General features: G+C 69.9%; 52 protein-coding genes and 2 pseudogenes (2 of these 54 running past the window's edge). 35 read left to right on the top strand and 19 right to left on the bottom strand.

Translation table 11 applies throughout. The features are described 5' to 3' along the window. The 6 genes from AC07NX_RS12070 to mazF all read left to right on the top strand — a co-directional run. On the top strand, positions 1-369 hold the 3' portion of the coding sequence (locus AC07NX_RS12070; RefSeq protein ID WP_494642033.1) for a phage/gene transfer agent baseplate hub protein. It extends 282 nt beyond the left edge of the window; only the last 369 of its 651 coding nucleotides appear in the window; the start codon falls outside the window, past its left edge; it ends in the stop codon at positions 367-369. Between the two features lie 127 nt (positions 370-496). Beyond that, complete coding sequence (locus tag AC07NX_RS12065; protein WP_494642031.1) at positions 497-949, top strand: NlpC/P60 family protein; 453 nt, start codon at positions 497-499, stop codon at positions 947-949. A 10-nt stretch (positions 950-959) separates the two neighbouring features. Further along, positions 960-4,781, top strand: coding sequence for a baseplate multidomain protein megatron (locus AC07NX_RS12060; RefSeq protein ID WP_494642029.1), 3,822 nt, complete (start codon positions 960-962; stop codon positions 4,779-4,781). Positions 4,782-4,865: 84 nt separating this feature from the next. Next, the gene (locus tag AC07NX_RS12055) at positions 4,866-5,816 is read left to right on the top strand and encodes a DnaJ C-terminal domain-containing protein (RefSeq protein ID WP_494642027.1); all 951 of its coding nucleotides are present in this window, start codon (positions 4,866-4,868) and stop codon (positions 5,814-5,816) included. A gap of 72 nt (positions 5,817-5,888) precedes the next feature. Further along, the gene (locus AC07NX_RS12050; protein ID WP_494642025.1) at positions 5,889-6,131 is read left to right on the top strand and encodes an AbrB/MazE/SpoVT family DNA-binding domain-containing protein; all 243 of its coding nucleotides are present in this window, start codon (positions 5,889-5,891) and stop codon (positions 6,129-6,131) included. Further along, entirely contained in the window at positions 6,131-6,463 is a 333-nt protein-coding gene (mazF, locus tag AC07NX_RS12045) for an endoribonuclease MazF (protein ID WP_494642023.1), read from the top strand. The genes AC07NX_RS12050 and mazF overlap by 1 nt, the downstream gene beginning before the upstream one ends. Before the next feature lies 1 nt (position 6,464). Here mazF and AC07NX_RS12040 read toward each other — a convergent pair whose 3' ends face one another. After that, positions 6,465-7,466, bottom strand: a complete 1,002-nt coding sequence (locus AC07NX_RS12040; protein WP_494642021.1) for a hypothetical protein — start codon at positions 7,464-7,466, stop codon at positions 6,465-6,467. A 279-nt stretch (positions 7,467-7,745) separates the two neighbouring features. Here AC07NX_RS12040 and AC07NX_RS12035 point away from each other — a divergent pair, with 279 nt between their 5' ends. The 14 genes and pseudogenes from AC07NX_RS12035 to AC07NX_RS11970 all read left to right on the top strand — a co-directional run bounded on the left by AC07NX_RS12035 (position 7,746) and on the right by AC07NX_RS11970 (position 20,893). Next, positions 7,746-8,063, top strand: coding sequence for a PepSY domain-containing protein (locus tag AC07NX_RS12035; protein ID WP_132094355.1), 318 nt, complete (start codon positions 7,746-7,748; stop codon positions 8,061-8,063). Positions 8,064-8,099: 36 nt separating this feature from the next. Further along, positions 8,100-8,780 (top strand): response regulator transcription factor, encoded by a 681-nt coding sequence (locus AC07NX_RS12030; protein WP_035078112.1) that lies wholly within the window; start codon positions 8,100-8,102, stop codon positions 8,778-8,780. 167 nt (positions 8,781-8,947) lie between these two features. Further along, positions 8,948-10,330 (top strand): ATP-binding protein, encoded by a 1,383-nt coding sequence (locus tag AC07NX_RS12025; protein WP_494642018.1) that lies wholly within the window; start codon positions 8,948-8,950, stop codon positions 10,328-10,330. A 206-nt stretch (positions 10,331-10,536) separates the two neighbouring features. Beyond that, positions 10,537-11,877, top strand: coding sequence for a hypothetical protein (locus AC07NX_RS12020; RefSeq protein ID WP_494642016.1), 1,341 nt, complete (start codon positions 10,537-10,539; stop codon positions 11,875-11,877). A gap of 67 nt (positions 11,878-11,944) precedes the next feature. Continuing rightward, on the top strand, positions 11,945-13,099 hold the full coding sequence (ccmI, locus tag AC07NX_RS12015) for a c-type cytochrome biogenesis protein CcmI (protein ID WP_494642014.1): 1,155 nt from the start codon (positions 11,945-11,947) through the stop codon (positions 13,097-13,099). After that, positions 13,096-13,587 carry a cytochrome c maturation protein CcmE gene (gene ccmE / locus AC07NX_RS12010; RefSeq protein WP_494642012.1) on the top strand — a complete coding sequence of 164 codons (492 nt, stop codon included), beginning with the start codon at positions 13,096-13,098 and terminating at the stop codon, positions 13,585-13,587. Before ccmI ends, ccmE begins: the two co-directional genes overlap by 4 nt. 27 nt (positions 13,588-13,614) lie before the next feature. Continuing rightward, positions 13,615-13,725: pseudogene (locus AC07NX_RS12005) on the top strand (hypothetical protein); the annotation flags it as partial. A gap of 10 nt (positions 13,726-13,735) precedes the next feature. Next, the gene (locus AC07NX_RS12000; protein WP_494642010.1) at positions 13,736-15,712 is read left to right on the top strand and encodes a heme lyase CcmF/NrfE family subunit; all 1,977 of its coding nucleotides are present in this window, start codon (positions 13,736-13,738) and stop codon (positions 15,710-15,712) included. Between the two features lie 173 nt (positions 15,713-15,885). Then, positions 15,886-16,341 (top strand): cytochrome c-type biogenesis protein, encoded by a 456-nt coding sequence (locus tag AC07NX_RS11995; RefSeq protein ID WP_494642076.1) that lies wholly within the window; start codon positions 15,886-15,888, stop codon positions 16,339-16,341. 145 nt (positions 16,342-16,486) lie between these two features. Continuing rightward, positions 16,487-18,064, top strand: a complete 1,578-nt coding sequence (locus tag AC07NX_RS11990) for a trypsin-like peptidase domain-containing protein (protein ID WP_494642008.1) — start codon at positions 16,487-16,489, stop codon at positions 18,062-18,064. 152 nt (positions 18,065-18,216) lie between these two features. Continuing rightward, entirely contained in the window at positions 18,217-18,888 is a 672-nt protein-coding gene (locus tag AC07NX_RS11985; RefSeq protein ID WP_035078135.1) for a response regulator transcription factor, read from the top strand. Positions 18,889-18,944: 56 nt separating this feature from the next. Next, the gene (locus tag AC07NX_RS11980) at positions 18,945-19,160 is read left to right on the top strand and encodes a hypothetical protein (protein ID WP_494642006.1); all 216 of its coding nucleotides are present in this window, start codon (positions 18,945-18,947) and stop codon (positions 19,158-19,160) included. Between the two features lie 8 nt (positions 19,161-19,168). Beyond that, positions 19,169-19,483 (top strand): type II toxin-antitoxin system RelE/ParE family toxin, encoded by a 315-nt coding sequence (locus tag AC07NX_RS11975; protein WP_494642005.1) that lies wholly within the window; start codon positions 19,169-19,171, stop codon positions 19,481-19,483. A gap of 3 nt (positions 19,484-19,486) precedes the next feature. Then, positions 19,487-20,893, top strand: a complete 1,407-nt coding sequence (locus AC07NX_RS11970) for a sensor histidine kinase (protein WP_494642003.1) — start codon at positions 19,487-19,489, stop codon at positions 20,891-20,893. 24 nt (positions 20,894-20,917) lie between these two features. Here AC07NX_RS11970 and AC07NX_RS11965 read toward each other — a convergent pair whose 3' ends face one another. The 3 genes from AC07NX_RS11965 to AC07NX_RS11955 form a co-directional block, all read right to left on the bottom strand. Beyond that, on the bottom strand, positions 20,918-21,460 hold the full coding sequence (locus AC07NX_RS11965; RefSeq protein WP_494642001.1) for a hypothetical protein: 543 nt from the start codon (positions 21,458-21,460) through the stop codon (positions 20,918-20,920). 115 nt (positions 21,461-21,575) lie between these two features. Further along, entirely contained in the window at positions 21,576-22,475 is a 900-nt protein-coding gene (locus AC07NX_RS11960) for a M56 family metallopeptidase (protein ID WP_494641999.1), read from the bottom strand. After that, a complete protein-coding gene (locus tag AC07NX_RS11955) occupies positions 22,465-22,833 on the bottom strand; it encodes a BlaI/MecI/CopY family transcriptional regulator (protein ID WP_035078147.1) in 369 nt (122 codons plus the stop codon). Before AC07NX_RS11955 ends, AC07NX_RS11960 begins: the two co-directional genes overlap by 11 nt. 146 nt (positions 22,834-22,979) lie before the next feature. On the opposite strand from AC07NX_RS11955, the gene AC07NX_RS11950 reads away from it, so the two are divergent. Together AC07NX_RS11950 and AC07NX_RS11945 are read left to right on the top strand one after the other, a co-directional pair. Next, positions 22,980-24,122 carry a threonine aldolase family protein gene (locus tag AC07NX_RS11950; protein ID WP_494641997.1) on the top strand — a complete coding sequence of 381 codons (1,143 nt, stop codon included), beginning with the start codon at positions 22,980-22,982 and terminating at the stop codon, positions 24,120-24,122. A gap of 50 nt (positions 24,123-24,172) precedes the next feature. Continuing rightward, on the top strand, positions 24,173-27,049 hold the full coding sequence (locus tag AC07NX_RS11945; protein ID WP_494641996.1) for a bifunctional [glutamine synthetase] adenylyltransferase/[glutamine synthetase]-adenylyl-L-tyrosine phosphorylase: 2,877 nt from the start codon (positions 24,173-24,175) through the stop codon (positions 27,047-27,049). A gap of 235 nt (positions 27,050-27,284) precedes the next feature. On the opposite strand, the gene AC07NX_RS11940 is transcribed toward AC07NX_RS11945, so the two are convergent. Continuing rightward, complete coding sequence (locus AC07NX_RS11940; protein WP_494641994.1) at positions 27,285-27,656, bottom strand: hypothetical protein; 372 nt, start codon at positions 27,654-27,656, stop codon at positions 27,285-27,287. Positions 27,657-27,900: 244 nt separating this feature from the next. Here AC07NX_RS11940 and msrP point away from each other — a divergent pair, with 244 nt between their 5' ends. After that, complete coding sequence (gene msrP, locus AC07NX_RS11935; RefSeq protein ID WP_494641993.1) at positions 27,901-28,821, top strand: protein-methionine-sulfoxide reductase catalytic subunit MsrP; 921 nt, start codon at positions 27,901-27,903, stop codon at positions 28,819-28,821. Next, positions 28,818-29,555 carry a protein-methionine-sulfoxide reductase heme-binding subunit MsrQ gene (gene msrQ / locus AC07NX_RS11930; protein ID WP_494642074.1) on the top strand — a complete coding sequence of 246 codons (738 nt, stop codon included), beginning with the start codon at positions 28,818-28,820 and terminating at the stop codon, positions 29,553-29,555. The genes msrP and msrQ overlap by 4 nt, the downstream gene beginning before the upstream one ends. Positions 29,556-29,698: 143 nt before the next feature. On the opposite strand, the gene AC07NX_RS11925 is transcribed toward msrQ, so the two are convergent. The 9 genes from AC07NX_RS11925 to sfsA all read right to left on the bottom strand — a co-directional run bounded on the left by AC07NX_RS11925 (position 29,699) and on the right by sfsA (position 36,665). Beyond that, a complete protein-coding gene (locus AC07NX_RS11925) occupies positions 29,699-30,385 on the bottom strand; it encodes a lysozyme inhibitor LprI family protein (RefSeq protein ID WP_494641992.1) in 687 nt (228 codons plus the stop codon). Between the two features lie 3 nt (positions 30,386-30,388). After that, on the bottom strand, positions 30,389-31,042 hold the full coding sequence (locus tag AC07NX_RS11920) for a lysozyme inhibitor LprI family protein (RefSeq protein WP_494641991.1): 654 nt from the start codon (positions 31,040-31,042) through the stop codon (positions 30,389-30,391). A 48-nt stretch (positions 31,043-31,090) separates the two neighbouring features. Then, positions 31,091-32,326 carry a dipeptidase gene (locus AC07NX_RS11915; protein ID WP_494641990.1) on the bottom strand — a complete coding sequence of 412 codons (1,236 nt, stop codon included), beginning with the start codon at positions 32,324-32,326 and terminating at the stop codon, positions 31,091-31,093. Between the two features lie 102 nt (positions 32,327-32,428). Continuing rightward, complete coding sequence (locus AC07NX_RS11910; protein WP_494641989.1) at positions 32,429-32,932, bottom strand: RcnB family protein; 504 nt, start codon at positions 32,930-32,932, stop codon at positions 32,429-32,431. A gap of 76 nt (positions 32,933-33,008) precedes the next feature. Then, positions 33,009-33,776, bottom strand: coding sequence for a RadC family protein (radC, locus tag AC07NX_RS11905; RefSeq protein ID WP_494641988.1), 768 nt, complete (start codon positions 33,774-33,776; stop codon positions 33,009-33,011). A gap of 56 nt (positions 33,777-33,832) precedes the next feature. After that, entirely contained in the window at positions 33,833-34,663 is an 831-nt protein-coding gene (gene map / locus AC07NX_RS11900) for a type I methionyl aminopeptidase (protein WP_494641986.1), read from the bottom strand. Positions 34,664-34,871: 208 nt separating this feature from the next. Beyond that, the gene (locus tag AC07NX_RS11895) at positions 34,872-35,423 is read right to left on the bottom strand and encodes a hypothetical protein (RefSeq protein ID WP_494641985.1); all 552 of its coding nucleotides are present in this window, start codon (positions 35,421-35,423) and stop codon (positions 34,872-34,874) included. Between the two features lie 12 nt (positions 35,424-35,435). Next, positions 35,436-35,942, bottom strand: a complete 507-nt coding sequence (locus AC07NX_RS11890) for a DUF6998 domain-containing protein (RefSeq protein ID WP_494641984.1) — start codon at positions 35,940-35,942, stop codon at positions 35,436-35,438. A 15-nt stretch (positions 35,943-35,957) separates the two neighbouring features. Next, on the bottom strand, positions 35,958-36,665 hold the full coding sequence (gene sfsA, locus AC07NX_RS11885; protein WP_494641983.1) for a DNA/RNA nuclease SfsA: 708 nt from the start codon (positions 36,663-36,665) through the stop codon (positions 35,958-35,960). Positions 36,666-36,746: 81 nt separating this feature from the next. Here sfsA and AC07NX_RS11880 point away from each other — a divergent pair, with 81 nt between their 5' ends. After that, positions 36,747-37,307, top strand: coding sequence for a hypothetical protein (locus tag AC07NX_RS11880; protein ID WP_494641982.1), 561 nt, complete (start codon positions 36,747-36,749; stop codon positions 37,305-37,307). Between the two features lie 67 nt (positions 37,308-37,374). After that, positions 37,375-38,133 (top strand): competence/damage-inducible protein A, encoded by a 759-nt coding sequence (locus tag AC07NX_RS11875; protein ID WP_494641981.1) that lies wholly within the window; start codon positions 37,375-37,377, stop codon positions 38,131-38,133. A gap of 223 nt (positions 38,134-38,356) precedes the next feature. Here the strand turns inward: AC07NX_RS11875 and AC07NX_RS11870 are convergent, their stop codons facing one another. After that, complete coding sequence (locus tag AC07NX_RS11870; protein WP_035077642.1) at positions 38,357-38,746, bottom strand: helix-turn-helix domain-containing protein; 390 nt, start codon at positions 38,744-38,746, stop codon at positions 38,357-38,359. Positions 38,747-38,862: 116 nt separating this feature from the next. Here AC07NX_RS11870 and AC07NX_RS11865 point away from each other — a divergent pair. The 4 genes and pseudogenes from AC07NX_RS11865 to AC07NX_RS11850 form a co-directional block, all read left to right on the top strand. Then, positions 38,863-39,057: pseudogene (locus AC07NX_RS11865) on the top strand (LuxR C-terminal-related transcriptional regulator); the annotation flags it as partial. Positions 39,058-39,238: 181 nt separating this feature from the next. Next, positions 39,239-39,604: a hypothetical protein gene (locus AC07NX_RS11860; RefSeq protein ID WP_494641980.1), complete on the top strand. Its 366-nt coding sequence runs from the start codon at positions 39,239-39,241 to the stop codon at positions 39,602-39,604. A 201-nt stretch (positions 39,605-39,805) separates the two neighbouring features. Beyond that, positions 39,806-40,150: a hypothetical protein gene (locus AC07NX_RS11855; RefSeq protein ID WP_494641979.1), complete on the top strand. Its 345-nt coding sequence runs from the start codon at positions 39,806-39,808 to the stop codon at positions 40,148-40,150. 169 nt (positions 40,151-40,319) lie between these two features. Further along, positions 40,320-40,760 carry a hypothetical protein gene (locus AC07NX_RS11850; protein ID WP_494641978.1) on the top strand — a complete coding sequence of 147 codons (441 nt, stop codon included), beginning with the start codon at positions 40,320-40,322 and terminating at the stop codon, positions 40,758-40,760. A gap of 440 nt (positions 40,761-41,200) precedes the next feature. Here AC07NX_RS11850 and AC07NX_RS11845 read toward each other — a convergent pair whose 3' ends face one another. Next, a complete protein-coding gene (locus AC07NX_RS11845; RefSeq protein WP_494641977.1) occupies positions 41,201-44,494 on the bottom strand; it encodes a glycosyl hydrolase in 3,294 nt (1,097 codons plus the stop codon). 590 nt (positions 44,495-45,084) lie between these two features. On the opposite strand from AC07NX_RS11845, the gene AC07NX_RS11840 reads away from it, so the two are divergent. Then, on the top strand, positions 45,085-46,620 hold the full coding sequence (locus AC07NX_RS11840) for a GH39 family glycosyl hydrolase (protein ID WP_494641976.1): 1,536 nt from the start codon (positions 45,085-45,087) through the stop codon (positions 46,618-46,620). Positions 46,621-46,625: 5 nt separating this feature from the next. On the opposite strand, the gene AC07NX_RS11835 is transcribed toward AC07NX_RS11840, so the two are convergent. Together AC07NX_RS11835 and AC07NX_RS11830 are read right to left on the bottom strand one after the other, a co-directional pair. Next, positions 46,626-47,315, bottom strand: coding sequence for a TetR/AcrR family transcriptional regulator (locus AC07NX_RS11835; protein WP_494641975.1), 690 nt, complete (start codon positions 47,313-47,315; stop codon positions 46,626-46,628). A gap of 172 nt (positions 47,316-47,487) precedes the next feature. Continuing rightward, complete coding sequence (locus AC07NX_RS11830; RefSeq protein ID WP_494641974.1) at positions 47,488-48,171, bottom strand: TetR/AcrR family transcriptional regulator; 684 nt, start codon at positions 48,169-48,171, stop codon at positions 47,488-47,490. A 225-nt stretch (positions 48,172-48,396) separates the two neighbouring features. Here AC07NX_RS11830 and AC07NX_RS11825 point away from each other — a divergent pair, with 225 nt between their 5' ends. From AC07NX_RS11825 to AC07NX_RS11815, 3 genes are all read left to right on the top strand, one after another. Further along, the gene (locus AC07NX_RS11825) at positions 48,397-48,750 is read left to right on the top strand and encodes a hypothetical protein (RefSeq protein ID WP_494641973.1); all 354 of its coding nucleotides are present in this window, start codon (positions 48,397-48,399) and stop codon (positions 48,748-48,750) included. Positions 48,751-49,469: 719 nt separating this feature from the next. Further along, positions 49,470-51,953: a TonB-dependent receptor gene (locus AC07NX_RS11820; protein ID WP_494641972.1), complete on the top strand. Its 2,484-nt coding sequence runs from the start codon at positions 49,470-49,472 to the stop codon at positions 51,951-51,953. Between the two features lie 165 nt (positions 51,954-52,118). Then, the gene (locus AC07NX_RS11815; protein ID WP_494641971.1) at positions 52,119-52,721 is read left to right on the top strand and encodes a TetR/AcrR family transcriptional regulator; all 603 of its coding nucleotides are present in this window, start codon (positions 52,119-52,121) and stop codon (positions 52,719-52,721) included. Between the two features lie 27 nt (positions 52,722-52,748). On the opposite strand, the gene AC07NX_RS11810 is transcribed toward AC07NX_RS11815, so the two are convergent. Beyond that, complete coding sequence (locus AC07NX_RS11810; RefSeq protein WP_494641970.1) at positions 52,749-53,051, bottom strand: hypothetical protein; 303 nt, start codon at positions 53,049-53,051, stop codon at positions 52,749-52,751. A gap of 327 nt (positions 53,052-53,378) precedes the next feature. Here AC07NX_RS11810 and AC07NX_RS11805 point away from each other — a divergent pair, with 327 nt between their 5' ends. Next, positions 53,379-53,874, top strand: partial view of an efflux transporter outer membrane subunit gene (locus AC07NX_RS11805; RefSeq protein WP_494641969.1) — the 5' end (the start) only. 962 nt of this gene lie beyond the right edge of the window; 496 of the gene's 1,458 nt are visible here — the first part of the coding sequence; the start codon lies at positions 53,379-53,381; its stop codon lies off the right edge, out of view.

The raw sequence follows: 53,874 nt of genomic DNA, 5'->3' as shown, positions 1-53,874 counted from the left end.
GCGCAAGTCGAGTGCCGCGTGGTCGACTGGTCGGCGCCGCATCTGGCCGTGCGCCTGTGGTCGGCCCGGGTCGCGGCGGCCAAGGCCGAGGGCGGGGCGTTCACCCTGGCCCTGGAAGGCCCGCTGGCGGCGCTGGACCGGGTGGCCGGCCGCACCTTCGGCCGCGCGTGCGACGCGGCGTTCGGCGACGCCCGCTGCGGGGTCGACCTCGCGGCCTTCCCCGGCGCGACCTGCGACAAGCGCTGGACCACCTGCCGCGAGCGGTTCGGCAACGGCCTGAACTTCCGCGGCTTCCCGACCGCGCCGGGCGAGGACTTCCTGACGCTGTACCCCAGCGAGGGGGAGCGGAATGATGGCGGGCGGCGGTGATGGACACCCCGGCATCAAAAACGGTTGTCATCCCGGAAAGCGCGCAGCGCTTGTCCGGGACCCAGGGGAACCACAAGGCCTTCGCCCAGTTCCCTGGATCCCGGACAGCCTCTGCGAGGCTTCCGGGATGACAACGTCTGTTGTCGAGGATTCAGCGACCGGCCAGCGCGCCCTCCGCGAAGCCCGCCTCTGGCTCGGCACGCCCTATCAGCACCAGGCGTCCCTGCGCGGCGTCGGCTGCGACTGCCTGGGCCTGGTGCGCGGCGTCTGGCGGGCGCTCTACGGCGCCGAGCCGGAGGCCCCGCCGCCCTACCGCCCGGACTGGGCCGAGCTGGGCGGGCGCGAGCTGCTGGCGCAGGCGCTGGAGCGCCGGCTGGTCCGGCTGGACCTGACCGCCGCCGCCCCAGGCGACGTGCTGCTGTTCCGCATGGCGCCGGACGCCCCGGCCAAGCACTGCGCGATCCGCTCGGCCGACGACCGGATGATCCACGCCTACTGGGGCCGGGCCTGCGTCGAGAGCTGGCTGGGCCGCTGGTGGCGCGCGCGGCTGGTCGCGGCCTTTCGATTCCCCGAACCCTGAAGGACACCCCATGGCCCAGGTCATTCTCTCCGCCGTCGGCACGGCCGTGGCGGGTCCCGTCGGCGGCGCGATCGGCCTGGCGGTCGGGGCGGCGATCGACAGCGCCGCGCTCGACGCCCTGACGCCCGCCCGCCGGACCGGTCCGCGCATTCCCGAGCTGCGGCTGTCAGGGGCGGCCGAGGGCGCGCCGATGGCGGCGGTGTTCGGCCGGGCCCGGGTGGCCGGCCAGGTGATCTGGGCGGCGCGGTTCAAGGAACGCTGGGTCGACGGCCGGTCGGGCGGTGGCAAGGGGGCTCGCACCACCAGCGCCGCCTACAGCCTGTCGTTCGCCGTCGCCGTCTGCGAGGGGCCGATCGACGGGATCGGCCGGGTCTGGGCCGACGGCAAGCCGATGGACATGGCCGGGCTGGTCATGCGCGTCCACACCGGGGCCGAGGACCAGCTCCCGGACCCCCTGATCGCCGCCGTCGAGGGGGAGGCCCCGGCCTATCGCGGCACGGCCTATGTGGTGTTCGAGGATCTGCCGCTGGGCGCCTACGGAAATCGCCCGCCGCAGCTGTCGTTCGAGGTGTTCCACCGGCCGCGCGCCAGCGGCGCGCCAGCGGGCCTTGAGGAAAGACTGAAGGGCGTCTGCCTGATCCCCGGGGCGGGCGAGTTCGTCTACGCCACCGACCTGGTGATGCGCCGCGACGGCCTGACCCGGACCACGGCCGAGACCCTGAACAACACCGAGGGCCGCCCCGACCTGGTGGTGTCGCTGGACCAGCTGCAGGCCCAGCTGCCGAACGTCGAGGAAGTGACCCTGGTGGTCGCCTGGTTCGGCGACGACCTGCGCTGCGGGTCGTGCGCGATCCGGCCCAAGGTGGAGCAAGCGGCCAAGGCGACGATCCCGTTCGACTGGCGGGTCAACGGGATCGACCGGGCGGATGCGGCCGTGGTCTCGACCAATGGCGGCGGCCCCGCCTATGGCGGCACGCCGGCCGACCGGGCCGTGCTGCAGGCCATCGCCGAGCTGAAGCGGCGCGGCCTGAAGGTCACCCTCTATCCGTTCGTGCTGATGGACGTGCCGGCGGGGAACGCCCTGCCGGATCCGTACGGCGGCGCGCGGCAGGGCGCCTATCCCTGGCGCGGGCGGATCACCTGCCATCCCGCCGCCGGCCGTCCAGGCTCGCCCGACAGGACGCCCGCCGCCGGGGCCCAGGTCGCCAGCTTCTTCGGCGCGGCCACGGCGGCCCAGTTCGGCGTGGCGGACGGCCTGCCGACCTATTCCGGCCCGGCCGGCGACTGGGGCCTGCGGCGGATGCTGCTGCACTACGCCAAGCTGGCCCAGCTGGCCGGCGGGGTGGACGGCTTCATCCTGGGCTCGGAGCTGCGCGGCCTGACCACGGTGCGCGACGGGGCCTCGTCCTATCCGGCCGTGGCGGCGCTGAAGAGCCTGGCCGGCCAGGTCCGGACGCTGCTGGGGCCGGCGACCAAGCTGGGCTACGCCGCCGACTGGAGCGAATATTTCGGCCACCAGCCGGCCGACGGCTCCGGCGACGTCCACTTCCACCTCGACCCGCTGTGGAGCGACGCCAACATCGATTTCGTCGGCATCGACTTCTATCCGCCGATGGCCGACTGGCGCGACGGCGACGACCACCTGGACGCCGGGATGGGCGGGCCGCACGACCTGGCCTATCTGCGCGCCAATCTCGCCGGCGGCGAGGGCTTCGGCTGGTTCTACGCCTCGGACGCCGATCGCCTGGCCCAGGCCCGCACCCCGATCACCGACGGCGCCTACGCCGAGCCCTGGGTGTTCCGGCCCAAGGACTTGCTGTCGTGGTGGAGCCGGCCGCACTTCGACCGTCCCGGCGGCGCGCGGGCCTCCTCGCCGACCGCCTGGGTCCCCCGGTCCAAGCCGCTGCGGCTGGTCGAGTTCGGCTGCGGCGCGGTCGACAAGGGCGCCAACGCGCCGAACCTGTTCGTGGACACCAAGAGCGCCGAGAGCGCCCTGCCGCCGTTCTCGGACGGGACCCGCGACGAGGTCGGCCAGCGGCGGGCGCTGGAGGCGGTGCTGGCCCACCTGGCCGACTCGGCGACCAATCCGGTGTCGCCGGTCTATGGCGGGCCGATGATCGAGGGGGCGGCCGCCTGGTGCTGGGACGCCCGGCCGTTTCCCGACTTCCCGGCCCGGAGCGGCGTCTGGGCCGATGGGCCGAACTGGGCCCTGGGCCACTGGCTGAACGGCCGGGCGGGGATCGCGCCGCTGCCCGAGCTGGTCGCCGCCCTGGCGCGGCGGGCCGGCGCGGCCATCGATCCGGGCGAGGCCGGCGGCTGCGTCGTCGGCTACGTGGTCGACCGGCCCATGCGGCTGCGCGACGCCCTGGCCCCGCTGCTGGAGGCCTTCGCCCTGGACCCGGTCGAGCGCCAGGACGGCGTCGTGCTGGCCGGCCGCTCGGGCGCGGCGGCCCTGGCCCTGGGCGACGACGACCTGGCCTGGCCGGAGGACCGCGCCGCGCCGCGGGCCACCGCCCGGACCCTGGCCGCCCCGGTCCAGGCCCTGCGCCTGCGCTTCATCGACGCCGCCCGCGACTACCAGACCGGCGCGGTGATCGTCCGCCGCGAGGGCGGGCCCAATCCTGGAGAAGGGAGCGCCGACCTCGACGCGCCGCTGGTGCTGGCCGCCGCCGACGCCCGGGCGGTGGCCGAGCGCCTGCTGGCCGCCGCCGACCCGCGCGAGGCGACCGTCCACCTGTCGCCGCTGGCCGCCCTGCGCCTGGAGCCCGGCGACCGGCTCACATTGGACGGCGCCGCCTGGCGGGTGACGCGGGTCGACCTGGACGAACACCCCCGCGCCCAGCTGGCGCCGGTGGCCGATCCGGTGCGGGCGGGCGGCGAGCTGGACTGGTCCCCCGCCGCGCCGCGCGAGGTCCCCGGCCCGCCGGCGCTGCACGTGCTGGATCTTCCGGGCCAGGCGGACGAGCGGCCGCTGGTGGCCGTGGCGGCCTCCCCCTGGCGAGCCTTCGACGTCCACGCCGGCGTCGGCGTCGAGGCCCTGCGCCTGCGCGCCACGGCCGCCGTCCCGGCCACGGTGGGCGTCACCCTGTCGAACCTGCCGGCAGGTCCCTTGCACCGCTTCGACCACGCCACGCGGCTGACCGTGCGGCTGGAGGGCGCGTCGCCCGACAGCCGCGACCGCTCGGCGGTGCTGGCCGGCGCCAACGCCTTGGCCGTGCGCGGCGCGGGCGGCGAGTGGGAAATCCTGCAGTTCCTGACCGCCGAGCCGATCGGCGCCGACGCCTGGACCTTGTCGGGCCTGCTGCGCGGCCAGGCCGGCAGCGACCCGGCCATGGCCGCCCTGACCCCGGCCGGGGCGGCGGTGGTGGTGCTGGACGAAGCCCTGGTCCGCGCCGACCTGGCCCTGGCCGAACGCGGCCTGCCCCTGACCTGGCGCGCCGCCCCGGCCGGCGGTCCGGCCTCGGGCCCTTCGATGAGCCAGGCGGCCGAGACTTGGCGCGGCCTGGCGGCCCGGCCCTGGTCGCCGGCCCATCTGCGGGCGCGGCCCCAGGGCGGCGACACGGTCGTGACCTGGATCCGCCGCGCGCGCCTGGCCGGCGACGGCTGGGACGCCGAGGTCCCCCTGGGCGAGGAGCGCGAGGTCTATCGGGTCGAGATCCTGGACGGCGAGACCGTGGTCCGGACGGCCGAGACGACCACGCCGAGCTTCACCTACACGGCCGCCCAGCGCGCCGCCGATTTCCCCGCTGGACCGACCGGGGCCCTGGCTGTCAGGGTGGCCCAGGGCTCGGCCCTCTATGGCTGGGGCGCCGTGTCTCGGGCGTTGCTGTGATAATAATGCAACATAACGCTTGCGCGCCGCGCCGAACGGCCTAATTGAGGCGTTCGCCTGTTTGAACTGACGTGAGGAGCCTCCTTGGCGCGCGACCCCTATCTGGAGCTTGGCGTTTCCCGCACCGCGAGCGCGGCGGAAATCCGCAAGGCGTTCCACAAGCTCGCCAAGCAGCACCACCCCGACGCCAACAAGGGCGACAAGAAGTCGGAGGAGAAGTTCAAGCAGGTCAGCGCCGCCTTCGACATCCTGGGCGACGTCGACAAGCGCAAGAAGTTCGACGCCGGCGAGATCGACGCCGACGGCCGCGAGACCATGCGCGGCGGCTTCGGCGCGGGCGGCGGCAACCCGTTCGGCGCCGGCTTCGGCGGGCGCGGCGGCGGCTTCCGCGGCGGCGGCGGCGGCGGCGAGGGGCCGGAGATCGACCTCAACGACCTGTTCGGCGACATCCTGGGCCGCAATCGCGGCGCCGGGGCTGGAGCCGGGGCGGGCGGGTTCGGCGGCGGCTTCGCGGCCAAGGGCGCGGACGTGCGCGCCCGGCTCGACATCGACCTGGAGGAGGCGATCAAGGGCGGCAAGAAGCGCGTGGCCTTCTCGGACGGCCGCACGATCGACGTCACCATCCCGGCCGGCGCCCAGGAAGGCCAGACCCTGCGCCTGAAGGGCCAGGGCAGTCCGGGCCGCGGCGGGCAGGGCGACGCCCTGATCGAACTGGCCATCAAGCCGCACCCGATCTACCGCCCCGAGAACGGCGCTCTGGTCATGGACCTGCCGATCACCGTCCCCGACGCGGTGCTGGGCGGCAAGGTCGAGGCCCCCACGCCCGACGGCCCGGTGACCCTGACGGTCCCCAAGGGCTCCAACAGCGGCGCCAAGCTGCGGCTCAAGGGCCGCGGCCTGGCCGACGCCAAGGGCCACCGCGGCGACCTGTTCGCCCGCCTGGTGGTGACCCTGCCCGACGCGCCGGACGCCGAGCTCGAGAAGTTCGCCGAGGCCTGGCGGGACAAGCGGCCCTACGCGCCGAAGCGGCGGTAGGGTGTATCGACATTTGTTGACACGCCTCGGTGTGCGACGGATGATCCGGCCTTGAAGGCTGGAGGTCCGACCGTGCAGGTGCTGATCAAAAAGTGGGGCAACAGCGCCTCGGTGCGGATCCCCGCGACCGTGATGGCGGCCGCCGCGTTGAGCGTCGACCAGGCGGTCGAAGTGCGCGAGGAAAACGGCCGGATCATCATCGAACCGGTCCGCGCGCCGACCTACGTCCTGGACGAGTTGCTGGAAGGCATGAAGCCAGAGACCTTTCCCGACGACGAGGGCTTTGGCCCGGCCGTCGGCCAGGAAGTCTGGTGATGGCGGGCTATGTGCCCGAGGCCGGCGACATCGTCTGGCTGGAATTCGATCCGCAGGCGGGTCACGAGCAGGCGGGACATCGCCCGGCCCTGGTGCTGTCGCCGGCCGCTTACAACGGCCGACGCGGCATGATGGTCTGCTGCCCGATGAGCAGCCGGATCAAGGGCTATCCCTTTGAGGTTCTGGTCCCCGGGGACGAGCCCAGCGTCGTGCTGGCCGACCAGGTCAAGAGCCTGGATTGGGTCGCGCGGAGGGCCCGCCGGAAGCAGGCGGCGCCCGCGCCGGTTCTGGTGGAGGTCCGCGCCAAGCTGAAGGCGCTACTCGCGCTGTGACTCACCCCACCCCGTTCGGTAGCGCCGCCTTCTTGATCAGATAGGCGCCCTGGCCGACGCCGAAGCTGCCCAGCAGGGCGGTGTCGACGTCGGGGAGGGTGGTGGCGCGGACGATGTCGACCATCGTCAGGAACTCCCAGCTGGCGGCGGCGAAGATCAGGGTGGCCACGCTGCTGATCAGGATCATCTGGAAGTCGCCCAGGTCGGCCGCGCCGTAGTCGTTGAGCACCAGGTCGGCGATCCTGGGCCGGGGCGCGGGGGCGGCCGGCGCGGCGGCGACGACGCCCGGCGCGGCCGCCAGGGCCGCCGCGGCGTTGGCGTCCTTCTGCACCGCCACCACCTTGGCCGCGCCGAACGACAGGCCCGAAAGCCCGGTCATGGCCAGGACGTTGGTGGTCATCGCGATGCCGCCCATGAACTCCCAGCCCAGGAACCAGGCGCGCAGGATCAGGGTGGCGCCATAGACCATGGCCACCACCCCGAACCACAGCGCCATCTGGGTCTGGGAATTGCTCAGGCGGTTGTCGTTCCCGACCAGGAACCGCCAGGGCCGGCCGGCGGTGGCCAGGCTGGAGAAGGCGGCGATCACCGCGAAGGCGGCGACGAGCGCGATCGTCCGCTGCAGGGCCGGCACGGGCCGCGCCAGGCGGGTGATCTGGACCACGCGCCGCGGGTTCAGCGGATCGTCCACCGTCAGCCAGACCCGGTCGCCGGGCCGCGCGCCCAGGTCCAGGGCCTGCTTGTCGGCCGGCCGGTCGACGGTCAGCGTCACCGGGCCGGGCGCGCCGGCGGGCAGGAAGGTCAGCTGGTCGGCGTTGGCGCCCAGCTTCGCGGGCGAGACCCCGATGGCCTGGATCACGCCGTCGGCCGGGGTCGGGCTGGCGCTGGGCGGCGGCGCGTCGGCGGCGGCCCGCCCTCCGAGCCCCGGCAGGCCCGGCGCCGCCAGGCCCAGCGTCAGGCCGCAAGCCAGGATCGCGCCCCGCAGATGTCCAGATCGCCGCATGCGTCCCCCCAGACCTCGCAGATCCGGACCGGATCCGCCGCCGCGCCGAGGCGTCTGGCTGCAATCCGTCGCTCTGCACGCAAAGATTGCAGGTTAGAGCCGCCTTGTTCGACAGGCAAGTCCGTGACGACGCTCCGGCGCCGGCGTTTCTCGCGGCGGGCGCGGCCAGGCGGCGTCCGGCCAGGCTTTCGTTCGCGCAATCCGTGACAGAACGACGTTGCCCGTCCATAACGGCGGTGTTCAGCCTCTATTCAGCCGCGACGCTCTAGACCGGAGCCCATGAAGCCGATCCATTTCCTCTTCGCCGCCGCCCTGGCCGCCGCCGCCCTCCCCGGCGTGGCGTCCGCGCAGCGCGGCCCGGACTCGCTGGGCGCCGACTGGCGCGCCCGGCAGGACCAGGCGCGCGGGGGCGTGCAGTCGGGACGTCTGGTGCCGCTCAGCCGGGTGATCGAGCAGATCGGCCGCCGCACGCCGGGCCGGGTGCTGGACGCCGGCCTGGAAGGCCCCAACTATCGCGTGCGCTGGGCCACGACCGACGGTCGCCGCATCGACTTCATCGTCGACGCCCAGACCGGCCAGATCCTCAGCGCCAACTAAGTTTCCTATCCAGCGTCACGAGACAGAGACTCCTCCATGCGCATCCTGCTTGTCGAAGACGATCCCGACCTGTCGCGCCAGCTGAAGCTGGCCCTGGGCGACGCGGGCTACGCCGTCGACCACGCCGCCGACGGCGAGGAGGCCCAGTTCCTGGGCGAGACCGAACCCTATGACGCCGTGGTGCTGGACCTGGGCCTGCCCAAGGTGGACGGCGTGTCGGTGCTGGAGCGCTGGCGGCGCGGCAATGTCGCCACCCCGGTGCTGATCCTGACGGCGCGCGGCTCGTGGAACGAGAAGGTCGCGGGCTTCGACGCCGGCGCCGACGACTACCTGACCAAGCCGTTCCACACCGAGGAACTGCTGGCCCGCCTGCGCGCCCTGCTGCGCCGCTCGTCGGGCCACGCCTCGCCGACCCTGTCGTGCGGCGGCCTGCGCCTGGACCCGCGCGCCGCCCGGGCCAGCGTCAACGGCGAGCCCCTGCGCCTGACCTCGCTGGAATACCGCCTGCTGCACTACATGATGATGCACCAGGGCCGGGTGATCGGCCGCACCGAGCTGGTCGAGCACCTGTACGACCAGGACTTCGACCGCGACAGCAACACCATCGAGGTGTTCATCGGCCGGCTGCGCAAGAAGCTGGGCAGCGACCGGATCGAGACGGTGCGCGGCCTGGGCTATCGCCTGACGCCGCTGGAAGGCGAGACGACCGAAGGGTAGGGCGTTCGCCCAGTCTCCTGGGTCCCGGACAGCCTCTGCGAGGCTTCCGGGATGACAACCGTTTGGACGTGCGGGCCTCGAAGAGATGGCTGAAAGAGGGGCGAGGTGAGCGGAACGCAATCGGATCGTAATCCCGCGATCGCCATGCTCCTGGCTGGTCTCTAGCCGTGTGGGACCTCGGCAAGCGCTCGCTGGTCCGGCGGCTGGTGCTGCTGGCGGCGGCGTGGAACCTGGTGGTGCTGGTCCTGGCGGGCGTGTTCCTGACCGCCCAGTTCCGCGATGCGGCGATCCGCCGGTTCGACCAGTCGCTGGCCGTGCTGACTGACGACCTCTATGCCGGCTCTACCGTCGACGACGGGGTGCTGAAGGCCCCGGTCCTGACCGACATCCGCGCCACCCGGGCCTATTCCGGCCGCTACTGGACGATCTTCGACCAGCCAGCCGGCGGCGGCGGGCTGAACGTGATCGAGCGCTCGCGGTCGCTGTTCGACAGCGACCTGACGATCCCGGTCGAGCAGTCCGAGCGGCTGATGTCCGAGCCGGGCAAGACCCTCTATTTCGACCTCAAGGGCCCGCAGAACCGGCCGTTGCGGGCCGCGGCCCTGCTGGCCCGGCTGCCCGGCTATCCGCGCCCGGTGGTGTTCATCGCCGCCGAGGACCGCTCGCCGATCGACGCCGACGCCGACCGCTTCGGGCGCATCACCACCCTCGCCCTGGTCATCCTGGGCGGCGGCCTGATCGCCGCCGTGGTGGTCCAGGTGCGGGTCGGCCTGGTGCCGCTATTCCGCCTGCGCCGCGAGGTGGCCTCGGTGCGGCGCGGCAAGGCCGAGAAGCTGGACGGCGACTATCCCGAGGAACTGGCGCCGCTGGCCGTCGAGCTGAACGCCCTGCTGTCGCATAACCAGGAGGTGGTCGAGCGCCAGCGCACCCATGTCGGCAACCTGGCCCACGCCCTGAAGACCCCGCTGTCGGTGATGCTGACCGAGGCCGGCCAGCGGCCGGGCGCCCTGGCCGAGGTGGTCGAGCGCCAGGCCCAGACCATGCGCGAGCAGGTCGACCACCACCTGCGCCGGGCCCGCGCCGCCGCCCGCTCCCAGACCTCGGGCGAGCGCACGCCGGTCGAGCCGATCATGGACGAGCTGGCCGTGACCCTGGAGCGGATCTTCCAGGACAAGGGCGTCCAGATCGACTGGCGGTGCCCCGACGACCTGTGCTTCCAGGGCGAGCGCCAGGACTTCATGGAGCTGGCCGGCAACGTGATGGAAAACGCCGGCAAGTGGTGCGCGGGCAAGGTGCGGGCCGAGGCCGTGGCCAGCTCGCCCGAACAGATGACCCTGACCGTCGACGACGACGGCCCCGGCCTGCCGCCCGACCGCTGGATCGACGCCCTCAAGCGCGGCCAGCGGATGGACGAGCACACCCCCGGCTCGGGGCTGGGCCTGTCGATCGTCGACGAGCTGGCCCGCGCCTATGGCGGCTCGGTGACCCTGGGCGCCTCGCCCCTGGGCGGCCTGCGCGTGACCCTGGTGTTGCCGCGGTCGGAGGGGTAGGGCGGCGCCATCTCCTTCCCGGTTCACGGGAGAGGAGAGTCAGGCGTTCCTTCGCTCAACCCCACATTTCGCGGACGCCGCGCCAGTCGGTCAGCGACCTTTCGACGCTGCCGTTCGCGCCGCGAAAACTTATGGTTTCGGAAAGTCTTAACCTCGTTGGCGACATGGTTGACGCGGCTCGGAGCGGGCCTGTCCGGTGGGGGGTTATGGCAGCGATCGCCGCCAACAAGTTGCTGATGGTCCGGAAGCTGGTGGAAACCGCGCCCGACGCCGCCCTGCGCAGCCTCGAACTCGCCCTGGCCGGTCCGGCCGGCGGGCAGGGCGCGCTGGCGACCGTGCGCGGCCTGGTCGAGGACGAGGTCACCGCCCGCTATGTCCGCAACAGCGTGCTGGCCCCGATCGTCCCGCTGTGCGCCGCTCGCGACACCGAGCAGACCGCGTTCCCGCCCCGCACCCTGACCCTGCTGTGGGCCGCCCTCAGGCAGCAGGCGCCCAAGAAGGTCGAGGAGGCCGCGGCGCGCTGCAATCCGTGGGACCTGGAGCAGGGTCCGCCCGAGGTCTTCAACGAACTCTGCAAGATCGCCTCCAAGGGCCTGCGGGCCCAGGCCGAGCCCGGGTTCCAGGCGCTGGACGCCATCTGCGACATCGACGAGCTGGCCTCGTGCCTGGAGCTGTCGGCCATCGTCCGCGCCGCCCTGCCCAAGCTGCAGGAATGGGTCAGCAAGATGAGCGAGGAGCGCGCCTCCTCGGCCCGGCTGGCCTACAAGGACGCCTGCGCCATCCGCCCGGACGCCGGCCCGCTGCTGTTCGAGATGCTGGCCGCCCACCTGCCGGACGACTGGCGGATCCTGCGGGTGATCTCGGCGGTCATGGACCGGCCGGGCGACAAGTTCTGGGCCTCGTCGGAGGTCGGCGTGTTCGGCGAGCGCGTGCTGGCCGACATCGAGAAGAACATCGACTTCATCGAGGCCTTCGACCCGGCCAGGGGCGAGGCCGAGGGCCGCAAGGCCGCCGGCGCCGCCCAGAGGGTCGCGCACCAGATCACCGAGCTGGAGCAATCGGTGAACCTGGCCAAGGATGGTCCCTGGGGACGCCGCGTCGCCAAGTACAAGCAGTCGATCGCCCAGGTGGTCGAGGCGCGGATGAACGCCGCCGAGAAGGAACTGCTGGCGGCCCTGCCGCTGCGGCCGATCTCGATCCTGGGCGGCAAGAAGGGCAAGGGCGTGCCACAGCTGACGGCCGAGCCCGACGAGATCCAGACCCGGCGGCTGACGGCGGTGCTGGCGTTCATCGCCGAGGTCCGCGGCTGCGCCATGCAGAGCGGCTACGGCTCCAGCCGCGCCAAGGTGCTGGAAAAGCTGAACGGGCGCCTGGACCAGTACATCGAGGACATCCTGCACATCGTCCGGACGGGCGACGGCGGCGACCAGGGCCTGGCGCGGCTCTATGTCGACCTGGCCGCCGGCTACATCGCCTACAGCCGCGACGAAAAGACCGCCGAGATCGTCCGCCGCCGCGCGGCCGCGGCCATGGCGGCGGCCGCGTAGCCTTCCCGGGTTCCTTACGCGATTTTTTCGCTAACGGCCTTCCCCGTTTCCCCGCTAACACGCGCGCATGATCGCTTTCTGGATCGCCGCGGCGGGATTGTCGGCCGTCGTCGCAGCCTTGATGCTGCGCGGCGCCGCGCGGGCGTCCGTGGCCGCGAGCCTGGGGAAGGGCGGCGACGACGCCAGCCTGGCCGTGCACCGGCGGCAACTGTCCGAGATCGACGACCTGGCCGAGCGCGGCCTGCTGGCCGACGCCGAGCTGAAGGGCGCGCGGGCCGAGGCCGGCCGCCGCCTGATCGCCGCCGCCGACCACCAGGCGCCGTGGCCGCCGGCCAACCCGCGCCAGCGACCGCTGGTGCTGGCCCTGGCGGCCGCCGCGCCGCTGCTGGCGTTCGGCGTCTACGGCCTGGTGGGCGCGCCGGGCGCGGCCGACCAGCCGTTTCTCAAGCGCGTGGCCGCGTGGCGCAACACCGACCCCGTCCAGCTGGAGCCGCAGAAGATCGCCGCGGTGCTGGAGCAGATCGCCCTCCAGCGGCCGACCGATCCCGAGCCGCTGAAGAACCTGGCCCTGGCCCGGATGGCGGCCGGCGACGCCACCGGCGCCTCCCAGGCCCTGCGCCGCGCCGTGATCCTGGCCCCGGCCCGCGCCGACCTGTGGGCCGGCCTGGGCGAGACCTTCGTGGCCGACGCCTCCCAGGCCGAAGGCGGGCAGGGCGAGATCGGGACCGACGCCCGCAAGGCCTTCGCCGAGGCCCTGAAGCGCGATCCGAAGAACGTCAGCGCCCGCTATCACCTGGGCCTGGCCCGGATCGCCGACGGCGACGTCCAGGGCGGCCTGGCCGATTGGAAGGCCCTGCTGGCCGACCTGCCGGCCGACGACCCGCGTCGCATGGGCTTCGGCCACCAGATCGCCCAGGTCCAGGCCGACGGGGGCCTTCGCGCCCCCGCCGCCCCCGCCGGCCAGCCGGCCGAGGTCCCTGAAGGGACCGATGTCCAGGACATGATCCAGGGCATGGTCGCCGGCCTGGCCGCGCGGCTCGAGGCCAATCCCGACGATCCGGACGGCTGGATCAAGCTGGTGCGCGCCTATTCGGTGCTGGGCGACGCCGCCCGCCGCGATGCGGCCCTGGCCCAGGCCCAGGCGCGCTACAAGGACCAGCCCAAGGTGCTGGCCGCCCTGCGCCAGGCCGCCCAGACCCCCGCCCAGAAGACCCAGCCATGAGCTTCCTGCCCAAGTCCCGCAAGGCGCGTCGCCGCCTGACCGTCCTGGCCGTCGCCGCCCCGGTGGTGGCCCTGGCCGTGGGCCTGGCCCTGTGGGGCATGCGCGACGCCATCTCGCTGTTCTACACCCCGGCCCAGGCCGCCGCCGCCCACGTGCCGGCCGGCCGCAAGGTGCAGCTGGGCGGGCTGGTCAAGGCCGGCAGCGTCGTCAAGCATCCGGACGGCCTGGTCGAGTTCGTGGTCGCCGACCAGCGCGCCACCGCCCTGGTCCGTTACAAGGGCGACCTGCCCGACCTGTTCCGCGAGGGCCAGGGGATCGTCGCGTCCGGCGCCTTCGACGCGTCCGGGACCTTCGTCGCCAAGCAGGTGCTGGCCAAGCACGACGAGCGCTACATGCCGCGCGAGGTCTCCAAGGCGCTGAAGGAACAGGGCGAGTGGCGCGGGGACGGCGCCAGGCCTGCGTATGAGTCGGGGAAGCCCAGCTCGTGAGCGCCCGCCTTCTTCTTCCTTCTCCCCTTGCGGGAGAAGGTGTCGCGCAGCGACGGATGAGGGGTCTCTCGGACCCGTCCGCGCGACCCCTCATCCGACCTGCTTCGCAGGCCACCTTCTCCCGCAAGGGGAGAAGGGGAGCGTTCATATGATCACCGAATTCGGCGCCTACGCCCTGGTCCTGGCCCTGGTCCTGTCGGCCCTGCAACTGATCCTGTCGGCGCTCGGCGGGGCGCGGCGCTCGTCGCTGCTGGCGGGAGCCGGTCGCGGCGCGGCGCTCGGCGCCTTCCTGTGCACGGCCCTGACCTTCCTGGCCCTGGTCCACGCCTTCGTGGTGTCGGACTTCTCGGTGGCCAATGTCGCGGCCAACTCCCACACCGCCAAGCCGATGCTCTACAAGGTGGCCGGCGCCTGGGGCAGCCACGAGGGCTCGATGCTGCTGTGGTGCCTGGTGCTGACCGGCTACGGCGCGGCCGTGGCCGGCTTCGGCGAGGCCCTGCCGCCGCGCCTGCGGGCCTATGCGGTGGCCACCCAGGGCGCGCTGGGCGTGCTGTTCCTGGCCTACACCGTCTTCGCCTCCAACCCCATGGCCCGGCTGCTGGACGTTCCCGTCGAGGGCGCGTCGCTGAACCCGCTGCTGCAGGACCCGGCCCTGGCCTTCCACCCGCCGTTCCTCTACGCCGGCTATGTCGGCTTTTCGGTGGTGTTCTCGTTCTCGATGGCCGCCCTGATCGAAGGCCGGGTCGACGCGGCCTGGGCTCGCTGGGTGCGGCCCTGGACCCTGGCGGCGTGGAGTTTCCTGACCGTCGGCATCACCCTGGGCGCCTTCTGGGCCTATTACGAGCTGGGCTGGGGCGGCTGGTGGTTCTGGGACCCGGTCGAGAACGCCAGCTTCATGCCCTGGCTGATCGGCTCGGCCCTGCTGCACTCGGCCGTGGTGCTGGAGAAGCGCGGCGCCTTGCCGGGCTGGACGGTGTTCCTGGGCCTGGCCGCCTTCACCTTCTCGATGCTGGGCGCGTTCCTGGTGCGCTCGGGCGTGCTGACCAGCGTCCACGCCTTCGCCGTCGACCCGACGCGCGGCGTCCTGCTGCTGACCATCATGGGCGTGGCGGCGGGCGCGGGCTTCCTCCTGTTCGCCCTGCGCGCGCCCAGCCTGAACGCCGGCGGCTTGTTCGCCCCGGTCAGCCGCGAGAGCGCCATCGTCCTGAACAACATCATCCTGTCGACGGCCACGGCCGTGGTGCTGGTCGGCACCCTGTTCCCGCTGATCCGCGAGGCCACGGACGGCGAGGCGGTGTCGGTCGGGGCGCCGTTCTTCAACATGACGTTCGTGCCGCTGATGGTGCTGGCCATGGCGATCCTGCCGGCCGGCCCCCTGCTGGCCTGGAAGCGCGGCGACGCCCGGCTGGTGGTGCGCCGCCTGTGGCTGGCCCTGGCGCTGGCCGCGATCCTGGGCCTGGTCGCCTTCGCCGTCGTCGCCCCGCGCAGCGCCCTGGCCAGCGCCGGCCTGGTGGTCGGCTTCTGGCTGATCGGCGGGGCGCTGCTGGAACTGGCCGAGCGGGTCAAGGCCTTCCGCGCCCCCTGGGCCGAGGTCCGCCGCCGCCTGACGGGCCTGCCGCGCGGCGCCTGGGGCACGACCCTGGCCCACGCGGGCCTGGGGATCTTCGTGCTGGGGGCGTCTTTCGAGACCACCTGGCGGGTCGAGGCGGCCCAGGCCCTGGGCGTCGGCGGACAGCTGAAGCTGGGCGCCTACGAGCTGGCCCTGACCGACGTCGGCACGGTGGAGGGCGAGAACTACATCGCCGAGCGCGGGATCGTGAAGATCACCAGGGCCGGCGCGCCGGTGTGCGAGGCTCGGCCCGAACGCCGGTTCTATCCCACGGGCAAGCAGACCACCTCGGAGGTGGCGATCTGTCCCAAGGTCCTGGACGACCTCTATGTGGTGCTGGGCGAGCGCCGGGCGGGCCCGGGCGGCCAGCCGGCCTGGCTGGTGCGGGCCTTCGTCAATCCGTGGGTGCGGCTGATCTTCCTGGGCCCCCTGGTCATGGCGATCGGCGGCCTGGTGTCGCTGTCGGACCGCCGCCTGCGGTTCGGCGTGGCCCGCAAGGCGGAGAAGGCGGCGTGAGGTCGGTCTTCCCTTTCCTTCTCCCCTTGCGGGAGAAGGTGGCCGCCGAAGGCGGTCGGATGAGGGGTTTCTCAAACCCGTCCGCTTCGATCGTTCGCGGTGTCGCCGCCCTGCGACCCCTCATCCGTCGGCTTCGCCGACATCTTCTCCCGCAAGGGGAGAAGGGGCGGGGGATGCTTGTCGCGCTGGTGGCCCTCGCCTGCATGGCCGGCGCCGCCGCCGACCCGGCCGAGCGCCTGCCCGACCCGGCGCAGGAGGCGCGGGCCCGCGAGATCTTCCGCGAGGTGCGCTGCCTGGTCTGCCAGAACGAGTCGATCGACGATTCCGAGGCGGCCCTTGCCGGCGACCTGCGCCAGGTGGTGCGCGACCAAGTGAAGCAGGGGCGTAGCGACAAGCAGATTCGCGCGTTCCTGGTCGAGCGCTACGGCGAGTTCGTGCTGTTCAAGCCGCCGTTCTCGGCGGGCAACGCCCTGCTCTGGGCCACGCCTGCGATCGCGCTGATCGTGGGCGGCGTGCTGATGGCGCTGCTGCTGCGCCGGCGACCCGCCTCGACGGCGGACGGTGAAGATACGCCGGCGCTTTCGCAGGTGGAGGAGGCGCGTCTTCAGGTGTTGTTGAAGGACGAATGACACGATTGCGCCGCGAAGACGCCGCAAGACCATCTTGAGCGTGGACGCATGATCTCATCGAAGACCATTGCGCCTTTCGCCAGCGCAACTAGGTTCTCAGGCCAAGGACCCGGCGCCGCGCGCCGTGGGTGAGGAAAGACGTAAGATGGCTGCTAGGAAGTCTGGTTTCTTTGTCGGTGCGGTGGCCGGGGCGGGCGTGGCCTGCGCGGCTCTGGTCGGCGTCGGCATGCGCATGGGCCCCGCGGGCGCCGCGGAGCCGGCCCAGGTGATCCGCACCTCGGGCGCGCCCATGGCCAGCGGGGCGCCGATGTTCGCGCCGCCGCCCGGCGCGCCGATGTCGTTCGCCGACATCTTCGAGCAGGTCTCGCCGGCGGTGGTGCAGATCGACGTGACCTCCAAGGCCGCCGCCGCTCCGCGCCTGCGCATTCCCGGCCTGGAAGGCTTCGACATCGTGCCCAAGGGCCAGAAGGGCGAGGACGGCGAGGAGGCCCCGGGCCCCAAGCAGCAGTCCTCGGGCTCGGGCTTCTTCATCTCGGCCGATGGCTATCTGGTGACCAACAACCACGTCGTGGCCGACGCCGACGACGACGGCATCAATGTCGTGCTGAAGGACGGCCGCGAGCTGAAGGCCACCATCGTCGGCCGTGACGAGGGCACCGACCTGGCGGTCCTCAAGGTGGTCGACCCCAAGGCCAAGGGCGCGGCGTTCCCGTTCGTCAACTTCGAGAACCAGGCCAAGCCGCGGGTCGGCGACTGGGTGATCACCATCGGCAACCCGTTCGGCCTGGGCGGCACCGCCACGGCCGGGATCATCTCGGCCTATAACCGCGACCTGGGCGACAGCTCGTCGACCTTCGTCGACTACATCCAGATCGACGCGCCGATCAACCGCGGCAACTCGGGCGGTCCGTCGTTCGACATCTACGGCCGGGTGATCGGGGTCAACACCGCGATCTTCTCGCCGACCGGCGGCTCGGTGGGCATCGGCTTCGCCATTCCCGCCGACGTGGCCGAGGCCACCGCCAAGCAGCTGATCAGCGGCGGCAAGGTGGTCCGCGGCTATATCGGCGCCCAGATCCAGCCCTTCACCAAGGAAATGGCCGACGCCCAGGGCCTGGGCGACGTCAAGGGCGCGATCGTCGCCGACCTGGTGCCCGGCGGTCCGGCCCAGAAGGGCGGCCTGCTGCCCGAGGACGTGATCACCGCCGTCAACGGCGTGGAGATCAAGAGCGGTTCCGAGCTGACCCGCGAAGTAGCCAAGGGCCGCCCGGGCGACACCCTGAAGCTGTCGGTCCTGCGCGGTGGCAAGCCGCGCACGGTCGAGATCAAGTCGGGTGTGCGTCCCACCGAGAAGGAGCTGTCGCTGAACGACGACGACAGCGACGAGGGCGGCGCCGACGCGCCGGCCAAGCCGCAGGTCCAGAAGTCGGAAGCCCTGGGCATGACCCTGGTCCCGATCGACGAGGCGGCCCGCCGCACCTACAGCATCGACCCGGCCGTCCGGGGCGTGCTGATCGACGGCGTGAAGGCCAATTCCGACGCCGGCGAAAAGGGCCTGCGCAAGGGCGACGTCCTGACCAGCGTCAACGGCGACCCGGTCGCGTCGGCCGCCCAGGTGTCGTCGGCGGTCGAGGCGGCCAAGAAGCTGCAACGCCCCAGCGTCAACCTGCGGATCATCCGCGCCGGTCGTCCCACGATCGTGCCGCTGAAGATCGCGCCGTAGGGCGATGGCGTAACGGTGGTGCGCGGGGGGCTTTCGCCCGCGCGCGGATCACGTCACCATCGCCGGGACATGACGGCGACACGATAGAGGGCGTCATCGATTCGCACGGTGGCGCCCTTTCGTGCATCCGGGGCAAGGGCTGAGGATTGGGCATGCGTATTCTGATCATCGAGGACGATCTCGAGGCGGCGGCGGCGATGAGCCACGGCCTGACCGAGGCCGGCTACGCCTGTGTCCACGCGCCCGACGGCGAGGCTGGCCTGACCGAGGCGGGCAAGGGCGGCTTCGACGTGATGATCGTCGACCGGATGATGCCCAAGAAGAACGGCGTCGAGGTGGTCGAGACCCTGCGCCGCGAGGGCGACCAGACGCCGGTGCTGTTCCTCTCGGCCCTGGGCGAGATCAACGACCGCGTCACCGGCCTGCGGGCCGGGGCCGACGACTACCTGGTCAAACCCTACGCCTTCGCCGAGCTGATCGCCCGGGTCGACGCCCTGTCGCGCCGCCGCGAGACGGGGGCCGTGGCGACCACCCTCAAGGTGGGCGAACTTGAAATGAACCTGATCAACCGCACGGTCCATCGCCAGGGCAAGGAGATCGACCTCCAGCCCCGCGAGTTCCAGCTGCTGGAATTCATGATGCGCCACGCCGGCCAGTCGGTGACCCGCACCATGCTGCTGGAGAAGGTGTGGGAATACCACTTCGACCCGCAGACCAACGTCATCGACGTGCACATTTCCCGCCTGCGCTCGAAGATCGACAAGGGCTTCGATCGGGCCATGCTGCAGACCGTGCGCGGGGCGGGCTACCGGCTCGATCCGTAGAGGCGCTCCGAGGCGGTCTGGTTTTGCCGCCGACCGACCCGTGTTAGGCTCGCGGCATGAACAAGCTGACCCAGCCCGTTCCTGACGACGAGCATTTCGGCCCGGAGCTTTCCGAGGCCGAAATGGAGGCGTGGATCGCGCGCAATCGCGACGCCATCAACGAGAGCCTGCGCGAGGCGCGCCAGGAGTTCGCGGAGGGCAAGACCGAGCCTTGGAGCATGGAAGATGTCATGGCCGAGGTGGAGGAAGAGCTGCGCAAGGAAGGTCGATAGCGTAGCGAATGCGGGGGCCGAGGATTGAGCGAAGTTCCGGCGCGCGCCACGACGCCAAGCAATTGGCGCTGTGGATCGGGCGCGAGAGCGGCGCAACCCGGGCAAGAGCGGTCACCGAACGGCTGGAGGCGGCCATCCGGCTTCTGGCGCGCCGACCGCATCTCGGCAGGCTTCGCCTGGACTTGGAGGGCGAGCCGAAGTCGTTTTCCGTCGCGCCTTGGGTGATCGTCTATGAACCTCTGGAAGACGGAAACGGTATCCGTCTCCTCCGCATCCTCGACAGCCGCCGAGACATCGCCGCCCTGATGGGCAAGAAGAGCTGACCCATGCGCCTGCCGCGCCTGATCCGATCGACGCCGTTCCGGCTGACCCTGCTGTTCCTGGCCCTGTTCGCGGCGGCGGCCAGCGCGTTCCTGGGCTATATCTACATCGCCACGGCCGGTGAGGTGAACCGCCGCGCCGACGCCGACATCACCCGCGAGATGGAGAGCCTGGAGGCCGCCTACCGGGTGGGCGGGGTCGACGCCCTGAACCAGACCATCGTCGAGCGCGCCACCGGCGAGCGGCCGTTCCTGTACCTGCTGCTCGACAAGGACGGCAAGCGGATCTCCGGCTCGATCGAAGAGTCGCCGATCGACGACTTCGAAGGTCCCGGACCGACCTGGGAGACCTTCAAGCTCACCGAGACCGACATCGACGGCGCCGAGGTCAAGCGCGCGGCGCGCGGGGTGCAGGAGCGGCTCAGCGGCGGCGAGGCCCTGTTCGTGGGGGCCGACGTCCAGGAGTCCGAAGGCTATGTGATGAAGATCGTCCGGGCCCTGCGCGGGGCCGGGGCGCTGGTCATCATCCTGGGCCTGGCCGGCGGGGTGCTGATCAGCCGCAACGTCTCGCGCAGCATGCAGGGCCTGGTCGACGTGGTGAACGCGGTGCGGGCCGGCGACCTGCATGCGCGGGCCAAGGTGCGCGGCACGCGCGACGAGTACGACGAGCTGGCCGAGGGCCTCAATGACATGCTCGACCGCATCGAGCGGCTGATGGGCGGCCTGCGCCACGCCGGCGACGCCATCGCCCACGACCTGCGCTCGCCGCTCACGCGATTGAGAGCGCGCATGGAGGTGGCCCTGATCGACGCCGAGAACGGCAAGGGCGACCCGGTGGCGGCCCTGGAGACCGCCTTGATCGACGCCGACGGCGTGCTCAAGACCTTCAACGCCGTGCTGGCCATCGCCCGCCTGCAGGCGGCCGGCGAGGCGCCGAACCAGGCGGTGTTCGACGCCAGCGAGCTGGCGTCGGACATGGCCGAGCTCTACGAGGCCAGTTGCGAGGACAAGGGCCTGGACTTCAAGGCCGAGATCGTTCCGGCCCTGAGCGTGCGCGGCAATCGCGAGTTCATCGCCCAGGCCCTGGCCAACATCCTCGACAACGCCATCAAATATACGCCCGAGGGCGGGGCGGTGATGCTGCGGGCGCGGCGCACCTCGTCGAGCGAGCTGGAGTTCTCGGTCACCGACACCGGCCCGGGCGTGCCCGAGGCCGACCGCGCCCGGGTGGTTCAGCGCTTCGTGCGGCTGGAGAACAGCCGCAGCGAGCCGGGGGCGGGGCTGGGCCTGTCGCTGGTCCAGGCGGTGGCCGTCTCGCACGGCGGCCGGCTGGAGCTGGCCGAGGGACCGGGCGAATACGGCGGTTTCGGCCCCGGCCTGCGGGTGGCGCTGGTCCTGCCGCGGGTGGAGTAGGGCAGGCGCTGGCCGGCCCCGCGCCTACCGCCCGTACACCACGTCGAAGCAGCGCTGCCGCCCCAGCCTCGTCGGGCAGAAGCCCGTCTCCTCCGAGCCTTCGCGGATGATCACGTAGCGGTCGCGCTTGCAGGCCCACCATTCCTCCTCGAAGCCGGGGCGGCCGTCCTGCTTGAACACCGGCTCGTCGCCCTGGGCGTAGAAGCGGGTCATGCCGGTCAGGCCGCCGAAGCTGCCCCAGCCGTTGACCAGGCCGCAGACCCGGCCGTCGCGCCGCGCCCACACCCGGCCCAGCTCCAGGGCGTGCGGCTGGGCCAGGCGGGCGACCAGGCGCGGCTTGACGCTGGCCCAGCGCGTCCGCGCCATCGACCGGGCCTGGAAGAGCCGCGCGCCCGCGGCGGGGGCCTTGGGTTCGACCTGCATCTCGTACCGCACCGTGAACATCACCATCAGGCCGACGGCGAAGGCGACCAGGGCTATGACGCCCAGGTCGAAGAGCCTCACCGCCAGCGCCTTGCGACGGGCGCGGGGCCCGCGCGCCACGGGCATCCTGAGAATGAAGGTCATGGTCCTGGCCCGCCCGTCGCCGCGCCAAGCGCGGATTACATCTGTAGTTCGTAAAAGTTACAGATGTAATCTGTGTCGTCAAGCCAGGAGCGCGACGCGCCCGGCGGCCGAGGGGTCAGCGGTGAAGCTTGGGCAGGGTGATGCCGTCGACCGGGCCGTCGCCGACGAACCGGCCAGGCCAGGAGATCTCCTGGTTGGGCAGGGGACCGCGCGGCGTGACGGTCCAGACGCCCAGGGCGGTGACCACCGCGATCAGGGCGATCGCGGCGGCGCCGGCGGTCTGGCGGCGATAGCTGGGCTCGGGCCGGGCCAGCAGCTTGACCCGCAGCAGCAGCGGATGGGCCGCGAAGAAACAGGCCAGGGGCGAGCCGGTCCGGCGCGTGTGGGCCTCCAGCAGCGCCTGGGCGTAGGGACGCCGCAGGTTGGGGCGCAGGCTCAGGACCGAGGCGTCGCAGGCCATCTCCTGGTCCAGCCGCGCGCACAGGGCGCCCAGGTGGATCAGCGGATTGCACCAGCCCAGGACCTGGGCGGCGGCGATGGCCAGGTTGGCGATCGGATCGCCGCGCTTGATGTGGGCCCGCTCGTGCAGATCGACCATCTTGCGCGCCTGCTCGTCGAAACGGGTCGAGAAGTCGGCCGGCAGGACGATGCGGGGCCAGAAGACGCCCATGACCGCCGGGCCGGCGCGGCCGGCCTCGGCCCGGGCGCGGAAGGCGCGCTCCTGCAGCAGGATCACCGTGGCCAGGGCGACGCCACCGGCCAGCCAGATGGCCACGACCAGCACGGCGCGCTCCTCGCCCATCAGCGACGGCGGCGCGCCCGAGCCCAGGGTCTCGGAGAGGCTGGGGAACACCGTGGCGATCGCCGCCACCGGCACCAGGGCCCACAGGCGATAGGCCAGGCCCGCCCCGAACATCGCCCGCATCGGGCCGCGCAGCAGCAGGACCAGCAGCACCGCGGCGGCGGCCGCCGCCTGGGTGCGCAACAGGGTCAGGGCCAGCAGTTCAGCCATCATGTTCGAGACCCTCGATCAGAGTCTTCAGTTGCTTGATCTCGTCGGTCGACAGGGCGCGGTGCTGGGCGAAATGCGCCACCAGCGGCGTCAGCTGGCCGTCGAAAAGGCGGTTGAGCAGGCTCTGGCTCTCGGCCTGCACATAGTCGGCGCGCTGGATGATCGGGGCGTAGCGCGCGCGGCCCTCGATGCGGTCAGAACGGATCGCCTTGCGCTTCAAGAGGCGGTTGATCAGCGTCTTGACCGTGGCCTCGCCCCAGCCCTGGGGTTCGGCCACCTCGGCCATGATCTCGTCCACCGTCAGCGGATGGCGCGTCCAGAGCGCATCCATGATGCGGCTTTCGGCCTGGGTGATGTTCATGGCGTTCGGTCTCCGACGTCAACGATTACGCCTGTAACCTGGGCTGTCAAGCCGCTCGCCGGCGTCACGATCATGGGCAAGCTTTAATGAGGCGGTTTCGCCGACCGATGCTACCCGTTCGCCGTTCCGGATCGTGAGGGCAGGACATGGATCGTCGGCGGTTTCTCGAGATGTCTCTGGTCGGCGCGGCGTTCGCGCCCTTGGCGGCCGAGGCCCAGACGGCTTCTGGGGCCGCGCCGCCGCCATTTCCACCGGCCGACGCGCGCAGCGTCTGGCTGGTCGGCGACTCGGCGCCGCCCAATCCTGTCGCGAACACTCAGCGCCTGCTGGAACTGCTGCAGGCGCGCCCCAGGATTCGCGAGGCCTATCTGTCCGGCGGCGCGACCGCCGAGCTGGAAGCCCGCTTCGCCAAGCTGCTGGGCAAGGAGGATTGCGCCTTCCTGGCGACCGGAACCCTGGCCAACCATCTGGCGGTCCGCGTGCTGGCCGGCGACGCCTCGCGGGTGATCGCGCCGCGCGAAAGCCACCTCTATCGCGATGAAAGCGACGCCGCCCAACTGCTGTCGGGCCTGAATCTCGTGGCCCTGGCCGAGGGGCGAGTCGCCCCGACCCTGGCCGAGATCACGGCCGCCGTCGACGAGGCGGAGAACGGCCCCTATCCGCTGCGGGTTGGGGCGATCGTCCTGGAAAGCCCGGTACGCCGCGTGAAAGGCGAGATGGTCGACCCGGCGCGGATCCGCGAGATCTCGGCCTACGCCAGGTCCAAGACCATCAAGATGCACCTGGACGGCGCGCGCCTGCTGCTGGCCCCGCCCGGCTATGACATCGCCGGGACGGCGGCGCTGTTCGATACGGTCTATGTCTCGCTCTACAAGTACCTGGACGCGCCGTTCGGGGCCGTGCTGGCCGGGTCGAAGACCGACATCGCCAAGGTCCGTGACCTGCGCCACCGGTTCGGCGGCACGATCTACCAGGGCTGGGAATGCGCCGTGCCGGTCTTGGCGGCGCTGGACGATTTCGACGCCCGCCACCGCGCCGCCTTCGCCGCCGCCGAGCAGCTGTTCGCGGCCTTGAAGGCCCAGGGCCTGGCGACGTTGAAGCCCGCCCCCCACGCCTCCAACATCCGGGAACTGGTGCTGAGGCCCAAGGTCGCCGAAGGCCTCTTCGACCGTATGCGCGTGGCGGGAGTGCGGATGTTGCGGCCCGAGGGCGGGGTGGTGGAGGTCTATATCAACGACACCCTGACCCGGCGGCCGGTCGAGGAGTATGTGAAGCTGTTCACCGGCTAGGGGCGGGGGCGGGGATGACCTCGTCGCCCGCCCGGGCCACAGTGGCGCCCATGACTCGCCTGCTCGAACGCCTCACCCCCTGCGGCCCCGTGGTCGATCCCAAGGCCGCCGAGCGGGCGCACGAGACGATCGTCCGGCGGGTCGGCGAGGCCGCGCCGCTGGTCGAGGCCGCCTGGCCAGCCCTGGCGCCGATGTTCGCCGCCTCCCCCTACCTGACCGGCCTGGCGCGGCGCGACGGCCAGAGACTGCCGTCGATCCTGGACGCCGATCCCGACGCGCGCCTCGCCCGGATCCTGGCCGCCGCCCAGGCCGTGGGCGCCGAGCCTGACTTCGAGACCGCCCGCAAGGCCCTGCGCGAGCTGAAGGCCGACCTGCACCTGCTGACCGCCCTGTGCGACCTGGGCGGGGTCTGGGACCTGGACGCGGTGACCGGCGCCCTGACCCGCTTCGCCGACGCGACCCTGCACGCGGCCCTGGCCCAGGCGGTGCGGCTGGAGGTGGCGCGCGGGGCCCTGACCCATGTCGGCGAGGGACCGGACGGCCCGGCCCCGGGGCTGTTCTGCGTCGCCATGGGCAAGCACGGGGCCTTCGAGCTCAACTATTCAAGCGACATCGACTTCTCGATCTTCTACGCGCCCGAGGCCCTGCCCGTCGTCGAGGGCGTCGAGCCGCAGGGCGTGGCGGTGCGCATCGCCAACCACCTGGGCCGGCTGCTGGCCGAGCGCACGGCCGACGGCTACGTGTTCCGCATCGACCTGCGCCTGCGTCCCGACCCGTCCTCGACCCCGCCGGCCATGCCGATCGATGCGGCCCTCGACTACTACGAGAGCGTCGGCCAGAACTGGGAGCGGGCGGCGCACATCAAGGCGCGGATCGCGGCCGGCGACCGGGCGCGCGGCGCGGCGTTCCTGGCCGAGCTGCAGCCGTTCATCTGGCGGCGCAATCTCGACTTCGCGGCCATCGCCGACATCCATTCGATCAAGCGCCAGATCCACGCCTACAAGGTGGACGACCGCCTGACCGCCAAGGGGGCCGACCTGAAGCTGGGGCGCGGCGGCATCCGCGAGATCGAGTTCTTCGTCCAGACCCAGCAGCTGATCCTGGGCGGCCGCCATCCGGACCTGCGCAGCCCCCGGACCCTCGACGCCCTGGCCGCCCTGTCGGACGCCGGCCATGTCACGCCCGAGGACCGCGACTACCTGATCAAGGCCTATCGCGACCTGCGCGCCCTGGAGCACCGGGCCCAGATGATCGCCGACGACCAGACCCACAAGCTCCCGGAGTCCGACGCCGACCGCAGGAAGGTGGCGGCCCTGTGGGGGCACGGCGCCCTACGCGGCTTCGACGCCATGGTCGGCCAGATCCTCAAGGGCGTGAACCGCCGCTACGGCGCGCTGTTCAAGGGCGAGGAGGCGCTGTCGTCGCGGTTCGGCAGCCTGGTGTTCACCGGCGTCGAGGACGATCCGGAGACCCTGGCCACGCTCAGGCGCATGGGCTTTTCCCATCCCGAGCGGGTGGCCGCCACGATCCGCGGCTGGCACCACGGCCACATCGCCGCCACCCGCACCGAGCGGGGGCGCGAGCTGTTCACCCGCCTGGCCCCGCGCCTGCTGGACGCCGCCAACGCCACGGGCGCGCCGGACGACGCCTTCAACCGGTTCAGCGACTTCTTCGCGGGGCTCAGCAGCGGCGTGCAGATCCAGTCGCTGTTCCTGGCCCAGCCGAGGCTGTTCGAGCTGATCGTCGAGGTCATGGCCTTCGCCCCGCGCCTGGCCAGCACCCTGGCCCGACGGCCCACGGCCCTGGACGCCCTGCTGGACCCGGCCTTCTTCGGGCCGATGGAGATGCCCCGCCAGGCTGCCTGGGACCCGGCCGATTTCGAGGGCGCGATGGACGCCGCGCGGCGGCTGTTCCGCGACCAGAGCTTTCGGATCGGCGTGCGGGTGATCAGCGGCACGGCCGGCGCGCGCGACGCCGGCGCGGCCTTCGCGGACCTGGCCGACCTGATCGTCGGCGGCCTGGCCCCGGCCGCCCTGGCCGAGGTCGAGCGGCTGGGCGGCGCCTTCCCGGGCCAGGTGGCGGTGGTCGCCCTGGGCAAGGCCGGCTCGCGCGAGATGACCGCCAGGTCGGACCTGGACCTGATGACCCTCTACGCGGCGGACGATCCCGCCGGCCTGTCGGCGATCAAGGGCTGGGCGGCCGACAGCTTCTACGCCCGCTTCACCCAGCGCCTGACCTCGGCCCTGTCGGCCCCGACCGGCGAGGGCACGCTGTACGAGGTGGACCTGAAGCTGCGGCCCTCGGGGACCAAGGGGCCGGTGGCGGTCAGCTTCGCCGCCTTCGAGGACTATTACGAGCGCGAGGCCGAGACCTGGGAGTTGCAGGCTTTGACCCGGGCGCGGGTGATCTGGGCCTCGTCGCCCGCGTTCCAGGCCCGGGCCGAGGCGGCGATCGCCGTCGCCCTGCGCCGGCCGCGCGACCCGGAGCAGACCGCCGTCGACGTGCTGGAGATGCGCCAGCTGATGGAGGACGAGCGGCCCGGCAAGGGCGACTGGGATCTCAAGCTGACCCCCGGCGGCCTGGTCGACATCGAGTTCGCCGCCCAGTTCCTGCAACTGGTCCACGCGGCCGGCGACGGCCCGCTGGCGCAGAACACCGGCGAAGCCCTCGTGGCGCTGGGGCGGGCGGGGCTGGGCGATGCGGCGGCCCTGGCGGCGTTGGAGTCCGCGTGGCGGCTGGAGCAGGACCTGTCGCAGCTGCTGAAGGTGGCGCTGGAGGACGGGCACGACCCGGACACCGAGCCCAAGGCCTTCCGGGCGCTGCTGGCCCGGGCCGGCGGCGTGCGCGAGTTCCGGTCGCTGAAGACCAAGCTGTCCAAGGCCAAGGTCGAGGCGCGACAGGCGTTCGAGGCGGTGGTGAAGGCCTAGGGTCCGGACTCAATTGCGTGTCGGTGACACCCAAGCGAAATCAGGGCTCTAATTTGTTGTCATCCCGGCCTCGGGTCGCGCAAGCGGCCCGCCTGACGGCGGGCGGGCGTAGCGCTTGTCCGGGACCCAGGGGCCGGCGCAATGCGGTGGTCCTGGGTCCCGGCTCTACGGTCCGCCAGGCGGACCTTCGGCCGGGATGACAACTGAAAATCAACGATCCAATTGAGTCCGCGCTCTACGCCGTTTCCAGCTTCCGGGCGGCCGTCAGGTGCTTCACATAGGCCTCGTCGGTGGTGAAGGGGATCTCCTTCACGTCGATCAGCAGGCGCTTGTTCTGCCCGACGATCAGGATCTTGGGCAGATAGAGGCCGCCGAACGCGGCGTGCACCGCGTAGGGCGTCGTGCCCTTGGCCAACGGGCCGGTCCAGCCCATCACGTTGACCGCCAGGCCGCCGACGAAGTGGGGATCGCGGACCAGCTGGATGCCGCTGGTGAAGTTCGGCGCGGCGCCCTTGACGCTGACGCTGAAGAAGCCCGGCTCGCGCAGGCCGGTCCAGACGTAGGTCGCCTCGGCCGTGTCGAATGGCTCAGGACCATAGAAACCCATGACGCTCTCCCTGTGTCTCGACTTCCGTCCGCCGGCATGGGTCGACGGAAGACGACGTCGCCGACAGCCGGCGGCGCTCGAGTGCGATCTATGCGCGAAATTGGAGAAAATACTAGTTAAAAGTGTAAATGAGGCAACCTCGTCTTTCGGGCGATCACGCGTGGCGCGGTAAAGCGCCTCTCGCCGCTGTAACCATTGGCGCTTCCAATACGTATCTTCCAGGGTAGCTTCCCCGGAGCCCGCCATGCTGATCCGCCACGCCCCCGACCTGACCGACAACGACGTCACCGACCCGAGCCTGTACTTGCGGCGGCGCGCGTTCATCGGCGGGGCGGCGGGGCTGGGTCTGCTGGCGGCGGCCGGGACGGCGGGCGCGCGGGGCCTGGCCTACAAGCCGGGCTTCTCGACGACCGAGACGCCGACGCCGAAGAAGGACATCACCAGCTACAACAACTTCTACGAATTCGGGGTCAACAAGGAGGATCCGTCCGAGAACGCCGGATCGCTCAAGACCCGCCCGTGGACGGTCCGTGTCGATGGTGAATGCGAAAAGCCGGCCAGCTTCGCGATCGACGACCTGATCAAGGGACAGAAGCTGGAGGAGCGCATCTACCGCATGCGCTGCGTCGAGGGCTGGTCGATGGTGATCCCCTGGGTGGGCTTCCCGCTCAAGGACCTTCTGGCCCAGGTCAAGCCGACCTCGAAGGCCAGGTTCGTCGCCTTCGAGACCCTGATGCGGCCGTCCGAAATGCCGGGACAGCGCTGGGACACCCTGGCCTGGCCCTATCGCGAGGGCCTGCGGATCGACGAGGCGGTCCACCCGCTGACGATCCTGGCCGTGGGCCTGTACGGCGACGTCCTGCCCAACCAGAACGGCGCGCCGCTGCGGCTGGTCGTGCCCTGGAAGTACGGCTTCAAGGGCGCCAAGTCGATCGTGCGGATCAGCCTGGTCGAGAAGCAGCCCGCCACCGCCTGGAACCTGCTGGCCCCGCGTGAATACGGCTTCTATTCCAACGTCAATCCGGCCGTGGACCATCCGCGCTGGTCGCAGGCCACCGAGCGCCGCATCGGCGAGTTCCGCCGCCGCGAGACCCTGCCGTTCAACGGCTATGGCCAGTATGTCGCCGACCTCTATCGCGGCATGGACCTGAAGCGGGACTTCTGATGGAGAGCCCCCTCAGTCGCTCCGCGACAGCTCCCCCAGAGGGGGAGCATCCTGAAACGCCGCGCCGATCAGCTCCTCCCCCTCTGGGGGAGGTGGCCCGGAGGGCCGGAGGGGGCGCGCGTGGCGCGAAAAAGCGCCCCTCCAAAGCCCGAGACAACCTGGTCTACGCCGCCGTCTGGCTGGCCTGTTTCGCGCCGCTGGCCTGGCTGGCCTGGCGGGCGTTCAGCGGCGACCTGGGGGCCAATCCGATCGAGGCCGTGATCCGCCAGATCGGCGTCTGGGGCCTGCGCCTGCTGCTGGTCGGCCTGGCGATCACTCCGGCCGCGCGGATCCTGAAGGCGCCGCGCCTGGTCCGCTTCCGCCGCACGGTCGGCCTGTTCGCCTTCAGCTATGTCTGCCTGCACCTGCTGACCTACATCGGCGTCGACCTGTTCTTCGACTGGAGGCAGCTGTGGAAGGACATCCTCAAGCGGCCCTTCATCACCCTGGGCATGGCCGGCTTCGTGCTGCTGGTCCCGCTGGCCGTGACCTCGACCAACGGCTGGGTCGTCCGGCTGGGCCGGGCGAGCTGGCAGAGGCTGCACGGGCTGGTCTACCTGATCGTCCCGCTGGGCGTGGTTCACTACTACCTGCTGGTCAAGGCCGACCACCGGCCGCCGCTGGTCTATGCGGCGATCCTGGCGGTGCTGCTGGGCTGGCGGCTGTGGGACGCGTGGCAGCGGCGTCGCGCTTAGCTTTTATCCGCTCATCCCGGCGAATGCCGGGACCCAGATCCCAAGGCGGGGAATCTGACTGGATAGACTCAGAGCTCCTGGCGCGCGCCACACCGCCATTCCATCTGGGTCCCGGCATTCGCCGGGATGAGCGGATTTGAAGGCTAGAACATCTCCGCTTCCGGGTCCCGCGCCGGGTCGCGCTTCCACCAGCCGCCCAGCTTCGCGCCGCCGCACGGGCCCTTCTGGGTCAGCGTCACCTGGTCGGCGCTGAAGGACGCGTCCAGCCGGCAGGCGTCGGGGCCCGTCCCGGTGAGCGGGAAGGCCACGACGGTCTGGCCCGTCGCCACCTTCACCGGCCGGGTGTCGTCGGTGAAGCCCTGGGAGGCGTTCACGTCGGCCAGCTGGTAGGCGAACTCCAGGCCGGTCGGCATGGCCTTGATGCGCAGGAAGTCCTGGCCGCGCACATAGATCCCGCTGAGCCGGAAGGCCGGGTTTCTCAGCACCGCGATGCGGTCCGCATGGATGGTCCGCAGGCAGGGCAGGGCGGTCTCGTCGTCTTCGCAGAGGATCCCGCCGCCGCTCATCCCCGGTTTCTCCAAGGCGCGCGCGCCCACCCAGCCGCGCTGGTTCAGCCTGACATAGGCGGCGATCTTGCCGTCCCAGAGCTTCAGCGCCTCGCCATAGGCCTTGGCCAGGTCCTCGTCCTGGCGTGACAGCTGCGGGTCCTTGCAGATCAGCTTCTCGACCTTGGTGCGGGCCTTGGCGCAGTCGAAGCTGGCGGCGCTGGCCAGGGACGGCGCGAGGACGATCAGCAGCAGGGCCGCGAGCGCGGCGACAAGGCGGGTCATGGCCTACTCCGTGAGATAGGGCGACTTGACCGGATCGCGCCGGAAGACGCGAGAGGCCGTCCCCAGGGCGCAGCGCTCGCCCTTCGGCGAGGACAGGGTCGCGGTGTCCTGGGTGAAGGTCAGAACGCGGGGGCAGCCGGCGTGGTCGAAGCTCAGCTTGCCCGACGCATCGACGTCGCCCTCGGCCTGAAGCAGCATGTTCCCGCTGGAGTCGGGGCAGATGTAGAGCTCGACGCCGATGCCGGCGTCCGGGTAGCCGGGGGTCACGTCCAGATACACCCCGTCCTTCGGGCAGCTCCCGGCGACATAGCGGCCCATCCACTTCAGGCTGGGATGGGTCAGGAAGGTCAGGCGGCGCTCGTAGTCCTGCTTCAGGCAGGCGACGTCGGCCTTGCAGATGCTGTTGCGGTCCTTGAGCCACCACCGCTGTTCGTTGCGGATGAAGACCGGCCAGTTCCCCGCCGGCCACAGGCCCTGGGCGGTCTTGAACGCCGCGGCCACCTGGTCGTCCAGCTTGGAGACCGCGGCGTCCTTGCAGATGGCCTTCTCGGTGGGCGTGCCGGCCTTGGCGCAGTCGAAACTGGCGGCCCAGGTCGTCGCGGGCGCGGCGAAGAAGAGCAGGGCGGCGACGCCGGCCCAATACGCGACACGAACCATTCGGAACCCTCCCGGACCGACGCCCGGGCAACTTAAACGATAACCGCGTTATCCGATAGGCTTGGCCTTGGCGGCTTCCTTCGTCGCGTAGTCCTGGGCCTGGCGGACGATGCGCAGCACGTTGCCGCCCCAGATCGCCGCCACGTCGGCGTCGCTGTAGCCGGCCGCCTTCAGCCGGGCGGTGACCTTGGGCAGGTCGGCGACGTCCTCGAAGCCGATCACCCCGCCGCCGCCGTCCCAGTCGGCGCCGATGCCCACGTGCTCGGGCCCGACCACCTTGAGGGTGTGGGTCAGGCTGGCCATGAAGTCCTCGAAGCTGGCGCGGACCGGCGGGAACTTGGCGTCGACCTCGGCGCGCTTCTTCAGATAGGCCACCATTTCGGCCTCGGTCGCGGTCTCGCTGTCGGGCGCGGTCCCCAGGGCCTTCAGGGCGGCCACGCGCTCGGGGCTGGCGGCGGTGTTCTTCAGATAGACCGAGTTGATGCAGATCACCCCGCCGGCGTCGGCGATCTTCTTCAGCCGGCCGTCGTCCAGGTTTCGCGGATGGTCGTAGATCGCCTTGGCCCCGGAGTGGGAGGCGATGATCGGGACCTTCGACAGTTGCACGGCCTGGTCCACCACGTCGTCGGAGGCGTGGCTGACGTCGATCAGCATGCCCAGCCGGTTGGCCTCGGCCAGCCAGCGCAGGCCCAGCGGCGAGAAGCCATGCCAGATCGGCTTGTCGGTCGAGCTGTCGGCGAACTGGTTGTTCCTGAAGTGCACGGGCCCGGCCATGCGCACGCCGGTGGCGTGGAAGGTCCGCATCAGGGTGAGGTCCTCACCCATCGGCCAGCTGTTTTCCATGCTCTGGAAGACGAACTTCTTGCCGGCCTTGTTGATCCGCTCGGCGTCGTCGGCGGTGTAGGCCAGCTCGAACTTGTCGGCGTGGGCCGCGACCATCTCGCGGATCTCGGTCGCGCGCTCCAGGGCGAAGTCGCGGGCCTGGCGATAGCCCTCGGCGGTCAGGTCGCCCTGGGTCGTGTAGATCACGAAGAACCCGCCATCCAGGCCGCCGGCGTCCATGCGCGGCAGGTCGACCTGGGTGCCGTCGGCCTTGACCTCGTGCCGCTCGACCATGCTCCAGCCCTGGCGCGCGAAGTGCTCGGGCGTGTCGAGGTGGGTGTCCAGGGTCAGGACCCGCTCGTGCAGGGCGCGGTCGGCCTTGGAGACCGGCGCCTCGGCGGCGTGGGCGGCGGTGGCGAGCAGGGCGGCGGAGCCGAGCAGGGCGGTCAGCAGGCGAGTCATCTGGGCTCCGGCGCGAGGTATGCGGCGGCCACGCTCGGGGATCGGAAGGGCGGGGTCAAGATGAGCTGGGGACAGGCCCATGGGCCTGTCCCCAACCGTCGCTCAGTAGAACGCCCCGTAGATGACGTCCTCGATCCGGCCGGTGCGGGTGTCGACCAGCAGCAGGTCGGGTCCGTAGCGCACCCAGCGATAGCCCCAGGGCGGGCCGTCCAGCCCCATGCGCCAGTAGTCCTCGTAATAGTAGGCCGGCGCCAGGAACAGCGGCGGCAGCACCAGGCCGATGGTCCAGCGGCGATAGCGATAGCCGCGCGGGTAGCGCCAGCGGGGGCCTCGGATCGGCCGGAAGCCGGGCGGGCGGCCCGCGCCGGGGCGGTGCGGGCCCAGCGGCGGCGGGCGATGGCCGCCCGGCGGGCGCGGCCTGGGCGGCGGCTTGGGCGTGGGCCTGGGCGGCGGACCGGGCAAGGGTCTCGGCGGCGGCCCCGAGCCGGGACGACCGCCGCCCGGATGGCCGCCGCCGGGCCTGCCGTGCTGTTCGTGCGACTGAGCCAGGCCGATCCCGGGGATCAGAAGGCCCAGGGCGGAGGCCAGGAGAAGACGTCGATCCATCGCAATCCTCCAAGAAGCCCCCCGGCTGTAACGCGACTATAGGCTGCATGCCGGAATCGGGAAGGGCGCCGCGGCTTCAGAACAGCCCCAGCGCCTTGAAGCTGGCCACGCCGTCGCGGCCGACCACCAGGTGGTCGTGGACCCCGATCTTCAGCGCCTTGCCGGCCTCGACGATCTGCTTGGTCATCTCGATGTCGGGCCGCGAGGGCGTGGGGTCGCCGCTCGGATGGTTGTGCAGCAGGATGATGTTGCTGCTCGACAGCTCCAGCGCCCGGCGCATCACCTCGCGCGGATAGACCGGGGCGTGGTCGACCGTGCCGTGGTTCATCACCTCGTCGGCGATCAGCTGGTTCTTGTTGTCGAGGAACAGGACGCGGAACTGCTCGCGCGGTTCGTTGGCCAGGGCGACGCGGACATAGCCCAGCAGCGCCGTCCAGGACGAGATCACGGTCCGCTTGGCGATCTTGTCGCGGACGGCCCGCAGGGCGGCCTCGTGCAGCAGCTTCAGATCGATCGCGGCGGTCTCGCCGACCCCCGGCACGGTCTTCAGCTCCTCGATCGAGGCCGAGATCGTCGCCCCGAACGAGCCGAACCGGGCCAGCAGCGCCTTGGCCATCGGCTTGACGTCGCCGCGCGCGAAGGTGCGGAACAGGTACAGCTCCAGCAACTCGTAGTCGGGCAGGGCGGCCAGGCCGCCGGCCTTGGCCCGTTCGCGCAGGCGCTCGCGATGGCCCAGCTGGTGGGCGGCCGGAGTCTTGGCGGGAACACTCTTTGCGAGCGCGTCGACCGGGGCGGCGTCGGCCACGCCCGTCGGGGTCGCCTTCAGGGATCTGCCGCTGACCATCCCACCCCCGCCTTGCGAGAGCGAATTAGGCCAGATCAATTGAGGGTTGTCTAGTCTCAGCCGCCCTGGATGGCCGGCTGGAACAGGCCGGCCGGCGAGGCGGTGAACACCTCGTAGCCGTCCTCGGTCACGCCGATCGAGTGCTCGCACTGGGCCGACAGCGACTTGTCGCGGGTCACGGCCGTCCAGCCGTCGCCCAGCACCTTCACCGCCGGCTTGCCCAGGTTCACCATCGGCTCGACGGTGAAGAACATGCCCGGCTTCAGCACCGCGCCCTGGCCGGGACGGCCGAAGTGCAGGATGTTGGGCGCGTCGTGGAACACCTTGCCCAGGCCGTGGCCGCAGAAGTCACGCACCACGCTGCAGCGCTGGGCCTCGACATAGGACTGGATGGCGTAGCCGATGTCGCCCAGGGTCGCGCCTGGCTTCACCGCGTCCAGGCCGCGCTTCATGCCCTCGTAGGTGATCTCGACCAGGCGGCGGGCGCGCGGGCCCACCTCGCCGACGCCGTACATCCGCGAGGTGTCGCCGTGCCAGCCGTCGACGATCACGGTGACGTCGATATTGACGATGTCGCCTTCGCGCAGCGCCCACTCGCCGGGGATGCCGTGGCAGACCACGTGGTTGCGCGAGATGCAGACCGTCTTGGGATAGCCGCGATAGAACAGGCAGGCGGGCAGGGCGCCGTGGTCGAGGATGAACTCGCGGGCCAGGGTGTCCAGGTGGTCGGACGACACGCCGGGCACGACGTGCGGGATCAGCATGTCCAGGCACTCGGCCGCCAGCTTGCCGGCGCGGCGCATGCCCTCGAAGTCCGCGGGCTTGTGGATCTTGATCGCGCCGGTGCGGGTCTCGGCTTCGATCTCGGTCACGTCTTCGAGGGTCATGGCGGTGGTCTCAAACTATCGGCGCGTCCCGCCCCCTTGGAGGGAGATGGGGGATGCGCCGGGAAATAAGGATTTCGTCGGGGCTTATGTCGCAACGATAGCACAGAAGTTCAATGTCGGCTGCCGCGGCTTCGTGCAGACCCTTGGCGTCGATCGGGTCCGGGTCCTCGCAGGCGGCGAAGCTTCAAGGAATGCGGCCAGGCCCCGGTTAGGTCATGGTCTCAGCAGTCCCCTCGCTGTCCGAGGCTAGATCGGGCGAGCTTAAATCTACCAAGACGTCGTAGAACGCGGTGTTAGCATGTAGGGATCGCGCCTCTGCGTTCAGTTCTTCGGTGATCTTGTTCAGGCGCTCGGTGGGGAAATCGCTCCTGCGCTCTCGGTTGGACAGCAGCGTATATTCACCTCCAAACGGATCTTGCTCAAAATGCCCATGCGCGACGACGTTGCGGAGGTTGTTGAGCCGCCGCAGGTTCGCAATGTTCATTCCACTGAGGTTCAGTTGAACCGGAAGAGCCTGGAGGATTTCGAGGTTCTCCAGCCGCTTGGCGAACATGCCATGAGCAAGACGCTCCAGAGCGGGCGGATTGCCTAGCCGCCTCAAGCAGCAGGCAATCAACTCCGTCAAATGCACATCCACATCGTTGTGTGCCAGGATGAGTCGCCCAAGAGCAGCTTCGTAGTCCTGCCGGATCGCAGGATCGGCCCACTGCATGGGCCAGTCGTCGTCATCATCGTCGTCATAGTCATCGGGTGCGGACAAGGGCTTGCTCCCTCAGGCCTTATCGGGGGCATGACAGGTTAGATCGCCATCGCGCAGCAGAGGCAATCGGTCTGCGTCACTGACAGCTGCGTTAGCTCGGCGGATGCCCCCCAGCGTCACAGAGCGTTGGTTGGTCCAGGTTTCGGGGAGCATCGCGATAGCGATTTTCTCGGGTCCGTTGAAGGTCACTGTTCCTTTGCAAGTTTCGAAATCGAAGCTGAAGAACAGCAGATGATCGGCGCGGGTCTCGATGAAGCGGAAGGCGGGGCCGAGGTTGGAACCACTAGCTTTGACCTGAACCGTGCGCCCATCCAGCGCGTGTCCATCAACGCCGACGCCGCATCGTCGAGTCAGCTTGATACCGAACAGTTCCGCAGCGACCGCTTCGCCAATATCGCCGACGAGATTGCCGTCCAAAGTGAATGTCAAACCGAGAGCCAGGTAGCGCTCCCGGAGCTTGTTTCGCGCGGTTAGTAGGTCCTTGACGGCATCTGGTAGTTCGAACTCGTTCGCGTCCACATTGCCCCCAATCGGTTACGTCGCGCGCAGCCACGGAATACGGGTGGTGATGCGAATTGCATCTGCGCCCATTTTGCATTTGTAGATCAATACTTCGACGCCGACGTCGGCGACCTTTTCCAGCGCCTTGGCGAAGGCCGGGTCGAGGTCGGTGCAGGCGCTGAAGGCGTCGCAATCCTCGCGCTGAACCACGAACAGCGCCACGGCCCGATCCCCTTGGGCGACCGTCGCCGCCAGATCCCCCAGGTGCCGCGTCGAACGCGCCGCCACGCAGTCGGGGAACTCGGCCAGGGGCGGGTTGCGCGACAGGTGGCAGTTCTTGACCTCCAGCCAGCAGGATGGACGGTCCGGACTGGTCAGCAGGAAATCCACCCGGCTGGCCTCGGCGTACTTCACTTCCGGCCGCACGGTCGCGTAGCCCGCCAGTTCCGGAATCGTGCCGGCCGCCAGGGCCTCGGCGACCAGCCTGTTGGGCAGCATGGTGTTGACCCCGACCAGGCCGCCGTTCGCCTCCACCAGTTGCAGGGTCCATGGCAGTTTGCGCTTAGGATCGTCGGAGAACGACACCCACGCCCCCTGGCCTGGGTCTTTCACGCCCAGCATGGCGCCGGGGTTCGGGCAGTGCGCGGTGATCTCGCGCCCGTCGTCCAGCACCATGTCGACGAAGAAGCGCTTGTAGCGCTGGACGATGACGCCGCGCGCCATCGGTTGCGGGAGGAGCATCTGTAGGGTTCCGGCCTGACGCTTTGAGCTATGCGCGGATCATGCCGCGCGATAGCCCTGTCGCGAGTCTTTGGGGGCGTGATGTACAAGCTTGGACATGAAGTCGATGGGGAAGTGGTGGAGCACTCCCACCCCCCGCGATTTATTCGCCAGGTCGTGGCGCCCGGAGAGTCGGGACGAAGCCGGCTGGTGATCGGCGTGCCGGGCGGCGATCCCGCCGTGTTCGGGGCTTTGGCCACGCATCTCGCCGAGCCGTTGGTCGTCCTCTACATCCTGCACACGCCGCGCGGGGAGGGCGAGGCGGGGCGATATGAAAGCGAGCAGATCGACCAAGCGGCGCTGCGTGACTTTCTCGCCCGCCACGCCGCGTTCTTAGCCGGGGACGGTCGCTTCGATCTGTGGGTCATCTCATCGGAGGCCGACGCCCTCCTCGTCTGGGATCGGCACAATCTGCTCCACGCCTACGGACCGCTCGAGGCTTTCATGGCGACGCTGCGAAGCCTGGGTTTTCAGGAGGGCGAGCTTCCACCGTTGGGCGGGCACATGCACTATTATCGTCCGGAGTTCGATCAGGACGCCGAGGCGGTCCTGTTGGCGTTTGACTGGTTCCGGAAGCCGCTTCGCCCCGAGGATGAACAGTAGGCGGCGCTGTCGGTTGCGGGCGGCGCCTGGGCGGCTTAAGTCGAGGTGAACGTCAGGAGCCTCCCGCATGGTCGATCGTGTCACCGCCGCCGTCCTGATCATCGGCGACGAGATCCTGTCGGGCCGCACCCAGGACGTGAACCTCAACGCCATCGCCAAGTACCTGGCGACCTACGGCGTCGATCTCTGCGAGGCGCGGGTCGTGCCCGACGTCGAGCAGGAGATCGTCGATGCGGTCAACGCCCTGCGGGTCCGCTACGACTACGTGGTCACCACCGGCGGCATCGGCCCCACCCACGACGACATCACCGCCGATTCGGTGGCCAAGGCGTTCGGCGTTACGGCCCCCGAGCATCCCGAGATCATGGCCATGCTGCGCGAGCGCTGGGGCGAGCCCAACGCCGCCCGCCGGCGCATGGCCCACGTGCCCGAGGGCGGCACGCTGGTGAAGAACCCGGTCCAGGGGCCGCCCGGCTTCCAGATCGGCAATGTCTTCGTGCTGGCGGGCGTGCCGGCGATCATGCGCGGCATGCTGGGCGATGTCGGGCCTCGCCTGCGCACCGGGGCGGTGGTGATCAGCCGGACGGTCCGCGTCACCGGCACGGGCGAGGGTACGATCGCCGCGCCGCTGGAAGCGGTGGCCAAGGCCCATCCCGACCTGTCGATCGGCAGCTATCCGTTCTTCGCCCCGCCCGACGTCTACGGCGCCAGCCTGGTGATCCGCGGCCGCGATCCGGCCGAGGTCGACGCGGCGGTGGAGGCGCTGGTGACGGCGCTGGAGGAGGTCGGCGTGACCGGGATCGAGCGGCTGGAGGCGGGAGCCTAACCTCCGGACTCAATCAAACTCGCCTCTGGTGTTGTCATCCCGGGCGAAGGACCGCGTAGCGGCCGCAGACCCGGGACCCAGGACCACCGCAATGCGCCGGCCCCTGGGTCCCGGACAGCCTCTGCGAGGCTTCCGGGATGACACCGAAATTATGCTTTGAATGATAGCCTCGTTCGACGGCGCCATCGGGTACAGACTCTGGCGGCCCCTTTCCTCCGAAAAGTCAGGCCACGTCCGCCGTGTCGTCCGGCTCGACCAGGGTCTTGGCGACATTCAGGATCGCCTTGCGCCCCTTGGGCGTGGCCTGGCCGTAGGCGCGCAGCAGGTCGATGGCGCCGGGCGTGGAGAGCGCCGTCAGCATGGCCACGTCCTGCTCGGCGACCACGTCCTCGCCCACCAGGCTGCCGACCGTGGTCTGCAGCTTGGCGGCGATGCGCACCAGCATCGAGGCCGAGACCCGGTTGGTCCCGCGCTCGTATTTCTGGACCTGCTGGAAGGTCAGGCCCAGAACCTGGGCCAACTCATCCTGGCTGATCTTCATGTGGCGGCGCTGGACCCGGATGCGGGTGCCCACCGCGACGTCGATGGGATCTGGACCAGTGGGCGTATTCAAGGGCGTCCCCCCGCTGAAATGGCGATCTCGGAACTATCGGCTTGGCCTTGGCCAGCCGCAATGCATTCTTGCACCGTACGCGGCGCGTCGGGCGCGGGCGACGATCGTTTTCGAGCATGATGGACAGGCCTTCGATCCCTTCGGCGCCCAAGATCGAACTGCTCACCCAGCGCGAGCGGGAGGCCCTGCGCTGGGTCGCCGAGCACAGGCTCTCCAAGGAAATCGGCCCGCTGATGGGCGTGTCCAAGTCGCGCGCCGACGCCCTGGTCGAGAGCGCCTGCCGCAAGCTGGGCGTCAGCGGGCGGCGCGCCGCGGCCCGGGTGCTGGCCGCCCACGACCCTGTCGCGCCTTCCACCGCCCGCGCGGCCCCGGAGGGCGATCCTCCCGGCTATGGGACTGAATCCCACAGCGACTCAATGGGACTGTCGCTGGTTCCGCCATCGTCGTCCGATGCCGTCTCGACATTCCGAGGGACGGACCAAGACCGTGAAGATGAGCGTGGTGAACGACAACGAGGTGACCAGCCTGGCGGAGACCCGCCTGGGCCTGCTGGTGCGCAAGGCGCTGCAGATCCGCGAGGCGGCGGCCAATTTCGACCGCGACTGGCCGCCGCTGGCGAACCGGCCGCCGATGCCGGGCTTCGCCTGGACGGAGCTGGAACGCCAGTTGCTGGACCTAGCGCCGGACACCCTGTCGCCGATGGTTCGCGACCTGGTCTCGGCGGTGCGCAAGGAGGCGGGACCCAAGCCGCCGGAGATGGTGCTGCGCGAGATCCTGATCGTCACGGCAACCCTGCTGGACGAGGCCTTCCACGCGAAGTGGCACGAGGATTGGGCGGAGGGTACGACCATGTCCTGAGCCCCGCCGTCCGCGTGCTGCTCGTCCTCGCCATCGCCGCCGCCTGCAGCCTGCTGATCGGCGGCCTCCTGGGGACCCGGCAAGTCGCCCATTTCTTCCAAGTCCTGCGTCACGGCTGACCCTCGGGGCTGAACCCCGCGACGGGCGCCGGGCGCCCGTCATCAGCAAGGCGCCGTCGGGGCGCTGGGGGAGCATCGTCACATGAAACGCCGTATCGTCGCCGAGCGTCTGGCCAACCACCTGTTCACCACCGAGGAGGCCGTGGACAACACCCTGGCCCTGATGGGCGACCTGATCGCCGCCATGCCGCGCGCGCGGCTGGAGGCGGGGCTGGCCGCCCGCGTCGGCCAGCAGGCCGTCGACCGCGTGCTGGAAGCCGCCTCGGGGATGGCCAGCGCCCGCCGCTCGCTGATCGCCGCCCACGAGGCGCTGGCGGAAGCCAAGGACCAGGTCGGACTGCGTCGCGTCACCCTGGTGGGCGGCGGCGACAAGGCCGAGGGCGACGTTCCGCGCACCGGCCACCTGCACGAGGTCAAGAGCGCCTAGAGCAAGGCGCGCGCCATGGGAATCGCACGCCTTGCTCTGGGTTTTTGTTTTCGCATCGTTTTCGCGGAAAACCGGTATCCACTTTTCCGCACGATGCTCTAGCCGGTCGCGAGGTTCTTGGCCGGGCCTCGATTCGTGAGACACATGTCGCTCCAGGCGCAGGGGCGACATGTTTCACTTCTCCAACTTCTTCTCGATCCTGCCGACCCAGGTCGCGGCCATGGTCATGCTGGCGATCTGCGCCCTGGCCCTGCTGGTCGGCCGGCGGCTGGAGCGCGGCCTGGCCGTGGTCACGGTCGCCGCCTGGTTCCTCTCGGCCGCCGTCCAGTCCCCCGACCGCGCCGCGGTGCAGTGGGGCATCTTCACGGTCGATATCATCTACCTGCTGATCCTGATCGCCCTGTGCACGTTCGAGCGCCGTGTCTGGATCCTGTTCATGACCGCCTTCCAGCTGCTGGTGGTGCTGACCCACGTGGCCTTCATGATCGACGGGACCCTGATGCAGTGGGGCTTCTTCTCCGCCTACTACCTGTGGAGCGACGCCCAGCTGGCGGCCTTCGCCGTGGGCGTGGCGCAGGCGGCGTGGGGGCGGTGGAAGGCCAGGCGGTAGCTTCGAACCGGCGGTGGCCGGTCGAGACCTCGATCCGGGACGTAAACCCTAGATCGGCGCCGAGCGCGTGAAGGCGCCGCTGCAGAATGTTGTGGCGCTCCAGCTTGGAGATTCGATGGGGGCCGAGTGGCCAGCGTCTTGTCGATGGCGCCGACCAAATCCGACGGCAGGCGGTAGTCAAGTTGAGGCGCCGGCCAGAAGGACGGAGGAGTGCAATGCATTGGTGAAATCCTTTGCTGTAAAAATGCCGCTCAGGATCTTTCTCCCTTTCCTCCTCATGCGCACGGCGGAGTCTGATTCATCGCCGAAGTTGCGAAGGTCCGCTTCCCGGCTGGACACGTTCGCGGGAGCTCGCGGTCGTGCGCTGCGAAACGACGGGATGCACCCTCGTCACCAGATCATGCCTGGAAAGCACGGTCGCCGCCGCTGACCACGAATCTCTATGGCCGGGGTGCGGCGGCTATGAGGCCTGTGAGCCGAACGGGCCCAAGCAGCCCGGACGGCAGCAGCGGCGAGTCTGCGCGATAGGGCGAGACCGGCGCAAAAGCGACGGGTTTGGCCCCGGGCTGCTTGTCGCCGATCAGCCTGTTTGGCCAAAGGTTCACCACCTCGATCGCCAGGGCGTTCTTTCCGGGCTTCAGGGCGCCCGTGATGTCGACCTGGTAGGGCGCGCGCCAAGCCGTGGCGATCGACTTCCCATTGATCGAGACGGACGCCAGCTCCTTGACGTCGCCAAGATCCAGAAGGATCCGTTGGCCTGCCTTCAGCCAATCGCGCTCAATCTGGACGTCCTTTCGATAGGTCGCGACGCCCGAGAAATACTTGATCCCGAGGTCCGTCGCTTCCGGCCACGAGATCAACTTGTCGAACACCGCGCTGTCGGGCGCGCCCCGCTTGGCTTCGAAGCTGACGCGCCAGGTCCCTTCCAGGGTCGCGAGCGTGCTGCCCTGGCGCGAGGGGGCGGTCCAGGCCTTATGGCTGGCGAGCTTGTCGAACACCACGAAGACGGCGTCGTGCCCGGCCAGGTCCAGCCGGGCACGGACTCCGGTGTCCGTCTGTTCATAGCCCAGCGCCTCCCGTTGACCGGTCTCGGCGCGCCACAGTTCGGGGGCTCGGCCATCAACCCGGAAGACCGCGTCGATGGTGCGTGGCTCGGCGCTCTGGTTGGAGACGAAATAGATGTCCGCGTCGCCGGTGCGGCGATGCAGGGTCAGGAGGTCTGCCGCGGCCGCCTTGTCGGCGAACGCAACGTCCGGCGTGACCTTCTCGGCCGCCAGGGCCGATGTCAGGTCGGCATAGACGCGGCCCCGGCCAAGGCTTCGACCCGGCGCGCCGTCGCCCCAGATCTCGTCGGCGAGCTTGGCGATCTCGCTGTCGGGGCTGGCCATGCCCAGCCCGCCGACCGGGCGCTTGGCGACCAGAACCGCGCCATCGGCGACCAAGGCGCGGATTCTGCGCAGGGCGGACACGCTGAGCCGCTGGACGGTGTCGGGCAGGAAGAGGACACGGTAGCTCATGCCGCTGGGGGTCACCAGCCGCCCGTCCTTGACCGACAGCAGGGTCAGCAGCGCCTCGGGATTGATGTAGTCGTAGGCGTAGCCCTTGGGCACGTCGGTATTGACGCGGTCCTTGAACAGCTCGGTGAGATTGTGCTCCTCGCCATAGAAGTACGCGACGTCTGCGACGAACCGGCCCTGCTGCAGCATGTACGAGGTGCGGCTCAGATAGCTGACCCAGGGCCCGGCCTGTTCGGCCCAGGTCTCGTTGCGATTGAAGTACTGACCGAAGATGAACAGGCCCAGCCCCGGCTTGGCGTCGACCAGCGGCTGCATGTGCGACTCGTGCATCAGGATGCGGTTGACGCCGCGCGCGAAGATCTCGTCGGCGACCGGCTTCAGCATGGCCGGCGAGAACGACCACGGGTCCTGCATGGCCGCCACGGTCAGCGCCTCGGCGGCGACCAGCGGCTTGCCGTAGACATGGGCGGCGGACGCGGCCTCCTCGAGGTCGGCCTTGAGCGGCGGCTGGCCTGGGGCGGTGGACCAGGGGCGGTACCAGAATTCGGCGGTGGGAATGTCGGCGCGGGCCTTGGCCGTCATGCCGTCGACGATGGCGCGAGGATAGTCGCCCTGGACCTCGGTGTAATAGCCCATGCCACGGCTCTTCAGCGCTTGGGCGAGCACCGCGTAGTGGTTGTCGACCACCAGGTCCTTCAGGGTCTGGCGGAAGTCGAACAGGAAACGTTCGGACGCGTCGGCGCTCTGGACCATCCGACCTGTCAGGACTGGCAGCCACGGCGTGGGATCATAGCCCCGCCGGGCGCGGAACTCCGCCAGCATGGCCGGTGTCCAGTTCTGCACACCCGCTTCCCAGCTGTCGGTGAGCAGGGTCTGGACGCCCCTGGGCCCCAGCGCGCCGCCGCTGGCCTGCTGGTAAAGGTCCAGATAGTGGGCGAGGTAGCGGCCGACGGCGGCGGCGTCGAGCTTGTCGACCTCCAGGCCCGTTGCGCTCGGTTCAGCGGGCGCGTTGACCGCGCCGGTCAGCGACCAGCCCAGCCGGACGATCGTCCAGCGACCCTTGGGCGGGGTCCAGTCCAGCGTGCCGTCGGGGCGGAGCCTTCCTGCCAGGTCGATGACCTTGGCGGGGTCGATCATCGCTCCGGCCGGAGCTGTCGTCGTCGGCCCGCCCTCGTGCACGCTCGGCGAAAAGCCGGCCTTGGCCTCGAACCCGTCGATCCGCGCGCCGGTCTGCAAGGCCAGGCGCGAGATCGCGTAGCTGACCTGCTTGGGGCGTCCCATCACCTTGGCGACAGGCGGCTGGAAGTCCTCCGGCGGCGCGGCGAAGCGCAGGCGCAGGCCCTGGGTGTTCACCGGCGAGAAGGCGATCGTCTGTTGCGGCGCGCCGTGCGCCAGCGGGCCGCTGGTGGCTTCGACGACATCTTCGCCCACGGTCTTGAAGACCCCCGGCGCGGTCTCGGCCTCGATCACGACCCTGGCGCCGAACTGGACGCTGAGCGATATCGCACCCAGCGTCATGGCGGCGGGAAGTCGCGCTTCCAGCCAGGCTTCGGTCTCTCCCGGGGCCGGCGCCAGCTTGAGCGAGAAGCCCTCGGTCGGCGCGCCCGGGACTGTCTCGGCCAGCGTGGCGGGGCCCCCCTGCGTGGTCCATCGCACCCCGGAGAGGCGGGTCTCGAGCGGCGGGGTCGGATAGGCGAACACCGCCGCTTCGCCATAGGCCTCGACCGCGGACTTGCCGGTCTTCGCGCCCTGGAAGGCGCCGCTCGTGCGCGGCGGGGCGGGCAAGGCCAGCGGCGCGGTCCCGCCGCCGTTGACGATGGTTTCGCTCCAGACGTATTTCTTCATCGCGTCGGCCGGCGGCACCCACGGGCCGCCGGTCTCGCTCCAGCCGGGGGAACCGGCGATGCCGACTTCCATGTCGGCCGCGTGGGCCTGGATCACCGCCTGTCGAAAGATGGCGCGCCATTCGGGCGACATGAACGGGATGGGTTTGTCGACGACGATCGGCTCGGGAAGCTTGCCGCCGGAGAAGGCGTGGACGCCGCCGATACCGATCCGCCGCATCCATTCCAGGTCGAGGCGGGCGCCGTCGGCCGAGACATTGCCGCTCATCCAGTGCCACCAGACACGGGGCTTGGCGCTGTTGGGCGGCGCGACGAAGCCAGCGGCCAGATCGTCGCTGGCGGGCGCGGACAGCGCCGCGCGAGGGTCAACCATCAGGGCCGAAGCGCCGAGGAGCACCATAAGGAGGTGATGCCTGGCCTGCGCTCGGCCGATGCCCGTGGATCCCAAATCGTCCTCCCGTTCGCCGGCCGCCGTCGACGTCACGGCGACGCTTTCATTGCTCTTCGGAGCGCTGCCGACGCGCTACGGCTTCTGGAGCGATATTTATTGAACGAATGTGTATGATAACTGTCGCCATCTCGTCAAATGGCTTTGGTTCGGTCGGGGCTGCCGTTGGCGGGCGAGGAATCGACATTTGTCGCTTCCATCAGATCGTTCTGGCATCAGATCGTTCTGGCATCAGATCGTTCTGGGTGCACGACTAGACATGCCCAGGCCAGACTTGCGCCTTCGGTGGCGTCGCGTTCGCAGGGGCGAAACGGGCCAATGTGGTTTCGATAGCTGATTTAATTGATCGTCATCGTATAATTTAGCTTGCCAGCTAAAGCGCCGCCATTGATGATCCTGGCCACGGACCGCGAGGCGGCTCCCGGCCTGTCCATCGAGCGCGCGAAGAAGCGCCGAGGGCGCGCCCATGATCGTCGGGCCGATCGCAGTCGCGGCCGGGCAACGGAGGAAGCATGATGAACCGACGGGATCTTATCGCCACGGCCGGCGCCCTGGCCGCCACCTCCGCCTTGTCCGGCGCGGCTTGGGCGAGGGCTCCGCTCCCGGCGCTTCCCACCGAGACCGTGGATGTCGATCTGACGATCGATGAGGGCGCGCTGGCCCACATCTGGTCCGAGTGCGTCGGCTCCGACCGGGCCGGCCTGACCATGCGCGAGGAATGGCGCCTGGACGCCAAGCGCGCCTACAAGGAGGCGGGCGTCAAGCGGGTTCGCTTCCACGGCATCTTCAACGACGACGAGATGGCGGTGCGACCCAAGGGCGCGATCGGCGCCGCGGGCCAGAGCTTCAACTTCCAGAACGTCGACACCGTCTATGACGGGGTCCTTGAGACGGGCATGAAGCCGTTCGTCGAGCTCAGCTTCATGCCCAGCAAGTTGGCCAGCGGAACCGCCAACTTCGGCACCTATCGCGGCAACATCACCCCGCCGGCGTCGCTGGACGACTGGAAGGCCTTTGTCGTCCTGTTCGTGCGCCACCTGGTCGATCGATACGGCGCGGCCGAGGTGCGGCAATGGTACTTCGAGGTGTGGAACGAGCCCGACCTGGGCTTCTTCTGGAGCGGCACCCAGCAGCAGTATTTCGAGCTCTACAAGGCCTCGGTCGAGGCGGTCCGGAGCGTCGATCCGACCCTGAAGGTCGGCGGCCCCGCCACCTCGAAGGTCCAGTGGATCCCGGAGTTCCTGGCCTATTGCGCCCAGAACAGCCTGCCGGTCGATTTCGTCTCGACCCACCTCTATGCCGGCGACAACCAGGTCAAGGTGTTCGGTCAGGCGGGCAAGTACACCCAGAACGAAGTCTACGCCGCGGCCATGAAGCAGGTCAGCGACCAGATCGCCGCCAGCGCCTACAAGAACGCCGAGCTGTGGCTGGGCGAATGGTCGTCCGACAGCCCGGCGATGATCGCCCACATCATCAAGGGTTGCCTGCCCTATCTGAGGGGCATGTCCTACTGGCAGATCAGCAAGTTCGAGGAAGTGCTGGTCCCCAACTTCATCTTCAAGGAGGGCGACAACGCCTGGGGGCTGTTCTCGGCCCGCAACGTCGCGCGCCCGACCTTCAACACCTTCAAGCTGCTCAACAGGCTGGGAACGCGGCGCCTGAAGGCCGAGGGACCGGCCCTGGCCTCGCGGCGGACAGGCGGCGGCAGCGCCGTCATGGTCTGGAACCTGGCCGACGCGCCGCAGGCCAGCGGCATCCCGGGCGCCAACAGCGTGCGCAAGGTGGTCGGCGAGGCCAAGCGCTATCGCGTGCGGCTGAAGGGCGCCAAGGCGGGCCAGGCCGTCAAGGTCAGCTATGTCGACATGGAACGCGGCTCGCCCTATCCGGCCTGGCGCGCGCTGGGATCGCCGCAGTACCCCACGCGCGAGCAACTGGCCAAGATCCGCGCGGCCGCCGAGCTGCCAGCGCCGCACGTGCTGAAGCTGAGCGCCACGCGAGAGTTGGTCCTCGACCTGCCGCCCGAGGGCGTGGCCCTGCTCGAGCTGGCCTGACCTTCCTACCCGGCGCGCCAGGCTGATTGTCCGTCGATCAGCAGGCGCGCCATCATCTCGGCCGCCGCCTCGCACGCCGAGTCGGTCACCTCGCCAACGCCGGACTCCTGGCGGATCCACCCGACCAGGCCCGAGGCGAACAGCTTGGCGGCCAGCAGGGTCTGCTCGGTCGGCGAGGCCTGGCCGTCGGCACGCGAGAGGCGTGTGGCGATCGCCCGGACGTTCAGCATGTAGCCCATCTCGTGGAACAGGCGCGCCAGCTCCGGAAAGCGCGGTCCCTCGGACACGACCAGATGGTCGAAGGCGCGGATTTCCGGTTGCCTCAACGCTTGCAGCATCGAGATCGCGCGGTGGCGCAGCCAGCCCGCGATGTCCTGGTCGGGGCGTTCGTCCTCGGCGGCGCTGTCCGCCGCCGCGGCGGCCTGCCAAGCCTGCATTCGCGCCTCGACGATGGCCTGGAACAGTTCGTGCTTGTTGGCGTAGCGGGCGTAGAGGGTGGCCTTGGACACGCCGGAGGCGGCGACGATCGCCTCCATAGAGGTGTTGGCGTAGCCCTGCGAGAGGAACAAAGCCTGGGCGGTCGAGAGGATGGTTTCCGAGATCGCCGCCAGCTGGGCGGCGCTGGGGCGTCCGCGCCGGGCGGTGAACGGCGCCTTCTCCATGTTCAGTCGAGCCCCGTCGTCAACCGCGCTCATGTCGCCCCGCCCGCGTTTCGTCCGCCTCTTGCTAGCGGCTCGGGGCAGGGGAGTCACCCGGGTTCACGGCTTCGCGCGCCTGAACTGGCCTGACCAATTTCCAGTCCTGCCGTTCCGACAGGTGGGCGGGATCGCCAAGTGAACGAATTCGACGCAGGCGTCCAGATGGTGGCTACCAGGCCATGCGACCATGGAACAGCACGTCGACGGCGTGTTCGGCATAGGCCATCGCTTCCTCGTGGCTGATCTCGCGGACGCGCTGATGGGCGTCGTACCAGCCCATCAGCATGGCCATCAGCATCTCCGCGACCCGGGCCGGATCGCGGGGCGGGGCGGGGAAGTTGCTGGTGCTTTCGACCAGGCTGCGGGTCAGCAGGTCGATGGCGTTTCGATGTCCGGCCTCGTGGAGGGCGCGGGCCAATTCGCCGCCAGCGTCCGAGCTGCTGGTCAGCACGCGCTGGAAGGCGTGGATTTCCTCGGAGGCCAGCGATTCCAGGATCGAACGGGCGATATGGTTAAGGCGCTGCTTGAGATCCGCCGGCATCGGGCCGTTGCGGGCGTCGGCGGCGGCCTGCCAAGCCTGCACGCGGTCGGCGACCACGGCGTGCAGCAGGGCTTCCTTGGTGGGATAGCGCGAATAGAGCGTGCCCTTGGCGATGCCGGCCGCCGCGGCGACGGATTCCATGGGCGTGGCGTCGAAGCCCATGGCCAGGAAATGTTCGCGCGCGGCCGCCAGGATGGCGGGATTGATCGCCTCGGAGCGGGCCGTGGTCGGGCGGCCCGGGCGCAGCGGCGCTTGCGGCGGGGCGTCCTGCGAGTCTTGACCCATGGTGTCTTGCGGGCGAGCGGCGGTCATGGACCTTCTAGCCAAGTCGGTATCCAAATCTTTCGGCGAGAGCCATGAGCCCAGCTCTCACGATTGTCGCGAGTGGAGCAACCCGATTCATCGGACCGGGCCGCCGAGCGGCGAGCCTACAACATTCCGCGATAATATCGACCGCTATCGTGCAATTACGGTTGCCTTTGTGCGGTCCCGCGCCATGATCGCGTTCGAGGAACGTCCACAACAACGAGATCCCCCATGCGTCTAACTTCCCTCGCTCTCGCCGCCGCGCTGCTGGTCGCCCCGATGACCGTCATGGCTCAGGCCGCCCAGACCGCTCCGGCGGCCGCCGGCGCCGATCCGGCCAACCTGCCGGGCGCGGCCCAGGCCGCCAAGTTCAAGACCGCCGAAACCGCGGTCGGCGATATCCTGGATAATCCCGCCGCGACGGCGGTGGTGAAAAAGCATCTGCCCGAGCTGGTCGCCAACGAACAGATCAACATGGCGCGCGGCATGACGCTGAAGGCTATCCAGCAGTACTCCGCAGACACCGTCACCGACCAGAAGCTTACCGACATCGACGCCGACTTCGCCAAGCTCGGCGCGAAGTAGGCGCCTGGAGCGCGTTGGGCGAAAGTGTGAGCGGTTTCGCCCGCTAAACGCGCTCTAAATGTTTGAATCTAAAGCCTCGGCGATCGCATCGCCGAGGCCTCTTCGCGGGGCGGCCCGCCACGGGCGGGCCTCGTCGCCGCGATCGCGCGGTTAGGCCGTCGCCGACCGCCGGGCAGGCCTTTCGCCCGCCGCCGGAGCGCCGGATCACCATCAATCATACATCAGCGTCAAATTGTCGCTCTGACGACCGCGTTTTCGCGTGATCTCCCCGGAACACGCAGGTGCGCGCTCTGTCGGCGGGTGGATTGAGGAATCTAATTGAACGACTGCGTCTCTTTTTTTGGTTGACCACTGGTCAGGACAGTTTACAACGCAAGTCAGCGGCGCCGGCCTAGCTTTTCACGGCGTCGCGAGCGCCTCGCGAAAAGCTTCGCGGGCGCGTTTCTGGCCAGCCCGAACAGTACGGGCGGACAGCAACGATCAAGACCGACCTTTTAGGGTCGGCGTGAGTGGATGGAGACGAACGGGTGCTTTCGCACGTCTTGGACGGCTAACGCCTTCCGGCCCACCGTGGAGTTCGCCTTGCCCGAGGGGGCGCGGACGAGCTTGGCCTGGGCGCGAGCGTTCGTGGCTGTCCTCGAAAAACAAAACAGGTCGCCGCCCATCGGAACACGGCGACCGCCGGGCGTCGGGTCGGCCTGGGGAACAGGGAGGGTGAAATGAACAATACTCGGATCATGATGCTCGCGGGGGTCAGTGTTCTGACCTTGAGCGCCGGCGCGGTCCATGCGCAGACAGCCGCCAAACCGGCCGCCGAGCCCGAGACCGTGGGCGAGGTCATCGTCACCGCCCGCCGGCAAGCGGAAAACCTGCAGAACGTGCCCACGACGGTTTCGGCGGTCAGCGGCGACTCGTTGAAGAAGCTGGCGATCACCCAGTTCCAGGATGTCGCGGCCCTGGTGCCGGGCCTGAGCCTTGGCACGTCCAGCGTCACCGCCGGCCGCTCGCCCGCGCCGTCGATCCGCGGCGTTTCCTACGACGCCAGCACCCAGGCCTCGCCGACGGTCGACATCTACCAGAACGACGTGCCGATCGACGGTACAGTGGCCTTCCAGGCCGTTTACGACATCCAGGCGATCGAGGTCCTGCGCGGACCGCAAGGCACGCTGCGCGGCCGCACCGCGCCGTCCGGCGCCATCACCCTGACCACGCGGCGCGCCGACACCCACGACTACGGCGGCTATGTCAGCGCCCAGGCGACCGACCACGGCGGCCGCAACCTGCAGGGCGCGGCGAACATCCCGCTGATCGACGGCGTCCTGGGCGTGCGTCTGGCCGGCGTCGTCGACGAGAACAAGGGCGACTTCGTCACCAGCATTAACAGCGCCTTCCTGCCGGTGAAGAGCACGCGAAGCGGCAGGATCAGCGTGAACTTCACGCCGACTGAGAGCTTCGACGCTACGGTCAGCTACCAGAAGCTCAACAGCCACAAGCGCCAGTTCACCCAGGTCGAAGGCAATGGCGCGCTGGGCGGCGTCTCCGCGGCCGCGCCGGCGGGCTATAACGGCCCGGCGATCACCGCCTCGCAGCGCCTGGACGTCGATGACTCGCCGCGCTTCAACTATTCGGACAACGATTTCCTGAGCGCCCAGCTGAACTGGGAAGTGCTAGGTCAACGCCTGAGCTATGTCGGCGGCTACACCAAGGGCGACAGCACCACGGTCGGCGCGCTGGACTATGGCAACGTGCTGATCGGGCGTAGCTACTTCCAGAACCTCAACACCAAAAACACCCAGACGACGCACGAAATCCGGCTGTCGTCGATCGGTAGCGACCGCCTGATCGACTACACGGTCGGCTACTTCTATTCGAAGACGCCGAGCAAGACCGGCGGGACCCAGGTCGCCTCGTTCCTGGCCGGATCTTTCGGCTCCCCCGGCGCCCCGGCCAACCCCGGCGTGCTCGACAGCCGCTTCAGCCTTCCGACCCTGATCAACGTCGACAACAGCGCAACCGAAAACTCGGTCTTCGCCAATGTTCGCCTGCATCTGGGCGAGGCGACCGAGGTCTCGGGCGGCGTGCGCCACATTGTCTCCAAGGTCGACAACGTCCAGACGGTGTTCCTCGGCGCGGGCATGATCTCGCGCGCCATCGGCTTCCCGTGCTCGGCCGCCGGCTTCGCCAGCACCTATGGTGGCGGTTTCTGTGACATCCCGATCGCGGCCGGCAAGACGCCGGTCCAGAACAGCTCGCAGAAGAACACCGAGAAGCCGACGGTCTACAATCTGTCGATCTCGCACCGCTTCTCGGACCAGGTGCTGTCCTACGGCACCTTCGCCACCTCCTGGCGGCGCGGGGCCAACAACTTCGCCCTAGCCAACGCCGAGAACGACCCGGTCCTGTCCAGCCTGATCTTCCTGCCGGACGAAAAGTCAAAGTCGTTCGAGGCTGGCGTCAAGACCAACTGGCTCGACCGTCGCCTTCGCCTGAACCTGGCCGCCTTCTACCAGAAGTACGACGGCCTGTTGTTTCAGGTGACGTCGATCCCCTATCTCCAGGCGAACGGCGCGACCGTGTCGGTATCGAACTCGACCTTCAATGTCGGCGCCGATTCGATCGTCAAGGGCTTCGACTTCGATGGCGCTTTCCAGGTCACGCCGAACTGGAGCATCAGCGGCGGGATCAGCTACGCCGATGGCAAGGTCGACAACGACACCGTGCCGTGCCGCGACGGTAACTTCGACGGCGTTCCGGACTCGGGCGTCCCGACCGTGACCGACTTCCGGTCCCGCGACATCCACGTGGCGACCTGCAAGTCCGATCAGTCGACGTCGCGCGAACCGCTGTGGAGCGGGACGCTGCAAAGCGAATATTGGCGTCCGGTCGGCGGCGTGGAGGCCTATGTCCGGGGGCTGCTCAGCTACTATCCGGAGAACAAGCGCCGGAATGCCAGCTACACGGTCCCGAACTACGGCTTGCTCAACCTCTTCGCCGGCGTGCGCTCGCCGGACGGCGCGTGGGACATCAACATCTTCGCCCGCAACCTGACCAAGACGGGCGTCGAGACCAGCCGGGATGTGGACTACACGACCCCGGCGGGCGGGGTGACCACGTTCTTCGGTCAGAGCGGCTATCGCTGGACCAGCTATACGCCGCCGCGGGAGATCGGGGTGTCGCTGAGGTACGCCTTCGGGGCGCGCTGATCGGGCGACGCCCACGGATCGAGAAGGGCCGGCGCTTCGCCGGCCCTTTTTTCGTTGGCGACAGGAGAGCGCGCCGATTGACCTTGCCCGCCGACCATGGCCCAAGCTTCGGCGACGGCACGGAGACGGATCGCGGTGGCGGGAAGGCTAGAGGGCGAAGCGCGCATGGATCGCCGTCGGCGGAGATCCCGCGCGGCCCTGACCGGAGGCCTGCTGTCGCTTCTGGAAGAGTTCCCCTTCGACCAGATCACCATCCAGGACATCACCCAGCGGGCAGGGGTCGGCTACGCCACCTTCTTTCGCCATTTCGCCGACAAGCAGGCCCTGCTGGGCAGCCTCGCGTCCGCGCAGATCCGGGGGCTGATCGACCTGACTCTGCCGGTGCTGGCGTCGGTCGACGCGCGGGCCTCGGCCCTGGCCCTCTGCGCCTATGTGGATGCCCGCCGCGCCCTTTGGTCGGCGCTGCTCACGGGCGGGGCGGCGGGCATCCTGCGGGAGGAGTTCATCCGCCAGGCCAATCTGGTCGGCGACGCGGACGAGGGCGGCGGCGGGTGGCCGCCGCGCGATCTGGTGGTGCCGTTCGCGATCGGCGGCGTGCTCGACATCCTGACCTGGTGGTTGCGCCAGGCGCAGCCCGTCGAGCAGGGGAGGGTGGCGCAGCTCCTCGCCGACCTTGTGATCGCGCCCCTGGTCGTCAGCGGCGGCCCGCGCATCGAGGCCCTGCGGCGCAAGCTGGACCTTCCCGCGTCGTCCCGCGCCCGGCGCTAGGCGTTCGCTCCCCAGGCCCGGCCATCTTCAGGCGCGCTCGCCGGTGACGTTGAAGGTCCCGAACATGCCCATCCTGACCTTGCCGGAGAGGCGGGCGTCGGCCAGCGTCACCTCGAACGACAGCTTGATCTTGGCGGGCTTCTTGACGTCGTTCACCCATCTGAGGGTGTCGCCGTCGATCTGGCCTTCGATGATTTCCTCGCCGCCGAGCTTTCCGTCGATGCGGCCGGTCAGGGCCTGGCCCTCCCGGATGAAGGTGGCCACCGAGGCTTGCGGGCCGATCGGGGTCTGGACGGTCAGGTTCCAGGTTTCGGGGGCTGCGGAGGTCATCGGCGCTCGGCTCGCGGTTTGAGGCATCCCGGCGTGGACGCTAAGTTATGATATATTATGGATCATAAAGTTCGATCTCGAAAATCGAACGCGCGCCGCGTTCTTCGCGTTGGCTAGGTCGGTGAAAAAGCTCCGCCAGGTGGCCGGTCCGACGGCGCAGGGGCCGTCGATCCGACATGCCCAAGGCCGAGAGAAGTAGCGCCTTTGACGGAACTTATGCGTCACAAGGGCTCAAAACCGAGGCTTGACAACAGGAGCCTATTCGACGATCAAATAAATGAACGATACCGTTCAATTATGATCGCGCGGAACGGTCGGGAGGGAACCATGGACGGCGCGCCATTGATCGGCGGCACGAAGCGACGCGCTTCCTCGCGGCGTCCGGACACCTGCGTCGCCACCGCGCGGCTGACGGCGCTGTTGGTCGGAACCGGCCTGGCGCTGGCCGGATGCGCCGCGCCGCCCAAGACCGACCTGAGGCTGCCGGTCGCCTATGAAGGCTCCTTGGCGACGACAGTCGACGTCGTGTCGCTGGATCGCTGGTGGGCCCGGTTCGGCGACCCGCTGCTGGACCAACTGGTCGACGAGGCGCTGGCGACCGGCCTGGACGCGCAGGACGCCGCCGCCCGCCTGGCCGAGGCGCGGGCCGCCAAGTCCGGCGCCCTGACCAGCTTCCTGCCGCAAGGCGATCCCAGCGCCTCGTATCTGAAACAGCGCACCAAGGCGGGCGGCGCCGCCACCAACCTGCGCATCACTACGGGCGATTTCGACGTCAGCTGGCAGGTCGATCTGTTCGGACGGCTGCCCACCGCCAGCCGGATCG

The organism is Caulobacter sp. GW821-FHT09A05, assembly GCF_059418465.1.
The sequence above is the reverse complement of the archived record's forward strand: the minus strand, read 5'-3'. Positions and strand labels throughout refer to the sequence as shown.

What these genes read in the sequence shown, in the direction of transcription:
- AC07NX_RS12030 (WP_035078112.1), top strand. Translation starts at nt 8,100, where the DNA reads ATGCGCATCCTGCTTGTCGAAGACGATCCCGACCTGTCGCGCCAGCTG.
- AC07NX_RS11925 (WP_494641992.1), bottom strand. Translation starts at nt 30,385, where the DNA reads ATGACCCGCCTTGTCGCCGCGCTCGCGGCCCTGCTGCTGATCGTCCTC.
- AC07NX_RS11970 (WP_494642003.1), top strand. Translation starts at nt 19,487, where the DNA reads ATGCGCCTGCCGCGCCTGATCCGATCGACGCCGTTCCGGCTGACCCTG.
- map (WP_494641986.1), bottom strand. Translation starts at nt 34,663, where the DNA reads ATGACCCTCGAAGACGTGACCGAGATCGAAGCCGAGACCCGCACCGGC.
- AC07NX_RS11965 (WP_494642001.1), bottom strand. Translation starts at nt 21,460, where the DNA reads ATGACCTTCATTCTCAGGATGCCCGTGGCGCGCGGGCCCCGCGCCCGT.
- AC07NX_RS12060 (WP_494642029.1), top strand. Translation starts at nt 960, where the DNA reads ATGGCCCAGGTCATTCTCTCCGCCGTCGGCACGGCCGTGGCGGGTCCC.
- AC07NX_RS11835 (WP_494641975.1), bottom strand. Translation starts at nt 47,315, where the DNA reads ATGAGCGCGGTTGACGACGGGGCTCGACTGAACATGGAGAAGGCGCCG.
- AC07NX_RS11855 (WP_494641979.1), top strand. Translation starts at nt 39,806, where the DNA reads ATGAAACGCCGTATCGTCGCCGAGCGTCTGGCCAACCACCTGTTCACC.
- AC07NX_RS11955 (WP_035078147.1), bottom strand. Translation starts at nt 22,833, where the DNA reads ATGAACATCACCCAGGCCGAAAGCCGCATCATGGATGCGCTCTGGACG.
- msrP (WP_494641993.1), top strand. Translation starts at nt 27,901, where the DNA reads ATGCTGATCCGCCACGCCCCCGACCTGACCGACAACGACGTCACCGAC.
- AC07NX_RS11880 (WP_494641982.1), top strand. Translation starts at nt 36,747, where the DNA reads ATGTACAAGCTTGGACATGAAGTCGATGGGGAAGTGGTGGAGCACTCC.
- AC07NX_RS11985 (WP_035078135.1), top strand. Translation starts at nt 18,217, where the DNA reads ATGCGTATTCTGATCATCGAGGACGATCTCGAGGCGGCGGCGGCGATG.
- AC07NX_RS11875 (WP_494641981.1), top strand. Translation starts at nt 37,375, where the DNA reads ATGGTCGATCGTGTCACCGCCGCCGTCCTGATCATCGGCGACGAGATC.
- AC07NX_RS11840 (WP_494641976.1), top strand. Translation starts at nt 45,085, where the DNA reads ATGAACCGACGGGATCTTATCGCCACGGCCGGCGCCCTGGCCGCCACC.
- radC (WP_494641988.1), bottom strand. Translation starts at nt 33,776, where the DNA reads ATGGTCAGCGGCAGATCCCTGAAGGCGACCCCGACGGGCGTGGCCGAC.
- AC07NX_RS12000 (WP_494642010.1), top strand. Translation starts at nt 13,736, where the DNA reads ATGATCACCGAATTCGGCGCCTACGCCCTGGTCCTGGCCCTGGTCCTG.
- AC07NX_RS12035 (WP_132094355.1), top strand. Translation starts at nt 7,746, where the DNA reads ATGAAGCCGATCCATTTCCTCTTCGCCGCCGCCCTGGCCGCCGCCGCC.
- AC07NX_RS11990 (WP_494642008.1), top strand. Translation starts at nt 16,487, where the DNA reads ATGGCTGCTAGGAAGTCTGGTTTCTTTGTCGGTGCGGTGGCCGGGGCG.
- AC07NX_RS11980 (WP_494642006.1), top strand. Translation starts at nt 18,945, where the DNA reads ATGAACAAGCTGACCCAGCCCGTTCCTGACGACGAGCATTTCGGCCCG.
- AC07NX_RS12065 (WP_494642031.1), top strand. Translation starts at nt 497, where the DNA reads ATGACAACGTCTGTTGTCGAGGATTCAGCGACCGGCCAGCGCGCCCTC.
- AC07NX_RS11910 (WP_494641989.1), bottom strand. Translation starts at nt 32,932, where the DNA reads ATGGATCGACGTCTTCTCCTGGCCTCCGCCCTGGGCCTTCTGATCCCC.
- AC07NX_RS11850 (WP_494641978.1), top strand. Translation starts at nt 40,320, where the DNA reads ATGTTTCACTTCTCCAACTTCTTCTCGATCCTGCCGACCCAGGTCGCG.
- sfsA (WP_494641983.1), bottom strand. Translation starts at nt 36,665, where the DNA reads ATGCTCCTCCCGCAACCGATGGCGCGCGGCGTCATCGTCCAGCGCTAC.
- AC07NX_RS11860 (WP_494641980.1), top strand. Translation starts at nt 39,239, where the DNA reads ATGAGCGTGGTGAACGACAACGAGGTGACCAGCCTGGCGGAGACCCGC.
- ccmI (WP_494642014.1), top strand. Translation starts at nt 11,945, where the DNA reads ATGATCGCTTTCTGGATCGCCGCGGCGGGATTGTCGGCCGTCGTCGCA.
- AC07NX_RS11945 (WP_494641996.1), top strand. Translation starts at nt 24,173, where the DNA reads ATGACTCGCCTGCTCGAACGCCTCACCCCCTGCGGCCCCGTGGTCGAT.
- AC07NX_RS12040 (WP_494642021.1), bottom strand. Translation starts at nt 7,466, where the DNA reads ATGCGGCGATCTGGACATCTGCGGGGCGCGATCCTGGCTTGCGGCCTG.
- AC07NX_RS11920 (WP_494641991.1), bottom strand. Translation starts at nt 31,042, where the DNA reads ATGGTTCGTGTCGCGTATTGGGCCGGCGTCGCCGCCCTGCTCTTCTTC.
- mazF (WP_494642023.1), top strand. Translation starts at nt 6,131, where the DNA reads ATGGCGGGCTATGTGCCCGAGGCCGGCGACATCGTCTGGCTGGAATTC.
- AC07NX_RS11825 (WP_494641973.1), top strand. Translation starts at nt 48,397, where the DNA reads ATGCGTCTAACTTCCCTCGCTCTCGCCGCCGCGCTGCTGGTCGCCCCG.
- AC07NX_RS12020 (WP_494642016.1), top strand. Translation starts at nt 10,537, where the DNA reads ATGGCAGCGATCGCCGCCAACAAGTTGCTGATGGTCCGGAAGCTGGTG.
- AC07NX_RS11995 (WP_494642076.1), top strand. Translation starts at nt 15,886, where the DNA reads ATGCTTGTCGCGCTGGTGGCCCTCGCCTGCATGGCCGGCGCCGCCGCC.
- AC07NX_RS11830 (WP_494641974.1), bottom strand. Translation starts at nt 48,171, where the DNA reads ATGACCGCCGCTCGCCCGCAAGACACCATGGGTCAAGACTCGCAGGAC.
- AC07NX_RS11810 (WP_494641970.1), bottom strand. Translation starts at nt 53,051, where the DNA reads ATGACCTCCGCAGCCCCCGAAACCTGGAACCTGACCGTCCAGACCCCG.
- ccmE (WP_494642012.1), top strand. Translation starts at nt 13,096, where the DNA reads ATGAGCTTCCTGCCCAAGTCCCGCAAGGCGCGTCGCCGCCTGACCGTC.
- AC07NX_RS11815 (WP_494641971.1), top strand. Translation starts at nt 52,119, where the DNA reads ATGGATCGCCGTCGGCGGAGATCCCGCGCGGCCCTGACCGGAGGCCTG.
- AC07NX_RS11915 (WP_494641990.1), bottom strand. Translation starts at nt 32,326, where the DNA reads ATGACTCGCCTGCTGACCGCCCTGCTCGGCTCCGCCGCCCTGCTCGCC.
- AC07NX_RS11940 (WP_494641994.1), bottom strand. Translation starts at nt 27,656, where the DNA reads ATGGGTTTCTATGGTCCTGAGCCATTCGACACGGCCGAGGCGACCTAC.
- AC07NX_RS11950 (WP_494641997.1), top strand. Translation starts at nt 22,980, where the DNA reads ATGGATCGTCGGCGGTTTCTCGAGATGTCTCTGGTCGGCGCGGCGTTC.
- AC07NX_RS11820 (WP_494641972.1), top strand. Translation starts at nt 49,470, where the DNA reads ATGAACAATACTCGGATCATGATGCTCGCGGGGGTCAGTGTTCTGACC.
- AC07NX_RS11845 (WP_494641977.1), bottom strand. Translation starts at nt 44,494, where the DNA reads ATGGTTGACCCTCGCGCGGCGCTGTCCGCGCCCGCCAGCGACGATCTG.
- AC07NX_RS11975 (WP_494642005.1), top strand. Translation starts at nt 19,169, where the DNA reads ATGCGGGGGCCGAGGATTGAGCGAAGTTCCGGCGCGCGCCACGACGCC.
- AC07NX_RS11960 (WP_494641999.1), bottom strand. Translation starts at nt 22,475, where the DNA reads ATGATGGCTGAACTGCTGGCCCTGACCCTGTTGCGCACCCAGGCGGCG.